This is a genomic window from Sorangium sp. So ce296 (genome assembly GCF_051529605.1).
Lineage (GTDB): Bacteria > Myxococcota_A > Polyangia > Polyangiales > Polyangiaceae > Sorangium > Sorangium cellulosum_D.
In genome coordinates, this window is the sequence record NZ_CP150325.1 from 2417704 (window position 1) to 2475374 (window position 57671).

The window sequence follows — 57671 nt, forward strand, 5'->3', positions numbered from 1 at the left end:
TTCCACATGGGGTTCCACACCACCCCGCCGTCGTTGACGTAGAGGTAGCGCCCGCCGATATCCATGGGTACGTTGTTGTACCGATACCGGGTGAGCCGGCGCAGCTTGGCGTCCTTCCAGAACGTGTAGCCGCCCGCGGTGTTGGTGCAGAGGCCGAACATCTCGTCCGAACCCAGGTAGTTGAGCCAGGGCAGCGGCGTGTCGGGCCGGGTGATGACGTACTCGCGGCTCTCGTCGTCGAAGTGGCCGTACTGATTGCTCATGAACGCGCGGTCTCCGTGGATTCGGTGGAGTCGAAAGCTGGGTCGAAAGCGGAGGGCTTCTTCCCCATCAGCGACAGAAAAAAACCCGGCGGCAGAGCTGCCCCCGGGTTGGTTAAGCCGATGATTGTTGGGCTTGGGGCCTCCGAGCAAGCTCAGAGGGCCGCCACTCTAGACCCCAGCGGCTCCGGTTGTCAACGGGGCCTGCGGGCGCGTCCGGGGGCGGTTTTCCGGCAGGAACGCGGCGCTCCGGCGCGCTCCAGCGCACCGCTCGTGTGCGGCAGACAACCGCATATTACAGCGTGGAGAGATTTTTGCATAGCGCTTCTCGACGACGATCGGGAGGCGGGCGCCGGGCGCCTGCTGGCCCGGACAATCAGTCGTCGTCCTACCGGGCCTCGTCGGGGAGCACCAGCCTGCCGATGGCCACCTGGCGCACCGCCGCCGGATAGTAGGCCGTGACGGCGGCCGTGCTCCACGTGTGCCCGACGACGGCAGCGGTGGAGTTGGTGTAGAGGCGCATCACGCCGTAGCCCGCGCCGGAAGCCCAGCGGCCGCCCGAGGAGTACCTGGAGTCGGACGAGCCGTGTTGGAAGTTCGTCGAGTCGACAACGCTCACCTCGTACTGGAACGTGCCCGCGACGAGGGGGCTCGCCGGGAGCCTCACCCTCGGCGCCCGGCGGAGGATCGCGACGTGCCCCGTCGCCGACTCGCCCTCTGGATAACGGATGGCCATGACGTCGCCGGCGCGCGCGTCCCGGAGGTCGCGGATCCTCTCGAACCCGTTCTCGTCGACGATGGCGTCGTAATAGGCGGCCGCGCTCGGGCTCCGGCTGCCCAGCCAGTCGTCGAACGACGACTCGGTCCAGCCGTAGCTCCGCTTGAGCAGCTGCGTCAGGAAGGTGGCGCACTGGGTGCGGTTCGCGTAGCGCCGCGCGCCGGCGACGCCTGCCCAGGATATGAAGCTAGGAGTCGAGTTGTACTCGTTGTTCTCAGGATCGATGTTGTCGACGAGGCGCTCCGCCCAGTCGAGGTGCTCGACGTGGTGCGCAGCCGCAGCGCGCGGCGAGAGCCACGCGAGACACGAGAGAACGAGACAAGCGATCCCCACAGGACGACGACGAACGCTCGCCATGACCCACCATGCAATGCAATGAGTTGTTCGGACCGGCGCGTCGCACTCAGCGCGCGTATTCCCGTGATGTATTAACCATCATCGCGACACATCGTTCAATATAAATTTGCAGCACAAGCGATTTTGGGAGTCGCTTGTCCCACAGGCGCACAGAGAGACAGGCGCCCTCGCGCGCCGTGCGACTCACGAGGCGACGACGCGACAGGACATCGCATCGCACCGCGGCCGACGGGCCGACGGGCCGACGGGCCGACGCGACCCACATGGCCCGCGCGGCCCGCGCGGCGACCGTGGCAAACGCGGCGAGCCTCGCAATCCCGGCGCGAGGCGGCGGAAAGCAGTCGATTTCGAGGGGGGATCCGGGTTAACCTGGCCTGTTGTCGAGACGCACGGAGGGCTCGGCCAGCAGGCACGATCGACGGTGTGGACCGGAGGTCACTTCGTCTTGATACGGAACTCCACGCGCCGGTTCATGGCGCGGCAGCCCTCGTCGTTCGTGAAGCAGACCGGCGCGGCGGCGCCGTACCCCGGCGCCGTCATCGGCGTCGCGACGCCGCGCTGGACCAGGTAGCGGACCACGGCGTTCGCGCGGCGCTCGGACAGCTTGATGTTGTGCTCCACCGACCCCTGGTTGTCCGTATGCCCCTCGACCGTCAGCGCGGTGATCTCCGGGTGCGTCCTCAGGATGTTCGCCACCGCGTCGAGGACCGAGAACGACTCGGGCCGGATCTCGTCCTTGTCGAGGTCGTAGAAGATGGGCCGGGCGATCTTGATGCGATCCCCCTCGATGACCGCCTCGGCAGGCGCCGCCGGCTGGACGGGCGCCGGCGGGGGCGGCGGTGGAGGCGGCGTCGCGCTTGCCGCCAGCGACATCTCGGCGTTCGCCGACCCGCACCCCGCCGCAAGGACGCCCATGACCACCAGCCAGATCGCTCGGTTCGCTCGCATTTCGCGCCTCTAGCACGGGGCATCGCCCGGAAGAAGCGCCGGCGACGGCCGGAACGAGCGCCGGCGCCGCCCGGGGGACGCGCCGGCGCCGCCCGCCGGCGGGGCGTCCCCGCCCCTGGCGCGCGCCCGCGGCGGGGACGCGCGCCGGACCTGCGGAAGGCGCGGCGGCGATCCAGTATCGTTGCTGCGCGCACGCATGTCCGCCCCCGCGAAGACCCCGAGCCTGATCGTCGGAATCGACCTCGGCACCACCCACACCGTCGTGGCCTGGGCCGAGCGCGACGCCGCGCCCGGCGAGATCCGCGTCTTCCCCATCCCGCAGCTCGTGACCGCCACCGAGGTCGAGGCGCGCCCGCTGCTGCCCTCCCTGCTCTACGCGCCCCTCCCCGGCGAGGCGCCGGCCGACCCGTTCGGCGACGCGCCCTTCGCCATCGGCGAGCACGCCCGCCGGCGCGGCGGCGAGGTCCCCGGCCGGCTCATCGCCTCGGCGAAGAGCTGGCTCTGCCACCCCGCCGTCGACCGGACGGCGCCCGTCTTGCCCTGGGGCGCGGCCGAGGACGCAGCCTCCCTGCCCCGCGCCTCGCCGCTCGACGCGAGCGCCCGCATCCTCGCCCACGTGCGCCGCACCTGGGACGACGCCTTCCCGGATCGCCCGCTCGCGGCGCAGGAGGTCGTGCTCACGGTGCCGGCCTCGTTCGATCAGGTCGCGCGCGAGCTCACCGTCGAGGCGGCCCGCCGCGCCGGCCTCTCGGCGCGGCTGCTCGAGGAGCCGCAGGCCGCGTTCTACGACTTCATGCGGCTCGCCGGCGCGGAGGGCCTCGACGCGCTGCTCGCCCGCTCGGGCGGCGACGCGACGGTCCTCGTCTGCGACGTCGGCGGCGGCACCACCGATCTGTCGCTCATCCGGGTCGCCCGGGGCGCCGGCGCCGCGGAGGGCCGCCCGGTCGAGGTCTCGCGCGTCGCCGTCGGCCACCACCTCCTGCTCGGCGGCGACAACATGGACCTCGCGCTCGCCCACCTCTGCGAGCCGCGCCTCGTCGGCGGCACGGGCGAGAAGCTCGACCCGGCGCGGTTCGGGCAGCTCGTGCTCGCCTGCCGCGCCGCCAAGGAGCGCCTGCTCGGCGGCGGCGCCGCGTCCGGCGGCGCTCCGGCCGGCGGCGGCGCCGCGGCCGGCGGCAACGCTCCGGCCGGCGGCGGCGCCTCGTCCGGCGGCGCCGCGCCCGCCCCGCCGGACGAGGCGCCGGTCACCGTGCTCTCGCACGGCGCGCGGCTCGTGGGCGGGGCGCTGACGACGCGCCTCCGCCGCGAGGAGGTCGAGGCGATCGTGCTCGACGGCTTCTTCCCGGAGGCGCCGCGCGACGCCCGGCCGCAGCGCGGCCGGAGCGGGCTCGTCGCGTTCGGCCTGCCCTACGAGCGCGACGTGGCGATCACCCGGCACGTCGCCTGGTTCTTCGCGCGCCACGCCCCCGAGGCGCGAGGGCCGACCGCGCTGCTCCTGAACGGCGGCGTCTTCCGCGCGCGCCGCGTCGCGGAGCGCCTCGCGCAGGTCATCGAGCGCTGGGGGGGGCCGTGCGGGGGGCCGCGGCTCGACGTGCTCCCGCACGCCGATCCCGACCTCGCGGTGGCGCGGGGCGCGGTCGCGTACGGCCTCGCGCTCGCCGGCCGCGGCGTGCGCATCGAGGGCGGCGCGGCGCGCGGCTACTACGTCGGCCTGGAGCCGCCCGCCGGCGGGGGGCCACGGCCCGCGGTGTGCGTGGTGCCGCGCGGCGCGAAGGAGGGCAGCGTGCACGCGGCGGCCGGGCGGACGTTCGCGCTCGTCGTGGGTCGCCCGGTCCGGTTCGACCTGTTCGCGTCGGACGACGCGCGCGCCGATCGCGCCGGCGACCTCGTCCCGCTCGAGGACGACCGGTTCGAGGCCCTCCCGCCGGTCGCCGTGGCGTTCGACGCCGGGGACGCGGCGCGCGCCGCGGCCGGCAAGCAGGCGGAGGTGCGCGTCCAGATCGAGGGGGAGCTCACCGCGATCGGCACCCTGGACCTCGCCTGCGTCGAGGTGGGGGTCCCGGCGCCGCGCCGCTTCCGGCTGGCGTTCCAGCTGCGCGAGGACGGCCGCGGCGCGCGCGCCGCCGCCGGCGAGGGGGGCGCGCCGGGCGGCCCGCCGGAGGGGGCGCAGGGCGGGCTGCCGGAGCGGGCGCAGGCGAGGCCTCCCGCCGGGGCGGCGCAGGGCGGGAGGCGCCTCGACGAGGCGCGGGAGGCGATCGAGCGGGTGTTCGGCAAGGGGCGGCCCGACGTCGCGCCGCGGGAGGTGAAGAACCTCGTCCGCGAGCTCGAGCGCGTGCTCGGGGAGCGCGCCACCTGGACGACGGAGACGGCGCGGGCGCTGTTCGACACGCTCGCCCCGAGCGCGCGCTCGCGGCGGCGCTCGGCCGATCACGAGCGCCTGTTCTGGTCGCTCGCCGGCTACTGCCTGCGCCCCGGCTTCGGCGACGCGGGCGATCCGGCGCGCGTCGCCGCGGTCGCGCCGCTCTTCGCCGAGCGGCTCGCGTTCCCGCAGGAGGCGCGCTCATGGCAGCAGTTCTGGATCGCGTGGCGCCGCATCGCGGGCGGCCTCGACGAGCCGCTGCAGGTCGCGATCCGGGATCTGGCGGATCCGTTCCTGGCGCCGGCCGAGCAGCGGCTGAAGAAGCCGAAGGGGGTGAAGCCGGAGGCGCTCGACGATCTGCTCGAGCTCTGCGCGTCGCTCGAGCGCGTGCCGGCCGGCCGGCGGAGCGAGCTCGGCGCGTGGATCCTGGAGCGCACCTGGACCGACCGCGACGCGCGGCTCTGGGCGGCGATCGGCCGCATCGGGGCGCGCGTGCCGGCCTACGCGAGCGTGCACCACGTGGTGTCGCCGGCGGCGGCCGAGCGGTGGCTGGATCACCTGCTGCGCGAGAAGTGGCAGGAGCTGCCGTCGGCCGCGCCGGCCGCGGTGCAGCTCGCGCGCAGGACCGGCGACCGGGCGCGCGACGTCTCGGACCGGATCCGCGGCGAGGTGGAGCGGCGGCTCGTGAAGGCGGGCGCGCCCGAGGCGTGGGTGAGGGCCGTGCGCGAGGTGGTGGCCGTCGAGGAGGCCGAGCGCGCGGCGTTCTTCGGAGAGGGGCTGCCGGTGGGGCTGCGGCTCGTGGGGGAGTAGGAATTTCCCCGGAACATCGCCGTCGCGCGGCGAGCCCGCGCGATATCGTGATGTCGATCTCGCTCAACCGAAGGCGGGTAAACGGCGCGAAGGCGTTCCGCAGGAGCTCGTCGACATCACTCGTCAGCTCTCTGAGAGATGGCATCACTCGTCAGCTCGCCGGGAGATGACATCACTCGTCAGCTTGCCGGGATAGAGGACGTCCCCGGCGCGCTGCCGCACGAGGGCTGGGCGACCTCAGTTCCAGAAAGTGCAGACGCCATCCGCGCACCCGCAGGCCAGCCCCGGGCTGGAGCAGTCGCACGTCGAGGCCCCGTCGCTCACGGCGGGGTTGTGGCAGAGCTCCCCGCCGCAGCCGCCGACGGCGCAGTCGTCGTCCGTGGCGCACGCGTCACCGCTGTTCCGGATGCAACGCCCGCCGACCGGCGTTCAGTCGCCGGTTGCCGCCTCGACGCACGCCTCGAGCTCCGGCGTCGCTCGCCAGCCGCACTCGCCCGACGCGCCCCGCTCGCATACGCCGTGCTTGTCGTAACACGCGTACTCCTCGAGCCACTGGCAGTCCGTGGCCACGTCCTCGCTCGCGCAGATCTGACCGCTGCAGCCGGTCACCACGCACGGGGCAGCCTCGCCGCCCCCGAGGCACGCCTCGAGCTCCGGCGTCTCGCGCCACCCGCACTCGCCCGACGCGCCCCGCTCGCACACGCCGTGCTCCGCGTAACACGCGTACTCCTCGCGCCACTCGCACGTGGTGACCACCTCGTCACCGGCATCGGCGCAGACCTGCCCGCTGCAGCCGGTCACCACGCACGGCGCGGGCTCGCCGCCCCCGAGGCACGCCTTGAGCTCCGGCGTCTCGCGCCACCCGCACTCGCCCGACGCGCCCCGCTCGCACACGCCGTGCTCCTGGTAACACGCGTACTCCTCGCGCCACTCACACGTGGTGGCCAGGTCGTTATCGGCCTCGACGCAGAGCTGCCCGCTGCAGCCGCCCACCACGCACGGGGCAGGCTCGCCGCCCCCGAGGCACGCCTCGAGCTCCGGCGTCTCGCGCCACCCGCACTCGCCCGACGCCCCCCGCTCGCACACGCCGAACTTGTCGAAACACGCGTACTCCTCGCGCCACTCGCACGTGGTGACCACCTCGTCACCGGCATCGGCGCAGATCTGCCCGCTGCAGCCGGTCGGCCTGCAGTCCCCAGGCTCGCCGCCCGCAGACCCGCCGTCCCCAGGTCCGCCGTCGCCCGGGCCCTGACAGCCCTTGCCCTTGGCGCCGGTGAGCAGGGGAACGAAGAGCAGGAGCATTCCAACCACGAGCCGATGACGCTTGCTGAACAGATCCATCGTTAAGCCTCCTATCAAGGGTTCGACCGTGCCACCCGGCAGCCGCAGGCGCCAGGGTTCGCCGGCCGCTTCACGGGCCCGCGCCGGCGTGTCCCCGAAGCGTGGACGCGCCCTCCCGCCGTGACGAGCCGCTTTCTCGCTTTCTGGTTTCTGCTTTCTGCTTTCTGCGTCTGCAAGCGGCGAGCCGCCCTCCAGGCCACGAGCGCTCCGCCGGGAGGAGGCGCTCCGGCTGCGACGAGGCGCACGCCGCGCGCGCGGGCGCCTGCCGCGGCCGCCGCGGGGCTGCACACTCTGGCACAGACCGAGCGCACCCCGTCGGAAGCCGAGCATTTCTGCGGCCTCCTGCCTGGCCTGCCGCTTGCTTGTGCGCCGGCACGGGACGCGGACAGCGCAGCACGCACCGGCGCGGCCATGACGCCCTGTGTCTTCGTGAACGAGGTGAACTATGACCTTCCTGTCTAGAACTTACGCCGGCTGGCTCGTCGTCGCGGCGACAGCGGCATCGGCCGGACTCGCCGGCTGCGTGGTGGTGGGAGGCTCGACGGGGAATCAACCCGATGACGACGCTCCGACCGACTTCATCTCTGGCAATCCGAACGGGAACAACGGCCGAGGGGAGGACGACGGCGGCAGCGTCAGCGCCGGAAGCACCGGCGCCGGCGACGGCGCCGGGGCGCCGGACGAGGGAGCGGGCGACGACGACCCGGAGCGCGCTATCACCGAGGCCGACATCATCCAGGTCAAGGACGGCAAGCTCTACGCGCTCTCGCAGTACGCGGGGCTCAGCGTCATCGACATCTCGCGGCGCGACCGGCTGAAGCTCCTCGGGCGCTACCAGGCGAGCGGGATGCCCTTCGAGATGTACCTGCGCGACGGCATCGTTTACGCGATGTTCTCGTCGTGGACGCAGTACCTCTACGATGAGGACACCGGCGAGTACACCTACTCGGAGTCGAGCCGCATCGAGGCGCTCGACGTCTCCGACCCGGCGGACATCCGCCTGATCGGCTCGTTCAACCTGCCGGGCACCGTCTCCGACTCGCGCATCGTCGGCGACGTGCTCTATGCCGTCACCCTGGAGAACAACTATTGCTGGGGGTGCGGGAGCTCGCCGAACACCACCGTCACCTCCCTGGCCGTCGGCGACCCCGAGGCGATCCGGGTGGTCGACAAAATGAGCTTCAGCGACAACGACCCCTACGGCTACGGGTGGCGCCGCAGCGTGACCGTCACCCAGGAGCGCATGTATGTCTCCGGGATCGAGTGGGACGGCACCGACGAGGGGCACTCCACCATCCAGGTCATCGACATCTCCGACCCGAGCGGCGACCTCGTGGAAGGCACGACCGTCGAGGCCACCGGCCAGATCCAGAGCCGCTGGCAGATGGACGAGCACGAGGGCGTCCTCCGCGTCGTCAGCCAGCCCGGCCTCTGGTGGAACAACGCGGCGCAGCCCGGCGTCCAGACCTTCGCCGTCGCGTCCTCGCAGGAGCTCACCCCCCTCGGCTACACCGAGCTCCGCCTCCCCAAGCCCGAGTCGCTGCGCTCCGTCCGCTTCGACGGCGACCGCGCCTACGCCATCACGGCAGAGCAGACCGACCCGCTGTTCACCATCGATCTCAGCGACCCGGAGCACCCCGCCCAGCTCGGCGAGCTCGAGATGCCCGGCTGGGTCTACCACATGGAGCCGCGCGGCGACCGCGTGCTCGCCCTCGGGTTCGACAACGCCTCCACCGAGGGGTCGCTCCACGTCTCGCTCTTCGACGTCTCGGACCTCACGGCCCCCACGATGCTGGAGCGCGTCCACTTCGGCGGCTCGTGGGGGAGCTTCGCCGAGGACCAGGACCGGATCCACAAGGCCTTCACCATCCTGGACGACCTCGGCACGATCCTCGTGCCCTACAGCGGCTGGGAGCAGCGCGGCGACATCGGCTGCGGCACGTACAAGAGCGGCGTCCAGCTCATCGACTTCACGGCCGACACGCTGACGAAGCGCGGCTCGGCCCCCGCGCGCGGCCAGGCGCGGCGCGCCTTCGTCCACGACGAGCGGCTCTTCGCCGTCTCCGATCAGGAGGTCGGGACGTTCAACATCGACGACCGCGACGCCCCGGTCGAGGTCGCCGACCTCACCCTCACGACCGTCGTCAGCAACGCGGTCGTCACCGGCGATCTCGTGGTCCGCATGAGCGCGGACTGGTGGACCAGCAGCCCGCAGCTCGAGATCGCGCCGGCCGCGGATCCAGGCCGCATCGAGCCGATCGGGAAGCTCGACCTCGCGGCGCTGGCCACCGACTCGGAGGGGAGCTGCTACGGATACGGCCTCGCCGACGCGCGCCTCTTCGCGCACGGGCAACACGCCTACCTGCTCTGGCCCTCGCACACGGGCGAGACGCCCAAGGCGCACGTCGCCGTCATCGATCTCAGGGACCCCGAATCGCCCCGGATCGCGAGCCACCGCGAGCTGCCGTTCAGCGGCGTCGCGCTCTACGGCTACGGGTACTCCTACGGCGCCGTCGTCCCGACGGGCGACACGGTGGTGCAGGCAGGGAGCACCCTCGTGCTCCGCAACACCAACGACCAGTACTACTACTACGGCGACTACGACGGCGGCGACGTCAGCGTCGGCGGCGGCGGGCAGCCGGTGTCTGCCGAGCCGTCGCTCGAGGTCATCGACCTCTCCGATCCGTCGAACCCGGCGCACCGCTCGGTGGCGCTGCCCTCCGGCGTTGGGTACACGGGCCTTCAGCTCGACGGCACCACCGTGCTGACCTCGCACTGGGTGCCGCTGCCCGACGACGCCTCCAAGGCGCGCTTCTACCTCGACCGCATCGACGTGTCCGACCCGTCCTCGCCGGTCGTGCGGGCGCCGGTCAACGTGCCCGGGTCGCTGCTCGCCTTCGACGGCGCGCTCGGCCGCGCGCTCACGGTCGATTACGAGCCGTTCGAGCTCCAGGTGCCGAGCCCCGAGGCCTGCTACAGGGCGTTCGCGCAGAACGTCGACTTCAAGCCGACCGACCCGCACGAGTGGTCGGGCGCCGGCATCTGCAAAGGGATGAGCCGCACGATCAAGCTCCTCGACGTCGGCAGCAAGACCGCGCGCCTCCGCGACGAGCACCCGATCGACGGCGACGCCGGCATCTGGCAGGTGTCCGTGGGCGACGACCGCGTGTTCATGTTCACCTACCTGAACTACGTGGTCGAGAACGGCGAGGTGCCGTACGGGATGCTCGTGGCCAGCGGGCTCGAGGAAGGCCGCATCGAGCTCGTGAGGAAGCCGTTCGCGGAGCTGACCCACAGCTCGCCGCTCTTCGCCGACGGGACGCGCCTCCTCGTCTCCAGCTACAGCCCCCCCTCGCTCGCCGTCATCGACGCCTCCGACCTCGACGCGCTGACCTACGAGACCAAGGGCGAGCTCTCTTCGTACATCTACCGGGTGACGGTCGACGGCGATCGCGCCCTCTGCTCGCTCGGGCACAACGGGCTCGAGGTCGTCGACCTCGGCGACTGACCCGCGCGCCGCGCCTTCGCTGCCGCCGCCCCGCGCGGGCGGCGCGGCGAAGGCACAGGCCGCCTCCGCACGCTCCCCCGCCCCTCCCCCCGTAGATCCGCCCGAACCTCACATTCCCCCACGTACGCGGCGCTCGAGCCACGCACGCGGCGCTCGAGCTCGACAGGAGCCCGGCAGGATCACCGCCGACCCGGCGAGCGGGCGGCGGCGCGCTCCGCGGCGAGGGGCGCGACGCGCGCGGGTGAGGGCCGCGCGGCCGGCTCCGTCCGCCGCGGACGCTTGGCGCCGGGGCCCGGCTGCGGCACACAGGTGTCATGGGCAGAGCCGAGCTCGGGCAGCTGATCGATCGCGAAGGGCTCGACGCCTCGGACGGCGCGCGGGGCCGCCTCGCGATCGCCGTCCCGGCGGCGTGGGCGCGCGACCGCGCGGACATCGAGATCCTCGTGCCCGCCCGCGTCACCTGCGCCCGCTGCGACGGCGGCGGCTGCGACAGCTGCGCCCGGAGCGGCGCCCACCGCGCCCCGGCCGAGGCCGCCGCGAGGACGCTGCGGCTCCGGCTCCCGCCCGATCTCACCGCCGGCGCGACGCTCCGCCTGGTGCGCCCCTTCGGCGAGCACGCCCCGCTCGACCAGCTCCTCGTCGAGCTCCGCGAGGGCAGCGCGGCGTCGCCCGGCGTGCTGCGCGTCGGGCCGCCCCCGTCGGACGCGCTCGCGCGCGCCGCGGCGCCGGACGGCGGCGGCCTGCGCGCGCTCGGCGCGCAGCTCGGCACACCGGCCGTCCTCGCGGCCCTCGCCGCGATCGCGGCGGTCGTGGGGCTCCTGCTCGGCCGCTGATCGCGGGCCGGCGCCTCGTCCGCCGGGCGCGACCGCGCCGCGGAGCGCGCCGCTGCCCGCAGCAGACGCGGGCGACGCCGCCGGCAGGGCCTCGCTGCCGTGCAGGGCCCATGCTAGCGAGAGGCCCGCGGACGCGCGCGGGGATCGAAAGCGCCGCCACGGCCGCGGACGGAGAGCAAGCACATGAGCCTCAATGAGCCCCTGCGGGCCAGGATCGCCACCATCATCCGCGAGAACGACGTCGTCCTGTTCATGAAGGGGACGCGGACCACGCCTCAGTGCGGCTTCTCCGCCCAGGTGGTGAGCATCCTCGACGAGCACCTGCCCACGTACCAGACGGTGGACGTCCTCTCGGACCCCGCGCTGCGCGACGGCATCAAGGAGTTCTCGAGCTGGCCCACGATCCCGCAGCTCTACATCCGCGGCGAGTTCGTCGGCGGCTGCGACATCGTGAAGGAGTTGCACGCGACCGGGGAGCTCGTGAAGGCGCTCGGGCTCGCGCAGGGCGCGCCGCAGGCGCCGCCCGCCATCCGCGTGACCCAGGCGGCGGTCGCCGCGTTCGCGGCCGCGCGGGAGTCCGACGCCGACTTCGTTCACATCGAGATCGACCCCTCGTTCAACTACGGCCTTTACTTCGGCCCGCGGCAGGCCGGCGACGTCGAGGTCGAGGCCGGCGGGGTGGTGTTCCTGCTCGACCGCGCGAGCGCGCGGCGCGCCGAGGGGCTGTCGATCGACTTCGTCGAGGGCCCCTCGGGCGGCGGCTTCAAGCTGGAGAGCCCGAACGATCCGCCGAAGGTCAAGCAGCTCTCGCCCGCCGCGCTCAAGGCGATGCTCGACGGCGGCGAGGCGCTCGAGCTCTTCGACGTCCGCACCGATCAGGAGCGCACGATCGCGAAGATCGAGGGCGCGCGCCGCCTCGACCAGGAAGGGCAGCAGCGCCTGGAGGCGCTCGCCAAGGACGCGCGGATCGTCTTCCACTGCCACCACGGCGGGCGCAGCCAGGCGGCCGCCGAGCACTACCTCGCGAAGGGCTTCAGGAACGTCTACAACCTCCAGGGCGGCATCGACGCGTGGTCGCGCGAGATCGACCCGTCGGTGCCGCGGTACTGACCGCCCCACCCGCGACGCGCTCGCGGCGAGGTCCGGACAGGCATCCACCAAAGCTAGATTTTTCCACTCGCGCAACACACTGATCCTCGGGTCCTTCAGGGCCGCCCTTGGATCAGGTATGCGTACTGTGTGGGAGCGGACGATCAGTCCACGATCAGGGCGTCGGACGCGCAGGCGGCGTCCGCGGCGTCGGCGACGCCGGGCCTCGTGGTCATCTTCACCCGCGGGCAGCCTGCGTGCGCGCCGATCCCGCTCGGGGACGGCGCGGTCGTGCTCGGTCGTGCGCCGGCGGGCGACACGGGGGTCGTCGACGACGATCAGGTGTCGCGCCGGCACGCCCGCGTCGCGCTCTCGGGCCAGGGCCTGCAGATCACCGATCTCGGCAGCAGGAACGGCACCTTCGTCGACGGCAAGCAGGTCGAGGATCGGGTCTTCCCGTCGCTCCCTCGGCTGATCCGGATCGGGGGCACGCTGCTGCGCTTCGCCGCGGACGTCGGGCCGTTCCAGCGGGGCGGCGTCCTGGAGCACGAGGACGGGGTGATCGGCCCCACGCTGAGGCAGGCCCGCGAGCTGATCGCCCGCGCGGGGGCGCGCGGCGAGACGCTGCTGCTCACCGGGCCGAGCGGCTCGGGCAAGGAGCTCGCGGCGCGCGCCTTCCACGCGGCGACGGGGCGCGGCGGCCCCTTCGTCGCCGTGAACTGCGCCGCGATCCCCGAGGGCCTCGCGGAGCGGCTGCTCTTCGGGGCGCGGCGCGGGGCGTACTCGGACGCGACCGCCGACGCGGAGGGCTACGTCCAGGCCGCGCACGGCGGCACGCTGTTCCTCGACGAGATCGCGGAGCTCGACGCGTCGGTCCAACCCAAGCTGCTCCGCGTCCTTGAGACGCGCGAGGTGACCGCGCTCGGCGACACGCGCCCGCGCAAGGTGGAGTTCCGGCTCTGCGCGGCCACCCTGAGGGATCTCCAGGCCGAGGTCGCGGCGCGCCGCTTCCGGGAGGACCTCTATTACCGGATCGGCCGGCCCGAGGTGCGGGTCCCGGCGCTGACCGAGCGGCTCGAGGAGCTGCCCTGGCTGATCGCGGCGGAGCTCCGGCGCGGCGGCGCGCGGCTCGCGCCGAGCCTCGGGCTCGTGGAGTCGTGCGCGCTGCGCGCGTGGCCGGGCAACGTGCGGGAGCTGCTGCGCGAGGTCCGGCAGGCGGGCCTCGCGGCGCACGCCGCCGGGCGCGCCGTGGTGGAGGCGTCGGACCTCGCGCCCTCCGCGGGCCTCGACATCACGGAGGTCGCGAGGCGCACGCCGCCGGCGGCGGAGCTGCAGCGGATCGCCATCGAGGTGGCGCTGCGGCGCGAGCAGGGGAACGTCACGCGCGCGGCCCGCTCGCTCGGGATGCACCGGAACCAGCTGCGCCGCTGGCTCGCCCGCCACGGGGTCGACGCGGCGGCGTTCGCGGGCGCGGGCAAGGACGACGGCGCTGCTGCTAAGGAGTCGACATGAGCTCGGACACCACGGTTCGCACCACGGATCTCTGCGACGACCACCCGGACGCCGTCGCCGTCGCCGATCCGATCTTCCGGGATTACGGCGGAGCTCGCCTGTTCCACGGGCCCATCGTCACGGTGAAGGTCCACGAGGACAACGTGCTCGTCCGCAAGGCGCTCGAAGAGCCGGGCCAGGGGCGGGTGCTGGTCGTGGACGGCGGCGGCTCGCTCCGCTGCGCGCTCCTCGGGGACAACCTCGCCGCGATCGCCCACCAGAACGGCTGGGCCGGGCTGGTCGTGTACGGCTGCGTCCGCGACGCGGAGGCGCTCGGCCGCATCCCGATCGGCGTGAAGGCCCTCGCGACGCACCCGCGGAAGAGCAACAAGAAGGGCGCGGGGGACCGCGACGTCCCCGTGACGTTCGCCGGGATCACCTATGTTCCCGGCGGATTCGTTTATGCCGACCACGACGGGATCGTCTTCGCCCCCAAGGCGCTCGTCTGAGGAGCTCGCTCGCGCGTTCGCGCATCGGCGAGGCAAAAACGCACGTCGCCGCGCAATTTCGCCACATACGAGGAGGGGGGCGCGCGGCGGTTGCTCGCGGGATGGATGGGCTCGGCTCCAGTCTGGACGCGCGGGTGTCGTGCGCCGCGTCGAAGCGCGCTGCCTGGCGCGGCCGATGCATTGACGCGGAAGCTGCCAACACCTCGTAGATACGGGAGGACAAGAATGAGCAACATCACGTCCGAGCTGAAGAGCGATCTCACCAAGAGCCTGGAGTCGCTCCAGACCCTGCGCGACGAGATCCGGGTCAGGCTGCACCTCGCCGGCATGGAGGCGAAGGACGCCTGGGGCAAGCTGGAGCCGACGCTCCTCGACGCGGAGAAGCTGGCCGAGGACGTCTCGGAGACCTCGCGGAACGCGCTGCGCGACATCCTGGAGAAGGTGAAGGAGTTCCGCTCGTCGTTGCCGTCCTGATCGCGGCGCCTCCGGGATGATGTGACAAGAGCGCCCCTCGGGGGCGCGGCAGGCGGCGCCCACCAGGAGCTCGGCAAGAGCCTGGTGGGCGCCTCTGCTTTGTCCGCCCGCGCGCTGCCCGAGCGCCGGCCCCGCGGCTCACCCGCGCAGCGCGGCCGCCGCGACGCGCGCGACATTGCCCCACCGCGGGTCGGCTGCGCAGGCCGCGAGCCGCTCGCCCACGACGTGGGAGCGGCGGTGATCGCAGGAGCTGGGCGGCCGCGCGAAGGTCGTGAGCGGCGCGCGCAGGAGGGTCTTCTCGACCTGGGCGAGCATCGCGGTGTTGTGCACGAAGCCGAGCCCGCTCTGGATGTCGGCCAGCGTGGCGCTCGGGTGGCCGCCCCAGGGCGGGACGACGAGCGCGTGCGCGGCGGCGGGCGCCTGGTTCACCGCGATCACGCCGTACCGGAGCTCGAGCAGGGCGCGGTCGAGCGCGGCGCCGACGGCGGGGTCCTCCTCGCTGATCGGGTGCGCGACGATCGCCGCGCCCAGGGTGCCCTGGAGCCGGTCGTTGCAGAAGGGGACCGCCGCCTCCAAAAACTCCACCGGATCGCTCGAGCCGACCTCGACGATGGAGAGGACGCCGGAGAGCGGCTCGATCGAGAAGAGCGGCTCGGCGGGATCCGACGCGGAGAGCCCGGCGATCAGCGTCCACGGGGGCGCGCCCGGCCCGGGCTCGCCGATGCGCACGACCCCGGCCGGGAGCGGCGCGTCGGCGGAGCCCTCGAGGCGCTCGCGCTCGAGCGGCGGGCGCCCGGCCGTGAGCGCGGCGTGCCGCGCCTCGGCCTCCGGATGGACGGCGCGCCGCGGGGGCACGGCGGCGAGCGCGCGGTGGAGCATCCGGAAGAGCAGCGGCCGCTGCACGAAGCCCCTGGGCAGCACGAGGACGTGCGCCGCGGGGTCGCCGAGCGAGGCGCTGCTCACGACGCGGCTCGCGAGGAGCCTCACCTGGCACCAGAGCTCGTCCCTGCCGTAGAGCCACGGCATCACGAGGACGGGGCGGACGCCGCCGAGCACGGAGGTGATGGGCTTGTGGAGCAGCCGCTCCCCCGACGCCCGCCGGCCCGCCTGCTGCGGGCCCGGCGGGCCCCAGACGAGCGCGTCGTGCGCCGCCGCCGCGCCGGTGACGTGGACCTCCGCGACGGCGGGGTGCGCCGCAAGGTAGGCGGCCGCGTCGGCGCCGCCGTGTACAAAGCGGAGGAGCCCGCGCGAGACGAGCGGCGCGAGGGCGCGCTCGAGCAGCGCGCCGAGGGGCGCGCTCTCGGGGCTCGCCGCGAGCGCGACGACGCGCCCGTCGACGAAGAGCTTGTGGAGCGCGTCGCGGAGGGGGACGCTCGCGGCGCCGCCCGCGCCGACCACCAGCGCGACGCCGCCCTCGGGGTCGCGCTGCCGGTAGAAGGGCGCCTGCGCTTCCAGGACGCCGGCGCGCGTCGCGCCGGGCTGCATCAGGGCGCGCGCGCGGAGGGGCCCGTGGAGGGCGGCGTCCTTCAGGCCCGCGGGGAACACGTCCACCTCGACGCGGCCGTCCGGCCGGGTGCGCACCGCCCCGCGGCGGAGCCGCGGGCGCCCGCGCGCGGCGATGTCCTCGAGCGCCTCGGCGAGGAGGCGCACCTGCGCGAGCGTCGCGCACGGCCCCGCGAACCACGCCTCGCCGGCCGCCGCCGAGCCGGGGTCGAGCCCCGCGGCGGCGCACGACGCCTCGACCTGCGGGCGCGCGGCGGCGAGCAGGCCCGGGAGCAGCGCGCGGAGCAGCGAGGCCTTCTCGCGGGGCGGCATGCGCGCGAAGCCGAGGGCCGCGTCGCCCAGCTCGGACAGCGCGCGATCGAGCTCTGCCGGGGGTGTCTCAGCGCCGCGCGCCGCGCCCGGCTCGGCCGCCGGCGCGGCCGCGGGTCCGCCGGAGAGGAGGCTTCCGGGCGCGGGGGCGGCGGCGGTGACGAGATCGGGGACCGGCGGCATCGGGACGGAGATTACAGGCAGGCGATCGCGCGCGCGAGCGCAGCGACGGTTCGCCGCGCGCGTGTAGCCGGCCTGCTCGGGATTCGGTAGAGTCCAGCGCCATGGATTGCGCTTTCACCACGGGTCGGGGCCCGGCGCGCGCGCCCTCCTCCGCGAGGGCTCCCCGCTCGGCCGCCTGCGGCGTCCTGCTCGGCCTCGGCGCGCTCCTCCTCGCCCCCGCGGCGGCAGCGCAAGAGCCCGCTCCGCCGCTCCCGCCGGGCCAGGGACAGCCCGGTGGGGCTGCCCAGCCGCAGGCCGGGTATCCTCAGCAGCAAGGCTATCCCCAGCAGCAGGGTTATCCGCAGCAACAAGGGTATCCGCAGCAGGGTTATCCTCAGCAGGGATACCCGCAGCAGCAAGGCTATCCCCAGCAGGGATACCCGCAGCAGCAAGGCTATCCCCAGCAGGGATACCCGCAGCAGCAAGGCTATCCCCAGCAAGGCTATCCCCAGCAGGGATACCCGCAGCAGCAAGGCTATCCCCAGCAACAAGGTTATCCTCAGCAAGGCTATCCCCAGCAGGGCTATCCTCAGCAGCCGCCCGGCTACGGTCAGGGATACGCCTTGCCGGCCGGACCGCCGCCGCCCCCGATGCCGCCCGAGGCGACCTGCTGCCGCTGGTCGGTCCGCTACAACGCCCTGGACCTCCTGTTCGGGCGGATGACCTTCGAGGGCGAGGTCGCCATCCTCGGGCCGCTCACCATCGGCCTCGCGCCGTCCTGGATCTGGGGCTCGCTCGACGACGCGACGCTGGACACGACCGGGTTCGCGCTCGGGGCCGACATCGGCGTCTACGTGGAGGGCAAGCCGCTGAAGGGGTTCTGGGTGAAAGGGCGCCTCGGCTACGAGTCGTTCGAGGCGGTCTACACCCCTTCGCCCAGGGTGACCCCCGGCAAGCGCGACGTGAGCAGCGCCATCCTCGGCCTCAGCATCGGGAGCACGAACATCTTCGGCCGCGACGGCGGGTTCGCCATGTCGGGGGGGTTCGGGCTCGGCGTCGCGCTCGCCCCTCCGGCGACGGTCGCCGCAGGCGCCGCGGGCAACTACCAGTACGTCTTCTACGAGAAGACGGGGAAGATCAAGCTCCTCGGCTCGCTCTCGCTCGGCGTCGCGTTCTGATCGCGCCCGCCGCCCGCTGCGGATGGCCGGCCCCGCAGGGCGGCGCCGCCCCGCCGCGGCGCGGCGGCGGCGCCCGCGGCGCCCGGCGCGAGGCGGCGCCGGCAGGCGGGCGGGCGCCGCCCCCAGAACTTGGCCCCGCGCGCGGCGCCGTGGGACGTCTGCACCATGCCCTCTCGCATCGCCCGCCGCCCCGGGCCGGCGCTGCTGCTGCCGCTCCTCGCCGCGCTCGTGTCGATCGCGTTCGCGCTCCCGGCGCGGGCGTGGGTCGAGGTGCACGTCGCCGGAGACGACGTGCGGCTCGCGATCGACCGGGCCGGCGCCGCCACGGTCGAGCACAAGGTCACGTTGAAGATCTCGGGCGGGCCGCTCCGCGCGCTCGACATCCAGGGCGTCGACCCGGACGCCGAGCTCGATCCGGGCAGCTACGCCGCGCCCCTCAAGGCCGCGGAGGCGGGCTCCCTCGCGTCCGCGACGCCGGTCGCGCTCGAGCTCCTGCCGCCCGACCTCCGCCCGCGCGAGGACGGCTCGCGCCGCCCGGCGGCGCTGCGGGCCCGCTTCGACGGCAGGGGCCTGAGCCGCGGGGTGTTCGTGCTCTTCTTCCGCTACCGCACGGACCTCATGAAGCGGGGGCTCATCCGGCTGGACGGCCCGAGCGCCCGCATCGCGTGGACCGGGCCCCTCTGGGACGACGGCTACGACTCGGCGCGGCTCACCGTCGCGATCCCGGCCGCGCCCGACGAGCCGCGCGTCGACGAGGCGCCCGCCGACGCGGCGGGCGAGCCCTCGGCCGACGGCGCGCTCGCGGCGCCGTCGACGCTCTCCACGCTCCGCCGCTCGGTCGACAAGGACGAGCTCGAGCTGCTCCGCCCGTACACCCCGAAGGCCGAGCCGATCCGGTGGGCGGTCCGCGCCGACGCGCGCGCCTTCCAGCCCGAGCCCGCCGCGGCGCGGCCCGGCGCCGACGCCCTCGGGCGGCTCTCGGACGCCGCGGCCGCGAGCCCCGACCGGAGCCGCACCCTCTACCTCGCCGCCGGCGCGGCCCTCTTCGCGCTCTACAGCGCCCTCGTCGCGCTCAAGGCGCGCGAGCACGAGCGCCTCGCGCGCGCCGCGGGCGCCCTGCCGCGGCCCCTCGTCCCGATCCCGCTCGCGCCGCGGGCCGCCCTCGCCGGGCTCGCGCTCGTCGCGGGCGTCGCCCTGGAGCTCCTGCTCCGCGACGGCACGGCCGGCGCCGCGCTCGTGGCCGCGGCGACCGCGCTCGCCGCGCACCGCACCCCCCGCCCGGAGCGCGCCGCCGCGGCCCTGCGGCGCCCCGGCAAGTGGCTCCCGGTCGCGGAGTCCGAGGCGTTTCGCGAGCCGCCGCGGGTGCGCGGCGTCTACCTCGACGTCTCGACGCGCGCCGGCAAGGCGCTGCTCGCCGCGCTGCTCGCCGCGCTCGGCGCGGGGGTCTACGCGGCGGCCGGCGCCTCGCCGTACCACGCCCACCTGCTCGCGCTCGACGCGACGGCGCTGCTCGCGATCTTCTGCACCGGCCGGCTCGCCGAGCTCCCCGCCGACCCGGCGGCGCGGCCGGTCGCGTTCCTGCGCGACGTCGCGCGGCGCGTGCGGCGGTCGCACAAGGCGCCCCGCCCGGCGGCCAAGGCGCCCGCGACCACGGCGGCCAAGGGGTCCGCGCGCGCCGCGGCCAAGGCGGCCGGCGCGGCGGCCACGGCGTCGGAGCTCCGCGTCGTCGGCCGCCTCCGCATCCCGGACGGCAGCCCCGACGCCGACGAGCTGCGGCTCGGCCTCTCGCCGCGCGCTGCGCTCCCCGGCTTCGTGGCGATCGAGGTCGGCGTCGTCTACGCGCCCGGCGCCGGCGGCTCGATCGGGCTGCCCGAGGTCCTGCTGCGCGTCGCCCCGGGCTCGCCGTGCGAGCACGCCGTCGAGCGGCTCGCGAAGAGCGGCCGGTCCTCCCGGGGGCGGCGCCCCGGCGAGCGCGTTCTCGCGTTCACGCCGCGGCTGCCGACCGCGCGGATGACCGCGGCCATCGCCGCCGCGCTCGTCCGCGCCGTCGCCGCCCCGCCCGCGGACAAGACGCCGCCGAAGCCGCAGGGCGCCGGCGCGGGCAGAGTGGCGCCGCGAAACGGGAAGAAGGCGGTCTCCGCGGCGGCGTAGCCGGATTCACCTCTAGCCCGGCCCCCTCAACACGCGCGATCGTCCCGGAACCTCTCGCGACGAACCGTCGCGTCATCGCGGCTCTCCGCTCATGATCGCGGCATGGTTTTCAGCGGCGCGGAGCTCACGCGCGCAGGCGCTCCTATTTGTCAGGAATACTCAAACACCATAGTGGCCTTGCGCCGCGACGCCGCGATTCTGCAGAGCCGCACCATCGAGCCTGGCCGGCGCCGCTCTCGTTGCACTTCCGGGGCTGTTGTCGTGCGTTCGTGTGACGGCCAGCGAGAAGACGACACCTCGCGATCCGCCGCAGCGCCCTGCCCCCTTCCGCGCCCATTCCTGTCGCTCTCACCATCGTCGAAGAGTCGACCCCTGCTCGACGCATGCTCATCGCCGTGCGCCCTTCGTCGCACGTGCCGCCTTGACGCACGGCCGTCCTCCTGATAGGCGCAAATGCGGGGGTGGCCACGGACATAGCGAGCGCGGCGACTAGGCCGCGGGCTCGTTCACCACGAGCTCACGTACGCTGTCCGAGCTTTCCTGTGCACCCGGAGCGGCGGGCTCGGGTCCTAGCATCCCGGAGAGCCTATCCATGGTCATGTTCAGCCGGAAACCGCGCGCGCCTGCCGAGCATTCTCCTGCAGCGCAGCCTGCGTCATCGGTCCTGGCGAAGTCATTGCCAGCAGGCCCAGGGTTCAGCAACCCCCGGCCGCGCACCGGGCTCGCTGCCTCGCAGGAGCACCTCCACGAGGAATCGTATCCGCACGCCGCGCCGTGCGCCTCTTTCGATTTCAGCCGCATCTCCATCACGCCGCCTCAACCTCACGGCAGCACGGCGCGCGAGGCCGGGACGATGCAGCGGCGGTCGCTTCCGTCCCTACCCTCGCTTGCGCTCTCGCCTGGCGTCGGGCCCGATTTCCTCGCGCGGGGTGGCGCGGGCGTGACGGCGCCGCCTCGCAGCGTGGGCGCTGGCGGTGGAGCCGCTCGACCCGAGCCGGTGCCCTCCCCGGTCTCCGCGGTGCTGCAGTCCCCAGGCGAGCCGCTGGACCCTCGCACCCGGTTCGAGATGGAGCGGCGGCTCGGCCAAGACCTCGGGGCCGTCCGCATCCATACCGACGCCCGCGCCGCGGAGTCCGCGAGATCGGTGGACGCGCTGGCCTACACGGTCGGATCGCACATCGTGTTCGGGGCGGGGCTCCACGCCCCGGAGACCCTCGCGGGCACCCGGCTCCTTGGGCACGAGCTGGCGCACGTCCTCCAGCAGCGCGAGGGTCTCTCGCGCTCGACGGCGGCCCCATCCCAGATCCGCATAGGGCAGCCCGGGGATTCGAGCGAGCACGAGGCGGACCGCATCTCGGCCTTCGTCGAGCGCTCCGGCCCTGCCCGGCCCGCGAGCCCCCAGGCGGCGCCGCCCCGCTTGCCCGGCCATCTGCCCGTGCCGGACGCTGCTCCGGCCCAGGCCCCCTGGCTCCACGCGGGGAGCGCCCCCGTGCTGAGCCGGCAGCGCGCGCCTCGTGCCGCCGCAGCCGTCACGGTGCGGCGCATCGAGCTCTACCTCGCGGAGAGCCGGCTGGTCGTCGTGGTGGAGGATGGCTCGCCGCTGGTCTTCAACGTCATCTCGCCGCCGACGGTCCCGCCGGGCACGGAGTACCGGTGGGGGCTGCGGGACGGGGTGCACCGGCTTTCCGTCGGCACCCAGTCCGACGTGCTGGTGAGGTTCCAGGGCGCGCAGCGCGATTTGGCGGCCTTCCAGCAGGCCCTGCGCGGTGGCGCCGAAGTGCCAGCCCACGTGTACGCGGCGGCCGGAGCGCCGATCGCGGGGCGCGCCCCCGCGGCTGCGGGGGGCTCCGCGACAGGGACCCCCGCCGCGCCCTTGGAGGGTGATGAGGGAGCGCTCGCCGGCAACCCCGCGCTCGCCGGGCTCTACCTGGATTTCCTCCGCCGCTACGCGGGCGTGCAAGGGCGCCCGGACCTGACGCGCGGGCTGAGCGCCGAGCAGGTACGCGCGCTGGTGGAGGGCAACCCGCGCGCTGGCACCATGACGCGGTACTTCACCCAGGGCTTTCGCGAGTTCGAGGCCACCGGGAGCTCGAGCCTCAGCGACTTCTCCGTGCTGGAGGAGGCGCTCCTCGACCAGTGGTCCCGCGGCAACTACAACGTCCTCCACAACCGGCTGCAGATCTCCGCGGACGAGTCCGGACTCGGCCTCTTCTTCCGGGGCACGCCGATCAAGTGTTATGACGCGGCGGGCCTGCCCATCCCAGGCGCGGGCGGCGGCTACCGGGACCCCGCCTACCGAGCCGTGGCGCCGCCGTCCTTCGCCATCCGCGTCCAGGTGCCGGACGGCCTGCGGCAGGTCCTCGAAGCCGTCCGGCAGACCGTCGGAGACCAGACCGTCGAGGTCTATCTCGCGGCGCGCGGCTACGTCGATAACAGGGACCTGCTGTGGCCCGCGGTGCGCGCTGGCTGGGACGGCTGGAGGGACATCGAGGCCGAGCTCCAGCGGCAGATGCCCATCCTGGTGGGCTTCCTCGGCGGCCACCTGGTGGCGCTCGTCATGCAGCGCTCCGGCAATCCCACGGCCACGGCCATCGGCACGCTCATCTCCGGGCTCCTACACGCGGCCGGCCGCGTATTCCAGATCGCCTTCGCCGGCACGCTGCTCGTCCTGGCTTACCGGTGCGGCCGCGAGCTCAGCCTCATCCGCCGTCAGCCGGGCGAGCCGCTGGACTCGCTCTCTCAGCGGCACCTGGCGCAGGCCGCCGTCGCCATGCGCGAGCTCCTGACCGCCATGCTCGCCGCCGGGCTCACCGCCGCCATGCTGGCGACCGCACGCGCCTCGGCCATCACCCTCTCGGACAGCCTGCCGCCCCCGGGAGGCACGGGACCCCGCCCCGTGCCCGCTGGCGTGGGGGCCGCACGACCGGGCGCGGCGGCGGCCGCAGGGCCTCCCGGAGAGCTCCCGCTGCCGCTCGCGCCGGCTCCTGTCCTCATGTCCGGCGGCGAAGAGCGGGGCGGGCGCGGAGGCCAGCCCGGCGGACGGGGCCGCGCTCCCACGCCGGAGCGGACGACGGAGCGAGCTACGCCCCGCTCGCCGCCGCCCGCCGAGCGCAATGCAGCGTCTCTCCGGCAGACCTACGCCGAGGACATGTCGCCCTCGACAGCGGTCCCGGCCGAAGGCGAGGCGCAGCGGCTCACGGATCTCCGCGCCCGCGCCCAGCAGGCCCTGCAGGGGCTGGAAGCGGCCGAGGCAGAGCTGGCCCAGCTTCGGCAGCGGGCCATGCGGGACCCCGACGCCGCCTTCGAGGCAGCGAGCGCCGAGGGACGCTACAACGAGCGCTACCAGGCCGCAGAGGACCGGCTGCTCGAGCTCCGGGGCGAGCGGAGCTTCCTGCAGCGCTTCACCACGGTGTACGAGCGTGCGCTATACCGCGGGCGGACCGAGGCGGAGATCGCCGAGATGCAGCGATTGATGCGGGGCTGGAACCCAGGAGCCAACTACACATCCGTCGAGCATAGTGTCTACCGGCACGCCGAACGACATGGCTTCTCGGCAGAAGAGCGAGGCCCGACCCGCTACCTCGACTACCTGCGCGAGGCAGCCCGCTTCGACCGCGCCCAGGCACGACGGGAGCCGATCTCCAGCGAGGGGGGCGTGGGTACGACGCGCTACAGCCTCGGCAATGAATTACTCATTACAGACAGCTATGGAAAAATCGTCCTCTATGAATCCAGGTGACGAGAAGGCGCCCGGCGAGGCGCTGGATTTCGATCGTGCGCGGCTCACCTCGCTGCTGCGGCGGATGGACGCGCTCTGGCCTCTCATGAAGGCCGAGCTCGCGAACAGCCCGGCTGCAGCGCTTCTCAAGGAAGCGGATCTCTATCTACAGCTCTCGTTGTGGATCGGCACCGCCGACGGCCTCGGCTCCCAGCTCGCGGACTCCGCCCGCATCATCGGCGTGCCAGGAGATGTCCTCTCCAGGCTGCGCGGGGGCGCGCCGCGCCGGTGCCCGGCCATCGTGACCTGCTATGCCCTCGCCGCCGAGCACCTCCCGGCGACGCGCGAGCTCATCGACACGATCGATCTAATCCGCCTCGTGCTCATCGAGGTCCTCACGCAGCACCCGGAGTGCTGCGTACCGGCTCCCGACCCCTCCCCTGCGGAGGGCGGCTGAGCGGATGCCCTCGAGGGCGCGGGGCACCAGAGACGAGCGCTGTCTATCACGTCACCCCAACGCAAGCCGCGCCCCCGCGCCGGTCGGCCTGGGATGTTTCCGAGGCGAGCGAGAGCTCCCCGACATTGCACGCGGCCTGCTCCGACCGATCCAGCCGCCAGAGGAGACCACACCGAGAGAGGCGTGTGGGAGGTCGTGGAACAGGCAGGAGAGGCGAGAAACACCCTTTGGCGAACGCTCGCGACTCGCTCGACTTCCGCGCTCGCGGCCAGCGCTACCGTCGCCTCCACGCCAGCGCAGGGCCGTGCGTTCATGTGCGACGAGGTCACGCACCACCACAGCACGCCGCGCTCCCACGCGCCTGCACACCCGCTTGTTCACACCCGACGATGGGCGCTGATGCGAACATGCTCGCGACGCCCAACACCACACCCCGCCGCCGGTCACACAAAAAAAGCAGGCAACCTCGATCGAGCGTATAGCGGAGCGAACCATGACCATGATACCCTCTCATTGATCGTCCTTATCGGGCGTGCCAGCACTGAAACGGTTCAAATCGTGCATGGGTCGGCGCGCTCGCCGCCTCTGCGCGAGCGCTGAGCGGCAGGCGACGCGCGCGGCCTCTCTCGGCCGGCGGGCAGCTCCGGAGTGCGCCTGAGTGGAAATTTTACGCGCCGCTCGCCGGTCGCGGGAGAGCTCTGCCCTGGCCTCAGCCCATCTCCGGATGTCAGCCGTCCTCGGACAGGCCACCAACAACTCGGGAGCGTTCATGGCAAGAAGACCGGTCCTCCTTGGTTCCTCGTCTGCATCGTTGTCCGCGTGCGCTGCGGCGTTCGTTTGCCTCGCCTCGGCCGACGCGGCGGCGGCGTACCGCTTCGACGCGACCGAGGCGGCGTTCGACGCGGTCTACGCGGCGGCGCCCATCGACGTCACCGGCGTCGTCGTCGACGAGGCGGGGTCGCCGATCGCGGGGGCCGAGGTGACGGCCATCGGCTGGGGGAGCGGCGCGGTCAACGACGGCGAGCTCGCCTTCACCGACGCGGCGGGCGCGTTCACGCTGGCGGCGCTCGCGCGGCGCTCGGTGCTGCTGCGCATCGAGGTGGACGGGTACACCACCGAGATCGTCCCCGCCGACCTGCACCGGCCGCTCGCCGCGACCTCCGCCGGGGTCGGCCGCGTCGTGCTGACCGAGCAGCGCGCGGGCCGCGCGCGGATCCTCGTGGGAGGCGACACGATGTTCGGGCGGCGCTTCATCGACAGCGACGCGAACGGGATCGAGGGGGAGGCCGGCGACCTGATCCGCCCGGACACCCGGGAGGCGGATGCGCTCGCCGTCCTCTCCTTCCTGCGCGACGTCCTCTCGTCGGCCGACTACACGCAGGTGAACCTGGAGTCCCCCGTCACGGCCAACCCGGCGACGCCCCACCCGTACAAGTCGTTCACGTTCTTCTCCTACCCCGAGACGGCCCGGGCGCTCGCGCTCTCCGGCGTGGACGCCGTGAGCCTCGGCAACAACCACATGTTCGATTACATGGAGGGCGGCGTCGCCGACACGCTCATCCACGTGCCGAACGCCGGCCTCGACTGGTTCGGCGCCGGACCGGACAAGACGACGGCGAAGGGCACCGTGCTCTACCGGACCATCCGCGGCGTCGACGTGGCCTTCCAGGGGTTCAACCAGCTCGTCAACGACGGGTCGACGGACGCGGCGTACACGCTCACCGCCTCCGACGGGCCCCCGCCCAAGGCCGGCGCCCTCGAGCTCAGCCTCGCGGAGATCAGCGACTTCATGGAGGAGGACGCGGTCGGGCGCTTCGGCATCCCGGTGGTGCACGGGGGCATCGAGTACAGCGATTATCCGTCGTCCGGCATGCGGCGGCGGTTCGTCCAGCTCGTCCAGAAGGGCGCCGGCATGGTCGTGGCGCACCACCCGCACACGATCCACGGCGTCGGGCTGTACGACGCCGGCGCCGGGCCCCGCTTCGTCTTCATGTCGCTCGGCAACATGGTCTTCGATCAGGACGTCTTCGAGACGTACCAGTCGTACCTCGCCGCGATCGACATCGACGAGGACTCGAGCGGCAACCGCGCGGTGCACCGCGTCCAGCTCATCCCGTTCCAGAACGAGGACTACGTGCCGAAGCTCGTGGGCGGCGCGTGGCTCGGCCGGGCGATCCGCCACATCGGCCACCTCTCCACGACGCTGCCGGCGGCGCCGTCGTCCGGCGAGGCGGCGGACGGCCTGACCGGCGCGGTCGTGTTCGCGAGCGGCCCGCGGGCCGCCGCGGTGAGCGATCCGTCGCAGTACACGACGAGCGAGCGCGCCGAGACGCGGAGCGTGCCGCTCAAGAGCCGCGCCACGGGGCCCATCGAGCACCTGCGGTCGAACGAAGCGGAGTCGCTCGCCGGCCTCCGGACGACCGCCGCCGCGAGCTGCGATTACGGCCGGGAGATCATGCTCTACGGCGACTTCGAGGACGGCGACGTCGACGATACCTCCCACGAAGGGTCGATGTGGTCGATGAGCGAATTCCGCTACATCCAGAACAGCGTCGTCCACGGCGGGACCGGCGCGATGGTGTTCCTGCGCAAGTCGAGCAGCACCACCGAGGTCTCGACGTACATGAACAACCGCGTCAAGTTCGACCCCGGCCGCAAGCTGACCTTGACCGGGTTCCTGAAAGGCGACAATGCGGGGCAGGTGCGCGTTCAGGTCTACTGGTACACGAGCGGCGGGGCGAGCGTGTCGAACAGCGTCGTGCTCACGCGCGCGGCCGGCACCTACGACTGGCAGCGGTTCACGGTCGATCTCACCCCGCCGTCGAACGCGGGCTCCGTGCGGTTCTATTTCCGGGCGGGGGCGCCGGCGAGCGGCGAGGCCGCGGCGTTCCTCGACGACGTGTCGCTCATCGAGTGGGAGGGCACGGTCGCCGACGCGTCGCTCGGGTTCGCGCTCCCCACGCCGAACAACTGGGGCTTCGCGCGCTGCACCGCCGTGGATCCGGCGCTCACGAGCCTCGGCGTGACGATGACGCACCGGTCGTACGCGCTGGCCCCGGCGGCGCCCTGAGGCCGCCGCGGCGCCCTAAGGCCGCCGCGGCCGCGCCGGAGCTCGGGACGGCGCTCGGCCCAGGCAGGCGCGCGGGGGTCACCTCGACTTCCGTGCTCTGCTTGGATAGCATGAGCGCGCGGCGCTGCGCCGTGGACTCGACACCTGCCCTGCGCTCGCGCGCCACGGACTCGCCCTCATGAAGCCATCGCGGAAATCATCGGTGCTCGCGCCTGTGCTGGCCCTCGTCGCGGCGCTGGCCGGCTGCGGCTCGGACCCGGAGGGCCCAGAGCTCGTGTGGCCGATCGGGGGGACGGACGAGCTCCAGCCGATGTCGTCGAGCTTCGGGCCCCGCCTCCAGACCTCGCGCGACGGCGTCTACGACTTTCACCGAGGCATCGATATCCCCACCCCCATGGGCACCCCGGTGTACGCGGTCGCCGACGGAAAGGTGACGCGCGCGGGCCGCTACGACGATTTCGAGGACGTCATCGTCCAGATCGAGCACTGCGACGCGCCGGGCGCGTGCTTCTACAGCACCTACATCCACCTGACCATGCCGCTCATCGAGGTCGGCGATCAGGTCGGGCGCGGAGATCACATCGGCTACACCGGCCTCGCCGCCAGCAGCCTGTTCCCCCACCTGCACTTCGAGATCCGCGACGGAGGGACCGAGAAGGTGTACTGCGTGCACCCGCTCCGCTTCCTCCCGACGCCGGCCGGCCTGCCGCCGGCGCTCGCCGTGCGCCGCACCGACGAGGACTCCACCGAGAGCGTCACGGCCGAGGTCGAGGTCACCCTGCCCGGCATCGCGCCAGGCCTCATCGAGGTCGCCGCCGCGACGGAGCGCCGCTCGACCGGAGAGGTCATCGAGGAGCGGGTGTTCAACTACGACGAGTGGAACCGCCAGTACACGGCGGAGGGAGACGCCGCGGTCATCGACGAGCAGAGCCTCGGGGGCATCCGGATCGAGCCGGCGAAGTACAACGCGCAGTCCTCGGCGTACGTCATCGCGTTCCGCTTCAGCAACCTCGACGGGACGGTGTCGGCGGACGATCTCCGGATCACGGCGCGGGCGCGCGACGTGAACGGCCACGTCGTCGAGGCGAGCGCGCCCTGAGCCGGCGCGGCGGCCGGCTCAGCCCTCGCCGACCAGCGCCGCCATGTCCGCGGGCAGCGGCGACGTCACCACGAACGCGGGCACCGCGTCGCTGCCGCCCCACCCGATGTAGTGCGCGTGCAGCGCGTGGCGGCTCAGCCCCTCCACCGCGGGCCCGCCGTAGAGCGCGTCGCCGGCCAGGGGGTGCCCCACCGACGCGAAGTGCGCCCGGATCTGGTGCCGCAGCGCCCGCGGGGCGCGCGCCTCGACGAGCTCCCAGAGCCCCACCTGCCGCACGCGCTTGTACATCGTCGCCGCCGGCCGCGGCGCGTAGCGCGCCACGTCGCGCGGGTGGATGCACGGGTAGACCCGCTTCTTGTCCTTCGGGTGCGGCGCGAGCGGCACCTCGATCGAGCCCATCTCCGGGAGATCGCCGATCTGGCAGATCAGCAGGTAGCGCTTGTCGAGCCGCCCCTCCTTCAGCCCGGCGACGAGCGCCGAGAACGCCGCGGGCGTGCGCGCCGCGAGCACGAGGCCGCTCGTGTCCGTGTCCAGCCGGTGGCACAGCCCAGGCTCCCGCGGGGAGAAGCCGATCGCCGCCATCTCGGGGTACCGCGCCACGAGGGCGTTCGCGAGCGTCCCGCGCTCGCCGGGATCGAGCGGCGCCGTCGGCACCCCGGCGGGCTTGTTCACCACCACGACGTCGTCGCGCTCGAGCACCACCTCGAGCGGCGCGCCAGGATCCGGCGTCGCCGCCCCGGAGGCCTCGGTCGGCTCGACGTCGACCTCCAGCACCTCGCCCGCCGCCGCCACGTCGCCCTTCGACGCGCGCCGGCCGGCGCCGCTCTTCCCCACGCCGAGCACGCGCACGCGCCCCTCGGAGAACAACCGCTTCGCGCCCGCCCGTCCCAGCCCGGGCAACAGCTGCACGAGCAGCTTGTCGAGGCGCGTCCCTGCATCCAGCTCGGTGATCGTGATCTTCATAGCTCCTACGGAATCGCCCCCTGCCACCCGAGGCCGAGCGCGGGCGCTCGCCGGCTCCCGACCACGCTCTCTCCTATCACTCCCAGCATGGGCAGGCCGAACCGGTTCCACGAGGGGCCCGCGCTGCGGGCGCCCGCCGCGGCCGGGCGCGTCACGCACCACGCGACGCCCGCCCCCAGCAGGAACCCGCCGGCGGTGGCGCCGACCCACGCCCGCTGCTGCGCCTCGGTCGGGGCCTCGAAGACGAGCGGGCTGGCGAGCGCGGCGGCGCCCAGGCCGCCGAGGAGCGCGCCCACGTCGACCGTCAGGACCTCCGACGCCGTGATGTCGAGCTGCGTCGCCGCCGCGGCCGCCGCGAGCCAGCCGAGCGCCGCGCCGTAGCCCATCCCCGCGATCGGCGTGCGCTGGACGTCGCCCCGCGCCGCCCACTCGACGAGCCCGCCCAGCATGAGCCCGAGCCCGCCGCCCGACTGCGCGAGCAGCGCGCCGCCGTCGGACATGCGGCCCAGCGAGAGCCCCATGGCGGCGAGCGTGATCCCGGCGGTTCCCCCGATGAGCCCGGCGGCCCAGCGCTCCTCGCTCGGATCCTCGGCGTGCTCGGCGAAGCGGCCCTGGTAGATGAGGTGGCCCGCGATCGTCGGCCACCAGGTGCCGGAGCCGAGGTACCACGCGTCGGCCACGCCGACGTCCCACTCCTCGGCGATGATGATCGCCCCGCCGAGGCCGATGCCGGCCCCGACCGCGAGCAGCGGGTAGAGCAGGCGCGGGTCGTCCGAGCCGCTCGATCGCTGGATCGAGAAGCCGACGAGGCCTCCGTAGAGGGTCGCGTTGGCCGCGAGCGTCGCCTTCCCCAGGCTGCGCGCCGGCGTGGCGAGGCGCCCGCGGCACGGCTCGGCGCACGGCGCGTCCTCTCCCGGCGGGGGCGACGCCGCGGCGGCGGCGCCGTCGAGCTCGGCCACGAGATCGCGGAGCATCACCGCGGCGCGCACCGCGACGTCGTCGCGCGCGACGCGCTCCACGCGCACCCGAAGCGATCGCGCGCCGCCGGACGCGAGCGCCAGCCGGAGCTCCACCTCGTCGCCGCGCAGGTCGAGGCTCGGCGCGATGAAGAGCCGGTCGCTCGAGCGCGCGCGCTCCAGGAGCTCGGCCTCGTCGAGCGGCGATCGCGAGGCGGGGCGGCCTTCGAGATCGACGGACAGGCCGAGGTCCTGCGCCGTGTCCGAGAGGAGCCCGTCGAGCGCGCCGGCGAGCGGCGCGGCGCGCTCGACGGCGTCGGGCGCGAGCGCCGTCGGGAGCACCACGGCGGCTCGCGCGGGCCGCGCAGGCGGCCCGGACCCCGCGCGCTGCGCGGAGGGCGCGGACCCCGCGCGCTGCGCGGAGGGCGCGGACCCCGCGCGCTGCGCGGCCGGCGCGACGTGCTCTGCGCGCGAGGGCGGCGCCGCGCGCGCAGGCTCGGCGGACGCCGGCAGCGCCGCGGTGAACGCCGCCGCGAGCGCCAGCGCGCTCGCCAGGCCGCGGAGGTGCCGGGGGTCGATCATGGCGTCGATGCTTCGGCCCCGGCGGCGCGCGCCGCGGTGCCACCGCCGCTCGGGGCGTCGATCAGAACATGAACGTGCCGCTCGCGAAGAGGTCGAACGTGTTGCTGTCGTTGACGTAGAAGCGGCGGCCGACCGCGTTGATGGTCGGGCGGTAGTTGGGGTTCGGGCTGCCCGTGACGGAGAAGGTCCCGTCGTTGTTCTGGCGGCGGCAGGGCCCGGCCGCGTCGAGGCTGTCCTTGTACTGCGAGTTGCACGGCTGATCGCCGCCGATGCCGTGCCCCTGATCGTGGCGGAAGCCCGCGCCGAGCTGGAACTTCACGAGCTCGGCCGCCCTCCACGTCACGCTCGCCGAGGCGCGGTACGAGCCGAACGGCTGGACGTCGCTGAGCCCCGTGAAGTACGTCCGCTGCGAGCCCTGATCGATGACCGACGGCGCGCACGCGCGCGGGTCGCCGCCCCGGCAGGCGGCCACGCTGTACGCGTCGTTCTTGCGGAACGACGCCCACTGCGGCTGCCGCAGCGTGGGCGCGTCGCTCGAGCCGAGCGCGTCGAACAGCTCCGAGTAGTCGCGCCCCTCGGAGTGGTACTCGCCGGTGAAGCGCAGGTCGAACGTGAGCCCGGTGAACTTCTCGCGGTTCTCCCAGGGGATGATCATCACGCCGAGCATCACGTTGCCGACGAGCGGCGGGTGGTTCACGAGCGACGTCTGCAGGTCGGTGAGGCCGTAGTCGCTCGACTCCTGCTGGAACTCGAACAGCGCCTTGAACCCGCCGTACGGCTCGACGTACTTGATCCGCTTCGACAGGTACGTGTGCACCTCGAGGCCGATCGTGCCGCGCGAGATGCCGGGCTCGCGCTGGGCGGTCCGACTCCCCTCGAAGCCGCCGTCGGCGTTGCCGTTCCGGTTGATGTCCGTCGGATCGGCGCACTTGACCTGGCCGCCCTTCGGCGACTCGGTGCAGGCGTGCATCGCCTCGCTCACCGGGAAGCGGCCCTCGACGCCGAACAGCCAGGTCGGCTTCGTCCGATCGCGCGCCTGGTTCATGATGTTCACGTCGAGGCCGACGGCGAGGTACTCGATGCCGCTCCGGTTCGGCGACCTGAAGGGCAGCGAGAACAGCTGCTCGCCGGGAGCCCCCGCGAGCACGACGCTCTGGTGGCCTTCGCTGCCCTCGAGCCCCGTGAGCTCGCGCGAGTGGTTCAGGATGAGCGGCATCCGGACGTAGAGCGCCAGGTCGCGGTAGAGGCCGACGTCGAGGCGCATGTTGAACTTCGAGGTCGCCTCGCTGTAGCTCGCGACGTTGAGCAGGTTCGACGTGTAGCCGCCCGTCGACAGGCCCGGCGCGGCGATGTACGTCTCGCGGCGGATCTTCGCGCTCTTCGACGCGTGCTCGAAGCCGAAGCTGAAGTTCAGATCGAAGGTGTCGCCCTCGTCGAACGCGTCGACGACGCTCGTGAGCTCGCCGGTCTCCATCATGAGCCGCGGCTCGGTGGCGCTCCGCGGCTCGTCCGCGGCCGCGGGGGACGCCGCGAGGACCGCCGCCGCAGCGACGGCGAGCGACGCGAACGCCGAGCCCCCAGCCATGCCGATGGCGACGCGAGCGAGATGGCCTTCGCAGTACCTTCTGCCGTGCATGCTCATGGTTATCCGTCGGACGGACGCTACCGGCCGGGGTAGGAGGGTGTCAATCTGCGAATCGCTCGCCCGGCATGCGCGGCGCCGCCGCGCCCCGCCGGTCGCAACGATCGGCGCCGCCGCGGGCCGCTCGCCGGCAGCCGCGGGCCGCTCGCCGGCAGCCGCGGCGAGCGCGCTCCGTCCGGCGTGTCGGGCCGCGGCCGGCCGCGGGGCGCGGATCACCGGGCGGGCGAGCGCTCCTCGGCGGCGAACGGGCTCTTGCCCTCCTCGCTGTCGGGGAAGATCTCGCTCGTGATGTCCTCCGCGGCGAGCTCCTCGCGGGCGGTGGTCAGGTCGCGCGACGTCTGGTCGAGCCGGTCGGCGAGCACGCCGAGGAACTGCCAGAGCAGCTTGACCGCGAGCTCGTGCTCCTTGCGGAGGATCTCGAAGAAGTCGGCGCGCCGGACGGCGATGAGCTCGCTCTGCTCGACGGCCGAGACGGTGGCCGAGCGCGGCGCGCTGCGGATGAGCGCCATCTCGCCGAAGTGCTCGCCCGGGCCGACCTCGCTCAGCACGGCGTCGCCGCGGACGATCCGGACGAGGCCCGAGAGCACGATGAACAGCTCGTCGCCGCGATCGCCCTCGCGGACCACGACCTGGCCGGGCTCGAACGAGAGCACCTCGGCGACCTGCATGACCCGGAGCATCTCGCGCTCGTGGAGGCGCGCGAAGAGGGGCATCTTCGCGAGCACGTCGCGCTTCAGCGCGAGCAGCCGCGCGCGGACGCTGTCGCGGTGATCGCCCGCGCCGAGCCGCACGAGGACGGCGGTGATGTTGTCCTTGCCGCCCTTCCTGTTCGCGAGATCGATGAGGCCGTTCGCGGCGACCTCGCCGTTCTCCTCCTCGAAGAACGGCTCGAGCTCGGCGGTGTGCGCGATGTACCCGTGGAGCCCGTCGGACGCGAGGAGGAACTGATCGCCCGGGAGCACCTCGATCGTGAGCGTGTCGACCTCGACGCGCTCGTACACGCCGACGGCGCGCGTGATCGCGTTCTTCTGCGCGACCTTCTCGATCTGATCGCGCGTGAGCTTCCCGCGCTTGATGAGCTCGTTGTAGACGGTGTGGTCCTCCGTGACCTGCTGGATGCGGCCCTCGCGGAGGAGGTAGATGCGGCTGTCGCCGACGTGGGCGATGTAGCCGTGCGAGCCGGCGATGAGGAGCGCGGAGAGCGTGGTGCCCATGCCGCGCTTCGTCGAGTCGGCCTTCGCCTCCTCGTGGATCCGCGCGCACGCGCGCTGGACGGCGTGCTCGAGCAGGCTGAGGACCTCCTTCATCGCGGCGCGCCGCACGTTGCTGCGCGCCTGGTTCTCGATGAGGTCCCGCTCCTTCTTGAGCTCCTCGTGGATGATGCGGACGGCGAGCGCGCTCGCGACCTCGCCCGCGGCGTGTCCGCCCATTCCGTCGGCAACCACAAAGAGCGCGAGCTTCTTGTCGACGAGGTAGTTGTCCTCGTTGTGGTCCCGCATGCGGCCGACGTCGGTGGCCGCATAAAACCTGATGTTTTCGGACAGGCCCATCGGTTCGGGCAGGCTACCCGAGGGCGCGGGAGGAAATCACTAGCGATTGCGCCCGCCGCGAACGGGACGACCGCCTCCCGTAGATCTCGCGCTCGCCGCGCCGGGACTCGCGCTCGCCGCGCCCGGGGCGTGCGTGCGCCGTCGGGAGGCGCTCGGGGGGCGGGTGGGGAATCGACCGCGTGGCCGCGGCTGCGAGCGGCGGTACATTCGGAACGCGTAGAATGGGAGGCTCGATGCGGCTCGTGCTCTTCGATAACACGGACGTCGGGTGGGGCCGCGCGCGGCGGGCGAGCGGCGCGCCCCGCCGGCGCGACGGCGCGGAGCACGCGGGCGGCGCGGCCGCCGAGACCACGGCGCACGCGCGCGGCGCCGTCGCCGAGCCCGCGGACCTCGCGGTCCTGGGCGAGGCGGTGGGCGCGACGATCGGGCTCTCGCCGATCTGGCGCGCCGGGGCGCTCCTCCACCGCATGCGGGGCGCGGCCGACGCGTGGCTCGCCGCGTCGAGCTGGGCCGAGGCGCTCGGGTGGGCGGCGCGGACGGCGCGCGAGCGCGGCCGGAAGATCGCGTCGCTGCAGGCCTGGGGCCACGGCGGCTGGGGGTACATGCGCCTCGGGGCGAGCCGGCTCGACGAGGCCGCGCTCCGGCCGGGCTCGCCGCTCGACGCGGCGCTCGACGCCCTGCGGGCCGAGCTCGCGGGGCCCGACGCCGTCGTGTGGCTCCGCTGCTGCAGCGCGTTCGGCCACACCGGCCAGGCGTTCGCGCGGGCGCTCGCGGACCGGCTCGGCTGCCGGGTCGCGGGGCACACGTACATCATCGCGTTCTATCAGAGCGGGACGCACTCCCTGCGCCCGGGCGAGGCGCCGTCGTGGGATCCGCGCGAGGGCGTGCGCTTCTCCGGCGGGGAGCCGGCGGGCGCCCTGTGGTCGTCGCGCGCGGCCCCGAACACCGTCTCGTGCCTGACGGCCGATCTCCCGCCGGGGTATTGACGTCCGCGCGCCCGCCGTGCGGGCTAAGCCGCTCCCGCGGCGCCGCGCGCCCCGGCGGCGCTCGACCCGCTTCCCGCTTCGTCGCGCCGGCGTACGCTGCCGCCATGACGCCGTCCGACGCGCAGCGCGCCCGCGCGCTCGATCTGCTGAGCCGAGGAGACATGGCCGGCGGCATCGCCGGGCTCGAGGGGTACCTCGCGGGCGCGCCGGACGACGCGGGGGCGTGGCTCGCGCTCGGGGCGGCGTACTCGGCGGAGGGCCGCTGGTCGGACGCGGCGCCGGCGCTCGCGGCGGCGGTGGAGCGCGGCGGCGGCGACGCCGAGGCGCGCCTCGCCTACGCCCGCGCGCTGGTCCGCCTCGGCCGGCTCGACGGCGCGGCCGCCGAGCTCCGGCGGGGCGCCGCGCTGGAGCCGCCCGACCCGCGGGTGCTGCGCGAGCTCGGGATCGTGCTCTACGACGAGCGCCTCTACGACGAGGCGGCGCGCTGGCTCGCGCGGGCGTGCGAGGCGGCGCCGGACGACGGGCGGGCGGCCTTCGCGCTCGGGCTCGCGCACGAGGCGCGGCGGGACATCGCGCCGGCGATCGCGGCGTACCGAGAGGCGGTGCGGCGCGCGCCCGCGTTCGCCGACGCGCGGCTCACGCTCGCCGACGCGCTCGCGTCGATCGGCGAGCACGAGCAGGCGCTCGGCGAGCTCGAGGCGCTGCTCGCGCGCGAGCCGGGCCACGCGCGGGCGGCGAGCAACCGCGAGGTGCTGAGGCGCGCGCTCGCCGAGATGCGCGCGCGCCGGCTGCTCGGCAAGACGGAGCGGGAGCTCGCGCGGTCGGCGCTCGTCGTCGAGGCGCAGCTCAGGCGCCGCGAGACGCTGGCGCCGCCCGTCCCGGTGGAGGGCGGCGGGGCGCGGCGGATCGTCCGTTACACGGCGCCGCTCCTCGAGCTCCACGTGACGCTCGACGCGGGCGGGGGCCCGGGCGGCGGCGCGATCGAGGCGCTGCACCTCGCGCTGACCGATCCGGATCGCGCCGCGCGCGCCGAGGACGACGTCTTCGAGGTCACCGTGATCGGCGAGGACGGCCGGCAGGCGCCCGTGAGCTACGCGACGGGCGCGTCGCTGACGTTCTTGCGCGAGGCGCTCGGCTGTCCGATGACGCAGGCGAGCGCGCTCTACGCGTCGCTGCTCAAGGGGAGCCCGTCGATCGACTGGGGCGGCGCCACGTTGCGGTTCGCGAGCGTCCCTGGCACCGCGGGGAGGCCCGGCGGGGAGCGGTACGGCATCCTCGTCAGCCGGCGCGGCTAGCGGCGCACGCCGGCGAGCCACCGTCGAGGATCTCAGGCGACGCGGCCCCCGGCTCGCCGATCTCGACCTTCAGTCACATTCGTACTTCCACATGCAGAAGCCCTGTTCGTCCACGAGGCCGGGCCCGTGGCGCAGGTGCCAGCACTCCATACCGTTCGGGCACGTGGTGTTCTCGTCGCAGGGCAACGAGCAGACCGAGTTGCACACGGGCGTGGCGGTCCCGCTCTGCGGCTGCGGGCAGTCCGCCGCCGTGTCGCACTCGTACTGGCAGGCCGCCGCCACGTCGCACCACATCGATCCATCTTCTTGTCTCTCGGCGACGTACGCCACCGAGCACCAGCGCTCTTCGCCGCCCGGTCCGGGATCCGGACAGACATGGGGGAGGGCGAAGGAGCCCTCGTCCTCGGGGGAGACGACGCAGGCAGCCCACGGCCCCTCGGTAGCCCCCACGACGGAGGTCGCCAGGTGAACTTCCACGATCGGATCGACGTGGCTGTCGAAGCACGCCGCCGGCGCGCACGCGAAGGCCATCGACAGGCCAACAGCCCAGAGCTTCGTCACCGTGATCTTCATGCAGCCCTCCACGCCAGGCGCCCGAGCGCCCGGCGTCAAGATGGTCTGCCTTGAGGTCACGACAGCCGCCCTCTTCGGCTCACGGCAGCGCGACCTCCACCCCGAGAGCTGCGCCGAGGAACGGGCGACCCCACGTGTCGGCCGCGCGGCCGGCAGCGTCGATCGCGACGCGCGGCGCCGCGATCCCGGCGAGGAGATGCTCGCTGATGCGCAGGTACGGAAACGGCGCGAACGAGAGCCCCGCGCGCAGGTACGGCGCGAGCGAGAACGCGTCCTCTGCCACGCCGACGTACTCGGGCGAGCGGCCATCGCCCTCGACGTGCAGCCAGGCGGCGGCGAGCCCCGCGCCGATCGAGGGCAGCCACTCGGCGTCGACGGCGCCGAGCGGGACGCGCACCCCAAGCGCGGCGAGCGCCACCCGCACGTGCCGCGTGCCCTCTTTGCCCTCCCGGCTCACGCTGCCGAGCGGGATCTGGGCGAAGGTGGAGAGCCCCAGCCGAGACCCGATCATCGCGTACCCCGACACGTCCAGCATCGGGGAGGCGGGCACGCCGCCTGCGCTCCACAGCAGCGCGGGCGCCGCCCCGACGCCGAACGTCGCCGGCGCGCTCCGGGTCGCGCCTGGCCTGGACGGGGGAGCCGTCGGCGCGCGGGAGACGCCGTCGTCGCGCGGGCGCGCGGCGGCGACGGGCGCCGGCTTGGCCGGCGGCGGTCGCTGCGCGTCGACGACCGCCCTGGCCTTCGGCCCGGCGTCGCCCCGCGACGGCCGGGGCGAGCGCACCTCCAGGAGGCTCGCGCGCAGGAGCTCCACCGCGCGGATCGCGACCGTGGGGGGATCGTCGTCCATCACGGTGCGCTGGACCGACTCGCCCGTCGCACCATCGTCGATCGAGACGTCGACGCCGCCCGGCACCTCCCTCACCCGGATCACCGCCGCCGCGCCGTCCTCTCGCGCGCTCGCCTCGACGGGCCCGCGCGAGGGCGGATCGGCGTCGCCCCGCACGACCACGACCGTGAATCCGAGCGTGGCGAGCTCGGCATAGACGCGGGCCATGATGGGATCCGTCCGGCGCTCGGCGATGAGGACGACCTTCGGGCGTGGAGGCTCCGGCGGCGGCTCCGGCGGCTCCGGCGGCGCCGCGCGCGCCTCGGATGCGACGAGGAGGAGACAGAGCCCGATCGTCCATGCTCCGCCGCGCGCCGCGCGAGCCGTCCTTCGAGATCGCACTCACTCCTCCTCGAGGAGACCCTTGGCGTGGGCGGCGTGGGGCCCTGCCGGATAGCGCTCCAGGTAGCGGCGCGCGGCCTCTCGGGCCCCGCTGGCCGAGCCCATCCGCGCCCGGCATTCGATGATCCTCCCGAGCGCTTCCTGCGCGAAGGATCCGCCCGGCTGCTCTCCGAGGTACACGCCGAACCAGCGCTCGGCCTCGGCGTAGGATCGCCGCTGGTCGAACGCCATCCGGCCGAGGTGGAAGGCGGCCTTCGCCGCCTCGCCCGTCCCCGCGAACCGGCTCCGCGCCGCGGTGAGCGCCGCCGCCGCGCGCTCCGGCTTCCCCGAGAAGCGCGCGGCGTCGGCGAGCATCAGCAGATCCGCCGCGCTCGCGCGGGCGACGAGCCGGTCGAAGCCCTCGGCCTCGGCCGCCGTCATCGCCTCGTCATACTCGTTGGCGTCGACGAGGTCGCGCCAGCTCGGCCGGCGCGCGGGCGCGTCCGCGGTCTTCGCGACCGCCGCCTCATCGCCCGTCGCCGCCGGGGCCGGCCCGGAGGCCGCCGGAGCGACGGGCGCGGCCGGAGTGACGGGCGCGGACGACGGCGGAGGCGGGCCCTCGGCGCGCGGTTCTCCGCGCGTGAGCTCGAAGCGCTGCTCCTTGCAGAAGACCTCGAGCGTCTCTCCCGCCGCGACGGCGCGCCGCCCCCCCACGAGCGGCCCCGACACGGCGACCGATCCTTCCCGCAGCACCAGCTTGAGCTCCTCGTCCACCGGGGACCAGCTCAGCTCGAAGCGCGTGCCGGTCACCAGCACGTCGAACGGGCCGACGTTGAAGTTCCAGGTGCTCGTCGCGGTGTGGGTCACCGCCGCCGTGAGCCGGCCGGCTTCCAGCAGCACCCGCGCCCCGCGGGCGTCGGCGGCCACCACGCGCGCCCGCGCGTCCGCGTCCAGCGCGAGCGACGTGCCGTCCGAGAAGCGGATCGGCAGCGGAGCATCCGCCGCGGCGGCGATCCACGTCCCGACCTGCCCTTCTGCCGACCCGACCGCGAACGAGAGCGACCTCGACGAGGGGAGCAGGACGAGGAGCAGGACCGCACAAGCGCCTGCCAGCGCGACGAACGCCGCGGGCGCGATCCACCGAGGGCGCGACGGTCCGAGGCGGGCAACCCCGGGATGGGCGGCTCCGCCGGCCGCGCTCTCCAGGAATCGCTCGCGCGCGCGCTCGAGATCGAGATCCTGCGCCGCGAGCTCCGCATCCTGGACGCGGCCGAGCTCGCGCAGACGATCGAGCGAGGGGCGATCGCCCTTGACGAGCCTCATTTCAGCCACTCCTCGAGCGCGGGTTGATCCCGCGCCGCCTCGAGGAAGTTGGCCTCCGCGCGGGCCAGCCTCCGCTTGATGGTCGCGAGCGAGACGCCGCACGCGTCGGCGACCTCCTGGAGATCCATGCCGTCGATGCGCCGCAACGCGAACGCGATGCGCTCGTCGGCCGGGAGCCGGTCCAGCGCTCGATACGTCGCGCGCAGCGCCTCGTGCGCCTCGCCTTCGTGCGGGCGCGCGACGAGGGGTGGGAGCTCGTCGGGGGCGAAGAAGAGGAGCCATTTCCGGCGCGCGCGCCGCTGGATGCAGGTCCGCGCCGTGAACACCGCGACCGACGTCATCCACGCCTTCAGCGCGGCCGGATCGCGCAGCGTGTCGAGGGAGGACAGCGCGCGGACGAAGGCGTCGTGGTGAGCGTCGGACAGGTCGTGACCGCTGCCGAGGAGCCGGCCGAGGACGCGGAGCACGTGCCCGGAGAAGCGCTCGTGAAAGGCGGAGAGGGCGGCGGGATGCCTCGCGCGGAGCCCCTCCACGAGCGCCTCGTCGCTCGCATAGGCGACCACGCCGAGCCGTCGAGGGGGGGCGAGAGCTCGGGCGCGCATCACCATGATCGTAGGGCTCCGCTGGACATGACCGAACGCCGAGCGCCGCCTCGTGAGCCGACCGGCCCCCTGGAGTCACGGCAGGGTCGCGAAACGGCTCACCGCCGTCGACGCGCGGCGCTAGCGGTGGCCGTGGCCCGCGCGGCGGGGACCAGCGCCGGCCGCCCCTGCCTGCGCGGGGCGCGCGCCGGCTCCGCCCTCCGCCGGCGCGGGGCGTGCGCCGGCTCCGCCCTCCGCCGGCGCGTCGCCGGGCTTGATCATCCCGAGATCGTGCAGCGACGAGTAGTGGCCGTCCGGCGCGAGGATGACGTGGTCGACGAGCGGCACCCCGATCACCTCGCCGGCCGCGGCGACCGCGTCGGTCATGGCCACGTCCTCGGGGGACGGCGCGGAGTCGCCGCTCGGGTGGTTGTGCACGAGCACGAGCGCCGAGGCCGCGTCCGAGAGCGCGGCGCGCAGGATGTCCTTCGCCGTGACCGAGCACCCGTGGAGCCCGCCCTGCGCGACCCGGCGCGCCCCCCTCATCCCGTTGCGGCCGTCGAGCGAGATCACCCACATCTGCTCGTGATCGAGCGGGCCGAGCTGCGCCGCGCACCACGCCGCGATCGAGGCCGACGTGCGCACCGGCGGCCGCGGGCGCACCGCGCGCTCGAACGCGCGCCGCCCGAGCTCGAGCGACGCGGCGATGCGGAGCGCCTTCGCGAGGCCGAGGCCGGGGTGCTCGGCGAGCGCGTGCGGGCCGAGCCGCGAGAGCCCCTCCAGCCCGGAGAAGCGCGAGAGGAGCGCGGCGGAGACGATCGTGACGGGCGTGCCGACCAGCCCGGTGCCGAGCACGATCGCGAGCAGGTCGGCGTCGCCGAGCGACCAGATCCCCTCCTCGAGCGCGCGCTCGCGCGGGCCGATGAAGGCGGCGAGCGCCGCGGGATCGTCGGTGTACGAATCGTGGACGGGCAGGTGTTCGGGCAGCAGCGCGGCGCGCTTCCAGGAGCTCATGCGCCGGCCACAAGCACGCGGCGGGCCCGGCGGCCGGCGCGCGGCGCCGCGGCGTTCTGCGCGCCTCCGGGGCGGCGGAGCGGCGGCGGAGGGTGGCGGCCGCCAGGCAGTTGCGCGTCTGGCCAGTCCCGATGCGCGTCAGGACATCAGGCCGAGCGCGAAGAGAGCGTCGGACCAGAGGGGCCAGAGCGTGCGGAAGGGGTGGGTGGCCAGCAGCAGGCCGCCGTTCGGAAGGCGCCGTACGTAGTAGGGCGAGTGGCGCTCGATGAACCGGACGTGTCTCCCCGTGGCGACGTTCACCTCGTAGGAGGGCTCGCCCTCCCTGGGCTCCTCGATGATCTCCTGGGCGAGCTCGCGCGCGCGAGGCTCGACGGAGCGCCACGCTTCGTCCGGCACCGCCGAGGCTTCCAGCGCCCCAATCAGCGTGGCCGGCGGCATGGAGAGCGCCGCGAGCACCTGTTCGCGCGTGAGATCCTCGTCGCCGACGATGCGGGCACGTGGGACGCGCCGGATGGCGTCCGGGCGGGTCGGACGCTCGGCCCGCGATCGGGACGCATCACGGTCGAGGCCCCAGTGCTCGTCGACGCGCTCGACGGTGCTGGCGACCCCGACACGCGCCCCTCTGGGAGCGGCTTCGACGCGCGCACGCAGCGCGTCCATGGACAAGCCCGCGGCGCGCTCCACGAGGTCGCCGTCGTGGATGTGCAACCACGACAGGGCGAGATCACGCGCGACGCTCGCGGCGTCGGCGTGGTAGGTCGCACACGCCTCGACGGACGCGGACCAGCTGGAGGCGGCCGAGCACGCGCCGGTCGTCACGCGGCGACGCGCGTCCGGCGCGCACAGGCCCAGCAGGATTTCCTCCATGTCCTGCTCGAACTGCATCGAGATCATCGCCGCCTCGGCCTCCACGGACCGCACACCGCTGCAGATGGCGATCTCGAGGCGATACGGGTAGAGCCCCTTCCACTCGTACGTGCTCACGCGCAGAGGGCCGCTGGCCCACCGGCGTTCGTGTTCTTCACCATAGCAGTCCAGGCTCAGGCCAAACCTGGCCAGCCACCTCCACTTCGTCCCGAAATTCACATGCATTTCCGAGCCTGCCTTGAAGGCGGAACGTGTCATCGAGATGAGCTCGTCGAGGGAGGCCTCGCTGCGCCACAGGTGTTCGGAGGATCCGGGCGTGGAGAGGCTGACATCGCAAAGTCCCCCCGGGTAGACGAGCGCGGAGAGGGCCGCCGCGAAGGCGTCGAACCGGTCGGCCTCGTCACACCACGCGTAGAAATCGGGTCCGCGTTCACTCCGCGCTTGATTCATGGGTCAACGACCTCAAGGACGCCTGGCTCACTGCCAGAGCCAGGGCGACCGTTCTGCACGCGCCGCAAGGCGGCGCCTCGCGTCTCTATCATGACGTGATACCGAGCGAGAAAAGGGCGTCCGACCAGAGCGGCCAGAGTGTGCGGTACGGGTGGGTCGCCAGCACCACGCCGCCGCTCGGCAGGCGGCGCACGTGGAACGGGGCGTGGTCGACGAGGAAGTAGACGTGCTCGCCCGTCAGTTCCACCCAGGTGAGGGGCCCGCTGCCGCGGGTGAACTGCTCGCCGCGCGCCCTGGCCTGCACCGTCAGGTTGTGGATCTCCTCGGCGCGCGGCGCCGCGGCGCGCCACGCCTCGTCGGGCACGTCCGCCGCGGCGATGAGCGCCTCGATCAGGGCGGAGCCCGGCATGGCCAGCGCCTTGAGGACGGTCTCGCGGGAGAGCGGGATCGAGCGCCCGCTCTTGTCCGTCGGGACCACCCGCGCTCCAGCGGGCGCCGCGTCGACGCGCGCGTGCAGCGCCTCCAGCGACATGCCCGCGATCAGCGAGACCTTTTCCTTGTCGTGGAGGCTGACCCACGACAGGGCCAGATCGCGCGCGATGTCGCGGGCGTCCGCGTGGTACGTCGCGCACATCGAGACCGGCGCGAGCCAGGTCCACGCGCTCGTGCAGCCGCCGGTCGAGACGCGCCTGCTCGCGTCGGGCGCGCAGAGGCGGAGCAACAGGTCCTCGAGGTCGTCCAGAACGATGTGCCACGTGAGCTCGGCTTCCGCCTCGACGGAGCGCGGTCCGCTGCCCAGGGCGAGGTCCATGTGCATGGGGGCAAAGTCCTCGATGTGGCGGGGGTGCATGTGGATGGGGCCCCACGGCTGGATGCGTTCGCTCCTGTCGGTGTAGCAGCGGAGGATGCAAGAGACGAACTGTCCGGAGCTCCCCAACATCGCGAAGTAGGCATCAGCATCGGCGCGTCCGAAGTGAGCTCGGATCTTCGCGACCGCCTCGTCGACGGAGGTCGTGCTGAAACTCGGGCTGGGGCGCATGTAGACGGACACGTTGTACGGTGGGTCGTGGACGAGAGCTGACAACGCCGCGCCGAACCCGTCGACCCTTGTTGCCTCGTCGCACCAGGCGAAGAAGTACGGTCCTGATCTCATATCTGGCTCACCATGATGAAGTTCCTCGTCAGGACATGAGGCCGAGCGAGCAGAGCGCGTTGGCCCAGAGCGGCCAGAGCGAACAGTAAGGGTGGGTTAAAAGCACCACGCCGTCGCTCGGCAGGCGGCGTACGATAAACGGGGGGTGCTTTTTCAGGAAGCGGATGTGACGATACGTGTCCGTGTAAACCGGCCAGGTGGGAGGTCCCTCCCCGGTCTCTGCGAGCTGGCTTGTCAGACCCAGGATCTCGGCCGTGCGCGGCGCGGCCGCGCGCCATGCCTCGTCCGGCACCGCCGCGGCCTCGAGCGCCTCCAGCAGGGCGGAGGGCGGTGCCGCCAGCGCCTTGAGGACGGTCTCGCGGGAGAGCGAGTGCGCGCGCTCGCCGCCACCTTTGAGCGGAACGCGCGCCCCGGCCGGCGCGGCGTCGACGCGCGCGTGGAGCGCGGCAAGCGACATGCCCGCGATGCGCGACACGCTGTCCCTGTCGTGGAGGTGCACCCACGACACCGCGAGATCGCGCACGATCTCGCGGGCGTCCGCGTTGTACGTCGCGCACGTGGCGACCGGCGCGTTCCAGTGCCACGCGTTCGTACACGCGCCGGTGCGAACGCTCCCGCTCCCGTCCGGCGCGCAGAGACGTAGCAGCAGGTCCTCGAGGTCGACCTGCATGATGTGCCACGCCACCTCGGCCTCGGCCTCGATGGAGCGCGGGCCCCTGCCCCAGGCGAGTTCGAGCTTGAAGCGGAAGAAGTCCCTGTTCTCGTCGGGGGACATCTCGAGGGGCCCCTGCGGCTCGCGGGGGCCCCTCGCATTGAGACGTTCGTAAGCTTCAGCGCAGCAACAACTACCGAAATCGATGACGGGTATGCCAAGAGAAAAATCGGGTCCGCGACGGTCCGGAAGAACGAAACGTTGGGATGCGCGGAGCAGCACGCTGGACCTGACCAGAGCACCCCCGTCGCATTTGAAGTGGGCGCGGATCATGGCAGCGGCCTCCTCCATGGAGGTCGTGTCGCACGCCGCGTCGCAATACATACTCACGCCAATTAGCCACCCCGGCTGCACGAGGGCCGATAGCGCCGCCGTGAACGCGTCGACCCTCGATGCCTCGTCACACCAGGCGTAGAAGCGCGGACCTGATTCGCTCATAACCGGATCACCTTGATGGGCTTGTTGAAGCCTTTCAGGCTCGCCCTCTTGCCCTTGTCCTCATCGAAGAGGTAACCGTCCTTGACAGTGTACTTCTTGCCACCGAGCTTCCCGCCCCGCTCCATGATGAGCTCGACCTCTACGACATCGCCGGCGCGGCCATTCCGCTTTAGCGCTTCCATCGCGTTGGACAACTGGTCGATCACCCTGTCGCCATCGACGTTGGTGCCCGCTTTCGCCTCGCTCAGGATGAGCTTCTCCCGCGCGGACACCGTCAGAAAATCGGGCGCCATCCCGTCGGTGCTCCCCGGCTTTGATTGGTACGGAATCTTGAGCACGTCGTGCACGCCGTCGTCGCCGACGCCGAGGAGCGCGCGCCCGTCGCCGGTCAGGAAACTCGTCACCGTCTTCTCGAACGCGTTGAGCGCCTTCTTCGTCACCGCCCCCTTCAGGTTCTTGTACCCGCGGAGCCTCCATACCTCGAACCCTTTGACAACGACCTTATCGACCTCCGCGATCTCCCCGGCGATCCGGATCCCACGCGGCGGTAGCGCGCCGGCGGCGGCGACGCCGTGCCAGACGTGCCCGACCGCCCCGAGCCCGAAGCCCACCCCCGAGAAGATCCGCTCCTCGTCGCTGAGCTCCTGCCCCGACGGCAGGCAGAACGCCTTCCCCGTCACCGCCTCGCACAGGTCGAGCGCCGGCCCCACCACCGGCACGAACCCCACCCCGATGCGCGTCGTCGCGTGCACGAGCGTCTGCATCACTCCCGCGTACGCCTCGACGCCTTCCCCGACCGTCGACATCGCCCCCGCGAACGCGCTGATCGTCTGGTAGAGCTGCGTCTGCTCCAGGTCGAGCCCGTCCCCTGTCCACTGGTTCAGGCTGTCCTTCATCTGGTCCGCCAGCGCATCGAACCGCGGCTTCAGCACCGTGTCCACCTGCGCCCGCAAGTCCGGCGGGATGGGCGTGTCGATGAACCAGTCCGACGCATCCATGTACCGTCGCACGTACGCCGTGATCCGGTTCTGCGCCTTCAGGAACGCGTTCGTCTCCGCCAGCGAAACCCCCATCCGGTCGCGCAGCGCGATCTCCAGCGCCGCGCTGTTCTCACGCCACGCCCGCACGTTCGCCACGAAGTCCGCCCGCGCGACCACCACCCCGCCGCTCACACCGGCCTCCAGCGCCGCGATCACCGCGTCCGCGTACGCCGCATAGGGATCCCTCCCCTCGTCGAACGCCCAGTCCACCTCCGCGATGTCCGGCACCTCCACCCACGGCACCTCGCTCTCCCCGAGCGCGTAGTTCCACGGGTCGTCCGGATAGAAGCCCTCGGTGTTGGTCCTCGATGAGGACGGATCGGCAAAGGCGGAGGACGGCTCCGAGAGAGCGGATGCCCACCCCCGGCCCGTGCTCGGCGCTTCGCGCCTGCGCGCGGTCCGCCCCTCCCAAATCGCGCGCTCCGCGCGCTCAGGGAGGGGGGCGCCGTCGGGTATCTGCGGCCCGGGTGCGGAGTCCGGACAAGGATGTGCGTGCACGACGTGCGTCAGGACATCAGACCGAGCGCGGAGAGAGCATCGGCCCAGAGCGGCCAGAGCGTGCGATAGAAATGGGTCGCCATCATCACGCCGCCGCTCGGGAGGCGGCGAAGGGTGAACGGGGCGTGGTCGACGAGGAAGTAGACGTGCTCGCCCGTCATCTCGACGTACCACAGAGGTGGCCCTTTGAGGCTCTCGGGGAGCTGCTCGCCGCGCGCCTTTGCCTGCACCGTCAGGTTGTGGATCTCCTCGGCGCGCGGCTCCGCGGCGCGCCACGCCTCATCGGGCACATCCGCGGCGGCCACGAGCGCCTCGATGAGGGCGGAGCCCGGCAGGGCCAGCGCCTTGAGGACGGTCTCGCGGAAGAGCGGGATCGAGCGCCCGCTCTTGTCCGTCGGAACCACGCGCGCCCCGGCCGGCGCGGCGTCGACGCGCGCGTAGAGCGCCTCCATCGACAGGCCCGCGATCCGCGGGACGCTTTCGCCGTCGTGGAGGCTGATCCACGACAGGGCGAGATCGCGCGCGATGTCGCGGGCGCTCGCGTGGTACGTCGCGCACATCGACACCGGCGCGAGCCACGTCCAGGCGGTCGTGCAGCCGCCGGTCGAGACGCGCCCGCTCGCGTCGGGCGCGCAGAGGCGGAGCAGGAAGCCCTCGATGTCGGTCACGACCTTGTGCCATGCCAACACGGCCTCGGCCCCGACCGAGGACGCGCCGCTGCCCAAGTCGAGGATCATGTACATGGGGGCGAAGTCCTGGAGATCTTCAGGGTGCAGGTGGAGGGGACCCCACGACTTCGAGCGTTCGCTCCTGTCGGTGAAGCAGCGAAGCATGCAACGGACGAACTGTCGGGAGCTCAAGGTCGAGTGGAGGACGACCTCCGCATCGGCGTGTCTGAAGTGGGCGCGGATCGTCGCGACCGCCTCGTCGACAGGAGCCCCGTGGGGCTCCGGGCCAGGGCACAGGCCAACGCCGACCGTATACGGAGGGTGGTCGACGAGCGCCGACAGCGCCGCGCCGAGCGCGTCGACCCGCGCGGCCTCGTCGCACCAGGCATAGAAGTAAGGTCCTGCTCTCATCTCTCAACGTTCCTTGTCAGCTCATCAGGCCGAGCGCGTCGAGCGCGTCGGCCCAGAGCGGCCAGAGCGAGCAGAACGGATGGGTCGCCAGCACCACGCCGCCGCTCACGAGTCGGCGCACGAGAAACGGCGGGTGTTTTTTCAGGAAGCGGAAGTGACGGTGCTTGTCTGTGTCAACCGGCCAGGTCGGTGGGCCGTCACCGGTCTCCGCGAGCCTTCGTGTCCGCTCCAGGATCTCGGCGGCGCGCGACGCGGCCGCGCGCCGCGCATCGTCGGGCACCGCCGAGGCTTCCAGCGCGTCGAGCAGCGCCGACGGGGGCGCGGCCAGCGCCTTGAGGACGGTCTCGCGGGAGAGCGACCACGCCCGCGCGCCGCCCTCTTTCCTGGCGACGCTCGCCCCACGCGGCGGCGCGATGGCGACGCGCGCCCCGCGCGGCGCGGCGTCGACGCGCGCGTGGAGCAGGTCGAGCGAGATGCCCGCGATGCGCGACATGGGGTCCTGGTCGTGGAGGTGTACCCACGACACGGCGAGGTCGCGCGCGATCTCTCGGGCGTCCGCGTTGTACGTCGCGCACGTGGTGACCGGCGCGTGCCAGTGCCACGCGTTCGTGCAACCGCCGGTACGGACGCGCCCGCTCCCGTCCGGCTCGCAGAAGCGGAGCAGGAGATCCTGGAGATCGATCTGCAGGATGTGCCATGCCAGCTCGGCCTCGGCCTCGACCGAGCGCGGTGGCCTGCCCCAGGCGAGCTCGAGCCTGAAGGAGCGGAAGAAGCTCATGTAGTTGTCCGGGTACATCTCGAGGGGACCTTGCGGCTCGTGGGGGCCTCGCAACGACCAGCGAGGCTCGTACGCTTCGGTGAAACACTGAAGATCGACAAGGATGCTGCGCATGGCAGAGGAGTCGGGTCCACACTGCTCCGGGAGGGCCAAGCGCTGGGCGCCGGCGAGGATCGTGCTGCACGTGGCGTGAGCAGCGCCGGTGCATGGGTACTGGACGCGGATCATGGCGACGGCCGCCTCCATGGACTTCGTGTTGCATCTCACGTCGAAGTTTGCCCACGCATCCACGAACCCTCCTGGGCGCGCGAGCGCCGACAGCGCCGCCGCGAGCGCGTCGACCCGCGACGCCTCATCGCACCAGGCGTAGAAGCGAGGACCCGGAGTGCTCATAGCCGGATCACCTTGATGAACTTGTTGAAGCCTTTCAGGGTCGCCCTCTTGCCTTTCTGCGTGTCGAAGAGGTAACCGTCCTGCGCGATGTACTGGGTGCCACCGAACTTTCCGACCCGCTCCATCAGGAGCTGGACCTCCTCCTCGACGTCTCCCACGAGTCCGTTCTGCCGTACCCCCTCCATCCCGCTCGATAACTGCTCGATCACCTTGTTGCCGTCGACGTTGATGCCGCCTTTCGCCTCGCTCAGGATGAGCTTGTTCCGCGTGGACACCGTGATGAAGTCGGGCGCCTTTAGGCTGGCGCGCGCATTGCCTTTTAAATCAGGCCAAAGCATCGCGCGCACGCCGTCATCGCCGACGCCGAGGAGTGTCCGCCCGTCGCGGGAGAGGAACTTCGTCGCCTCCTTCTCGAACGCGTTGAGCGGCTTCTCCGTCACCGCTCCCCTCAGCGTCTTGTACGCGCGAAGCCTGCGTACCTGAAATCCCTTGACAAGGACATCATCGATATCCGCGATCTCCCCGGCGATCCGGATCCCACGCGGCGGTAGCGCGCCGGCGGCAGCGACGCCGTGCCAGATGTGCCCGACCGCCCCGAGCCCGAAGCCCAGCCCCGAGAAGATCCGCTCCTCATCGCTCAACTCTCGCCCGGTCGGCAGGCACCACTCCTTGCCCGTCACCGCCTCGCACAGGTCGAGCGTCGGCCCGACCACCGGCACAACCCCCACCCCGATGCGCGTCGTCGCGTGCACCAGCGTCTGCATCACCCCCGCGTACGCCTCGACGCCTTCGCCGACCGTCGACATCGCCCCCGCGAACGCGCTGATCGTCTGGTAGAGCTGCGTCTGCTCCAGGTCGAGCCCGTCCCCCGTCCACTGGTTCAGGCTGTCCTTCATCTGGTCCGCCAGCGCATCGAACCGCGGCTTCAGCACCGTGTCCACCTGCGCCCGCAAGTCCGGCGGGACGGGCGTGTCGATGAACCAGTCCGACGCATCCATGTACCGTCGCACGAACCCGGTGATCCGGTTCTGCGCCTTCAGGAACGCGTTCGTCTCCGCCAGCGACACCCCCATCCGGTCGCGCAGCGCTATCTCCAGCGCCGCGCTGTTGTCCCGCCACGCCCGCACGTTCGCCACGAAGTCCGCCCGCGCGACCACGACCCCGCCGCTCACGTCCGCCTCCAGCGCCGCGAGCACTGCGTCCGCGTACGCCGCGTACGGATCCCTCCCCTCGTCGAACGCCCCGTCCACCTCCGCGATGTCCGGCACCTCCACCCACGGCACCTCGCTCTCCCCGAGCGCGTAGTTCCACGGGTCGTCCGGGTCCCACCCCTCGGCACGCGCATCCTGCGTCGCGAGGTCCGCCACCTCGTCCGCCTGCGCGCCGAACTCATCGAGCAACCGCGCGAGCTCGTCCTTCAGATCGCTGACGCTCTTCTTCAGGTCGTCGACGAGCTGCTCCATCGCCGCCCGCGTCTCCGCGTCGACCACGTCCTTGTACCGGTCGAGGATCGCGTCGAGGTCGGTCCGCGAGATCTCATCCAGCGGCCGGCTCACCAGGTCGTGCAGCTCCGTGTCGAGCTGCCGCAAGAGGTCCATCCGCACCCGGAGGTCCGCGACCCTCGCGGCGTTGCGGAGGAGCTCCGTCATCAGCCGGGCGATCCTGACCTCCAGCTCCGCGATGTCGCGCGCGAGCGCCGGGTTGATCTCCGCGAGGCTCAGGTCGACCGCGGTGTTGCCGGAGAACTTCGCCCCGCGGCGCCGGACGTCGAAGAGCGGCTTGTTCAGACCGAGCGGGACCGAGACGAGGGTCACCAGCTCGTGCGCGTCGGTGCACCAGTCGTGGCCGCCCGAGTTGGCGACCTCGAAGTGGAAGTCGTTCGCTCCCATGCGGAGCAGCACCGAGTCGAAGTCCGCCTCGGACCGGTGGCTTCGCGCTCCATCGTCGTGGTCCACGAGCGTGCCCGGGACCTCGTAGGTCGGCAGCGGCGTGTCGTTCACGCGGAAGAACGGGTCTCCATCCTCGACGAGGAAGGCGCCTTCGCACGACGAGCTGGATTGCGTGTTGATCCAGCTCAGGCTGTACGGCGTGCCGGCCCACCCCGCCGACGGCGCCAGCACCGCCAGCACCGTCATGAGCGCGACGATCTTCTGAAACCTCGCGGCGCGAAAGCCACGCCGCGCAACCTTCTCCGACCGGCTCATGTCCCCTCCGCGCCGCGCACGGCGGCGTCATACACGATCGCGGCGCCCTTCACGTCGCCCGCGTCGAGCCTCGCCTGCACCGCGTCGAGCGCCGCCGCGGCCATCCCCTTCTCCCGCAGCGCCGCGAGGCCCGCTGCGATCTTCCGCGGCAGGCCCGTCCTGAGCTCCGCCTCCGCGGCGTCGAACCGCCCTCGGAGCGCCGCGCACCCGGCCTCGCGCCACGACGACCCGGCCGTCTCGCAGAGCGGCCGCATCTGCACGAGCGCCACGAGCACCCCGCACCGTTCGGCGAGCGGCGGCAGCCCGAGCTTCTCGCTGACCGGCGGCGCCGCCGACAGCGCCTCCACCCGCGCGCGCGCCCCCTCGCCGAACACCTCCGACGCCCTCTCGATCCGCGACCGCGCGATCGCCTCGCGCGCCCCTTCGTCCGCCTTCAGGATTTCGAGCGCCTGCCGGCGCAGCGCGATGCCGCCGAGCAGCGCCGTCGCCGTCGCGTCGCTCCGGGCGACCCGCCGCTGCGCGTAGCCCAGCATGGCGCTCAGCGAGCGCAGCGCCCCCGAGGTCATGTCCGGCACGACCGCGCCGTGCGTCGCGAGCACCTCCTCGTGCGGCGCGATCGCCTCGTCGAACGAGACCGCGAGCGCCTGGAGCTCCGCCGCCAGCGTCATGCTCTCCGCTGCGAGCTCGTTCGGCGCCCGGCTCGCCTCGCGCGCCGCCGCGAGCACCGCCTGCTCCGCGCCGTCGAGTCCGTCGATGCCCGACCGCGACGCCTGCTCCGAGAGCGCCGCGTACGCCGCCGTCTCCGCCGCCTCGGTCGCGCGGTACGCGGCGAACCGCGCCGCGACGCCCGCGTACCGGGATCGCAGCGGCGCGCCGTCGCTGCGCGCCTGCTCGAAGATCGCCTGCACGACCGCCATCGCCTGCTTGTCGGCCGCGAGCGCGACCACGAGCGGCTCCTCCTCGGCGCTCGCCTTGTCGGTCATCGCCTGCCGGAAGTTGTCGGCCGCGCGGACCGGCTCCTCCTCGAAGATCGCCTCCTGGCGCTGCCTGGACTGCAAGAGCAGCCCGAGGAGCCTGCCGTGCAGGGTCGCCCGGAGCGACTCGGCGTTCTTCTCCTCGTCGCGTACGTAGGCCACCGCCCGATCGATGTTGTCGAACCAGGCCCGGAGCTCCGCCTCGTTCGCGGCGAGCTCGTCGGACATGACGCCGTTCGGCCCGAACGCCCACATCTGGATCGGCAGCTCGCCGTCCGCCTCGGCCTTGCTCCACGCGCTGCCCGGGCCCTCGCTCGCGTCCACGCAATGCTCGACGATGCTGGTGTTCGATTGCGCGCAGAACCGGCCGGGCGCGTGCTCCTCGCTCCCCCACAAACACCCTGCCGCCATCACGCCCAGCGCCAGCGCGGTGACAGCCACAGCGAGAATCGTCCTCCGCCGTCTCGCTTTGGATCGCTCCCTCATACTCATTGCCTCCACCCCGCGATTTTTCTCGCCGGCGTACGCTCGCCCGCCCGTTCTCCAGGTACAAGCGTCCTCACAAAATCGGTAGGACATTGCTCGGCCGAGGAGCGTGTCCCCGATCTCCCTTCCTCCGCCCTCGGCATCTCGGCCGTGGCTGTGTGCCTCGGCCGCTCAGTCAGTCCTCACCTCCGATTTACAGCGCGCTGCGCAGTCAACCGGAAGAGCTCGTGACGTCCCGCACGCGAAGCCGATACGCCTCGCGCCGGTGGCGTCCCCCACGCGCGCTGGTTGCCGAATCAGCGGTAGAAAACCACTTATGCTGGGCAGGTGTTCGCCCACTGCAGGTGGCCACGCAGATCCACGGGAATGGGAAATGGATGCGAGATGGCCGCCGGCGAGGGTCCGCCCGAAAGTCGCCGGCAAGGGCGTGACAGAACAAAGGAAGAGGGCCCAGGTTGCAGCCTGAGCCCTCGGTCGACGCTCGGATCCGCGTAGAGCGCTCTTGGCTCAGACCGGCGCGTCGTCGCCTTCGAGCGGATCCTCCTCGTCCGGCGGCGCGCCGCCGGCGCTGCCGCTTCCAGCGCTGCCGCTGCCAGCCGCGCCAGCCGCGCCAGCCGCGCCGCCAGGCGTCTCGCTCGCCTTCTTCCTGGTGCTCCGGCTGAAGAGCCGCCGCGTCGCGATGGGCACGAGCCGCGGGATGGTCGGATCCTGCTCGTTGGCGCGCTCGAACACCCGCACGATCTGCTCGAGCAGGATCAGGTTGATGCCGTCGGCCCGGTCGAGATCGCCGCTCGTGACCTTCTGGCCCGCGGGGCGCGCGGCCGCGGTCTTCGCCGCCTGGGTCAGCTCCTTGGCGGCCTCTTCGAGCCGCTCGACGTAGTCCTGGTCGAGCCGCATCAGCTTGGCGCGCACGGCGAGGGGGCCCTTCTTCTGCGCGAGGTAGCGCTTGCCGAGCGCGGCGAGCTGCGTGAGCCCGCGCGCGAGCGCGCCCGGATCTTCCGCGGTGCCGACCGCCTGCGCGAGCTCTTCGCGCGCCTCCTTGCCCGAGCCGGCGACGCCGCGGAGGACCTCGTAGGCCTGGTCGCGCAGGAGCAGCGCGCGCGAGAGCCGCTCGCGCAGCGCCGCGTCCGTCGTGGCGCGCGCCGCGTCCTTCTTCTGCCCGGCGCTCTCGTGCGCCTCGAGCAGCCGCTCCAGCGCGAGCGCCTGGTCGACCGCGAGCGCGAGCAGCTCCGGCGAGAAGCCGCGCAGCTTCTCCCGCTTCTCCTTCGACGCGCCCGACCAGCACGCGTGCGCCGTCGCGTAGAGGCGGCGCAGATCGGTCAAGACGCGCGAGGAGGCGATCTGCCGCCCTCGCTCGACGAGCTGGGATTCGGTCGTGCCGTCGAGCAACGCCTCGATGATGCCGGGTTCCGGCTTGCCGAGCCGCTCGGCGAGGGATTCGAGCGTGGGATCGTTGTCGGTCTCTTCGGGAGGAGAGATAGGTTTGGCCATCTGCGCAGGCTAAGGAGATGCGGAGCGGCACGTCGAGGGCGTGGCAAGTTTTGGTCATGGCGCCAGCGAGCGCCGGGGAGCGGGCCCGTGGGTGGCGACAGCGCGACGCGCGACGCGCAAGCGCGCGGCGCGGAACCGTCGGCATCGCGGCGGAGGGCGTCGTCATTCCGGGAGCGGGCCATCGTCATCCGAGGTGGACGTCGTCGTCATCCGGCCGGGAGCCATCCGCATCCGACCCGGAACCATCGGCATCGGGGCTGGGGCCCGCCGGCATGCGGCCGGAGCCCATCCGCATCCGGCCGGACCCCATCGGCATCGGCCGGCGAGCCATCGTCATCCGGCCCGGAGACGTCGTCATCGGGGCGGGTACCCGCCGTCATCCGACGGGGGGTTCATCGTCATCCGAGGTGGAACCCGTCGGCATCCGGCGGAGACCCGTCGGCATCCGCGCGCCGGATAGGCGCGGCTACCGCTCCCGCCCGTCGACTGCCGCATCCCGAACGAGCCCGACGAGCCCGACGCCGGCCGCGCTCACGGCGAGAAGCGGTACGTCTCGGCGACGAAGCCGTCGTCGCCCTTGTCGCCGTCCAGCTTGTCGGTCAAGCCGCCCTCGCCCGGCGCGCCGAGCTCGATGGTGACGTTCTCCAGGGTGAGCTGTTCCTCGGCCACATAGGCGATGCCGATCGATGGCCCCCCCGTACCGCCGCCGCCGTGCCCCCCGTCGCCGCCGTAGCCACCCGAGCCGCCCGCACAGGCCCGAGAACCATCTGCCCGCAGCTGCCCTCCGGCTCCACCGACCCCGCCATACCCCCTGGTCTGTCCGCGGCCACCCCGGCCGCCGTCCCCGCCGCTGCCCGGTTGGATCGCGACCTCGCGCAACGTCGCTCTGGCGCCCGCGAAGACGACGAGGCCGATGCTGGCGCCCCCATGGCCGCCCCCGCCGCCCCCCTTGCCGCCGCAACCGCCGGAGCCGCCGGAGCCGCCGGACAGGCCGCCTTTCGGGGACGCGCCGCACGCGGCCGCGCCGCCGACAGCGCCCCCGCCCCCGCCGGCCGTTCCGGGCGCACCGGCCTTGCCGTCGGTTCCGCTCTCACCCACCCAGCCCGCCCGGGTCATCCGCCCCGGGCCGCGCCCGCTCCGGCCGTCCGCGCCGGGCTCCCCATCCTGCCCCGGTTTCCCGCGCTCACACCGGTTCTCCTCCGCGCTCGCCCCGCTGCCTCCGAGGCCATGGCCATCAGGGTTCGGGCTTGGCAGCGGCATCCCGTCGCTCCCGGCCTCGCCGCGATCTACGTAGCCATCGCCCCCTTTGCCGCCCGTGGACACGGAGCCGTCGTCGCAGATCGTGGTGACCGGTGCGCCTCCAGGCACGGTGCCGGCCGAGCAGCCGTCGTTCCCCGGGTTCCCGGGCGCTCCGTTGCGCGCTCGCTCCGGCTGGTCGACGCGCGTGCTGTTTCCATGGAGCCCCCTCGCGCCATGGCTGACCACGATGTCGCTCCGGATCAGCTCCACCGCCGCGTTCGACTCGACGACGAGCCCGTACGCGGTCTGGCCGCCATCGACAGTGTCGAACGGGCCGATCTGTCTGAAGTTCACATCCGTGAGCGTCGTGACGCCGTCGTCGAATCCCTGGCGCTCGCCCTCGTCCGGCACGATGGTCTGCGGGGCCTGTGTCCACGTGACCTGGACTACCGTCCGCGACCAGACCGCGTCGTACTGCCAGCCGCTATCGCAATCGAACCCGCCGTGGATGTCGATCCCGGAGGGAATGGTCAGGATCTCCCGGTAGACTCGGTTGCACGCGAACACGCGGCGCCGGCCGCCGCGTGCGAGCTCGATCGCGCGCGCCAGCGAGCTCACCGGGCTCGCCATGGTGCCATCCCCGCTCTCGACCGATGCGGAGGAGATAGCGAAGACGCCGCAGCCATCCACCGCCCTGTGCGCGGCGAGCGCCTCGATACAGTCGGCCTCCGTCGGCGCCGCCTCACCACACCCCGCCCCGCCGTCGCAGCGGTCGGCCGTTCCACACCCCATGGAGGCGAGCGCCAGCAGCACCGCCGCCCACGCCACTACGCTCTGTTGCATCGTTCTCCCTCGCGAATCGGCGATTCGGCATGGGCACGCCGCGGTTCACCGCGGTGGCTCGATCAGCTGCTCCAACGACCAGATTTCCTGGGCGAGGCCATCGTCTCCTCGGCCGAGCCGTCGGTCGGAGCCACCACCCGCCCCTCCCTTGCCCGCCGAGTTCAGCTGAACGACGGTGCTCGCCTTGAGATCGATGCCGCCATGCACTCGGGCAACGGCGAGGGAGTACCCCCCGAGCCCGCCGCCGCCGCCGCCGCCGGGGCCGCCCTGCCCTCCGTGGCCGCCCTCGCAGGCATACTCTACCTGTCCCCGATCATTCATTCCGGCCGCTCCTCCGATGCCACCCGGCCAACCATAGCCCCCGGCCTGCCCGCGTCCGCCGGGCCCGCCGTCGCCCCCCGTCCCCACGACGATCCACGAGTGCTCGACGACCACCTCCGCCCCCACGGTGAGAATGGCGATGCTCGATCCGCCCGCCTGCCCGGCGCCGCCCCCGCGACCACCGCAGCCACCGCCCCCGCCCGAGCCACCGGACGCGCCGCCCTGGGGCTCCGTGCTCGCACAGACACCGCTCCCTCGCGTTCCGCCGCCGCCGCCGCCACCCTGGCCGATTGTGCCAGGCGTCCCCGCTTCGCCCCAGGCGCCGTGCCACCCTTCGGCGCTGGCGCGCGCGGCCTTCTGCTCGCCGCCCTCGCCCGACGCGCCCGCTGCGCCGTCCTGTCCGGCCTCGCCCGCGTCACACGCGTCGGTCCCGGCTACCCCCTTCCCGCCCTGGCCGCCGGCCAGCGGAGCCATCGCGGGATCACGCTCGATCGCCGCGCCGTTCTCACCGTCGCCGCCGGCATCGCGGTCGCCGAAACCGCCGCGACCGCCGATCGACGCGCTGCCGTCGGGGCACAGCGTCACCGCAGGCAAGGCGCCATCGACGAGATCCTCCGAGCAGGCCGCAGCGCCATGGTTCCCACGCGCGCCGGCCTCCGCGACGTCGAGCGGCGCGTCCTCCCCGGGTGCGCCGGGCGCGCCGTTGCCCGCGAAGATCTCGCTCCACCTCACCTCCACCTCGGCGTCGTCCGTCACGATCAGCGCGATCGACGAGCCGCCCGGCTCGATCGCGTCCGCCGCCACGAGCCGCACGCCGAACAGGAGCGAGCGCGGGTCGCTGGAAAAGAGGTCCGAGAGCACGGCGCCATGGGCATGCACCCGGACCGGCACGCGGCCGGCAGGCGGCGCGACCACGGTCGGGTGGTCTGCGCCCAGGAAGGCCCAGTCCTCGCGCTCGCAGGCGCGGCCTCCCCAGATCTCGACGCCCGACGGCAGGCGCACCGCCTCGTGGAAGTCCTCGGCGCACGCGTAGACGTGCGGCTTGCCCTCCAGCAGCGCCTTCTGGACCGCGTGCTGCAACGTCCGCACAGGCTCTTGTCTCGTCCCCGCGCGGGCATCGTCGCCGTGGCGTGCGACGAACACGCCGCACTCCTCTTTCGCTGGCGTCGTGGCGGGATCGCCGGCACACGGCGGCGGGGAGGCCGGCGGCGGCTCGCAGCTGAAGGTCTCCGCGCAGTCCTCGGAATAATAGCAGCCGGCAGCGCCGAACGAGATTGCCCAGAGCAGCGTGAGAGCGGCGATCGACGCTCCCGAAGCGCCCGCGAAACCGCGTTTCATGGCGCCCGACACTACACGACCGCCGCACGAGCCCGCAACGACGCGGGGGCTGGAGGCGACAGGGAGGCGGCGAGGGGAGAAGCCCTCAAGGCATGAGAAAACACGTCGAGAGACGGCAATGGGCACCAGGCGGCATCGCCTGGACAGACGGCACCGCCACGGACGGCACCGAGCGCGCCGATCCCATCGCGCGACACGAGGACCACCACGACGCCGGCGCCGGCGGGCGGAGCGAGAGCGGCGCGCGTCACTCGACGCTCCGCGCGCTCAGGGGGGGTGCGTTGCCCAGCA

The 57671-nt window shown here is 73.1% G+C and carries 40 protein-coding genes (1 of these 40 running past the window's edge); 15 read left to right on the top strand and 25 right to left on the bottom strand.

What is annotated here, in order from left to right; translation table 11 throughout:
* The 3 genes from WME98_RS09280 to WME98_RS09290 all read right to left on the bottom strand — a co-directional run.
* On the bottom strand, positions 1 to 263 hold the 5' portion of the coding sequence (locus WME98_RS09280) for a GH36-type glycosyl hydrolase domain-containing protein (protein ID WP_437950942.1). The gene continues 2179 nt to the left of window position 1, outside the view; the window shows 263 of its 2442 coding nt (coding positions 1-263); its start codon is at positions 261 to 263; its stop codon lies off the left edge, out of view.
* A 385-nt stretch (positions 264 to 648) separates the two neighbouring features.
* On the bottom strand, positions 649 to 1371 hold the full coding sequence (locus WME98_RS09285; RefSeq protein ID WP_437950943.1) for a hypothetical protein: 723 nt from the start codon (positions 1369 to 1371) through the stop codon (positions 649 to 651).
* A 459-nt stretch (positions 1372 to 1830) separates the two neighbouring features.
* Positions 1831 to 2343, bottom strand: a complete 513-nt coding sequence (locus tag WME98_RS09290) for an OmpA family protein (RefSeq protein ID WP_437333041.1) — start codon at positions 2341 to 2343, stop codon at positions 1831 to 1833.
* A gap of 196 nt (positions 2344 to 2539) precedes the next feature.
* Here WME98_RS09290 and WME98_RS09295 point away from each other — a divergent pair, with 196 nt between their 5' ends.
* Positions 2540 to 5512 (top strand): Hsp70 family protein, encoded by a 2973-nt coding sequence (locus WME98_RS09295; RefSeq protein WP_437950944.1) that lies wholly within the window; start codon positions 2540 to 2542, stop codon positions 5510 to 5512.
* Between the two features lie 429 nt (positions 5513 to 5941).
* On the opposite strand, the gene WME98_RS09300 is transcribed toward WME98_RS09295, so the two are convergent.
* Positions 5942 to 6853 (bottom strand): hypothetical protein, encoded by a 912-nt coding sequence (locus WME98_RS09300; protein ID WP_437950945.1) that lies wholly within the window; start codon positions 6851 to 6853, stop codon positions 5942 to 5944.
* 445 nt (positions 6854 to 7298) lie between these two features.
* Here WME98_RS09300 and WME98_RS09305 point away from each other — a divergent pair, with 445 nt between their 5' ends.
* The 6 genes from WME98_RS09305 (at position 7299) to WME98_RS09330 (ending at position 14757) form a co-directional block, all read left to right on the top strand.
* Positions 7299 to 10361, top strand: coding sequence for a beta-propeller domain-containing protein (locus tag WME98_RS09305; RefSeq protein ID WP_437950946.1), 3063 nt, complete (start codon positions 7299 to 7301; stop codon positions 10359 to 10361).
* Between the two features lie 314 nt (positions 10362 to 10675).
* The gene (locus tag WME98_RS09310) at positions 10676 to 11194 is read left to right on the top strand and encodes a hypothetical protein (protein ID WP_437950947.1); all 519 of its coding nucleotides are present in this window, start codon (positions 10676 to 10678) and stop codon (positions 11192 to 11194) included.
* 183 nt (positions 11195 to 11377) lie between these two features.
* Entirely contained in the window at positions 11378 to 12304 is a 927-nt protein-coding gene (gene grxD / locus WME98_RS09315) for a Grx4 family monothiol glutaredoxin (protein WP_437950948.1), read from the top strand.
* 129 nt (positions 12305 to 12433) lie between these two features.
* On the top strand, positions 12434 to 13795 hold the full coding sequence (locus WME98_RS09320) for a sigma 54-interacting transcriptional regulator (protein ID WP_437950949.1): 1362 nt from the start codon (positions 12434 to 12436) through the stop codon (positions 13793 to 13795).
* Positions 13792 to 14283 (top strand): ribonuclease E activity regulator RraA, encoded by a 492-nt coding sequence (gene rraA / locus WME98_RS09325; protein WP_437950950.1) that lies wholly within the window; start codon positions 13792 to 13794, stop codon positions 14281 to 14283. The genes WME98_RS09320 and rraA overlap by 4 nt, the downstream gene beginning before the upstream one ends.
* Before the next feature lie 225 nt (positions 14284 to 14508).
* A complete protein-coding gene (locus tag WME98_RS09330) occupies positions 14509 to 14757 on the top strand; it encodes a hypothetical protein (protein WP_020739535.1) in 249 nt (82 codons plus the stop codon).
* A gap of 138 nt (positions 14758 to 14895) precedes the next feature.
* Here WME98_RS09330 and WME98_RS09335 read toward each other — a convergent pair whose 3' ends face one another.
* The gene (locus tag WME98_RS09335) at positions 14896 to 16752 is read right to left on the bottom strand and encodes a hypothetical protein (protein ID WP_437950951.1); all 1857 of its coding nucleotides are present in this window, start codon (positions 16750 to 16752) and stop codon (positions 14896 to 14898) included.
* A 101-nt stretch (positions 16753 to 16853) separates the two neighbouring features.
* On the opposite strand from WME98_RS09335, the gene WME98_RS09340 reads away from it, so the two are divergent.
* From WME98_RS09340 to WME98_RS09365, 6 genes are all read left to right on the top strand, one after another.
* Positions 16854 to 17909 carry a hypothetical protein gene (locus WME98_RS09340; protein WP_437950952.1) on the top strand — a complete coding sequence of 352 codons (1056 nt, stop codon included), beginning with the start codon at positions 16854 to 16856 and terminating at the stop codon, positions 17907 to 17909.
* A 165-nt stretch (positions 17910 to 18074) separates the two neighbouring features.
* A complete protein-coding gene (locus tag WME98_RS09345) occupies positions 18075 to 20060 on the top strand; it encodes a hypothetical protein (RefSeq protein ID WP_437950953.1) in 1986 nt (661 codons plus the stop codon).
* Between the two features lie 592 nt (positions 20061 to 20652).
* Positions 20653 to 23799, top strand: a complete 3147-nt coding sequence (locus tag WME98_RS09350; protein WP_437950954.1) for an eCIS core domain-containing protein — start codon at positions 20653 to 20655, stop codon at positions 23797 to 23799.
* A complete protein-coding gene (locus WME98_RS09355; protein WP_437950956.1) occupies positions 23786 to 24235 on the top strand; it encodes a hypothetical protein in 450 nt (149 codons plus the stop codon). Before WME98_RS09350 ends, WME98_RS09355 begins: the two co-directional genes overlap by 14 nt.
* Positions 24236 to 25046: 811 nt before the next feature.
* Positions 25047 to 27305, top strand: a complete 2259-nt coding sequence (locus WME98_RS09360) for a CapA family protein (protein ID WP_437950958.1) — start codon at positions 25047 to 25049, stop codon at positions 27303 to 27305.
* Between the two features lie 178 nt (positions 27306 to 27483).
* Positions 27484 to 28404, top strand: coding sequence for a M23 family metallopeptidase (locus tag WME98_RS09365; protein ID WP_437950959.1), 921 nt, complete (start codon positions 27484 to 27486; stop codon positions 28402 to 28404).
* Between the two features lie 18 nt (positions 28405 to 28422).
* Here the strand turns inward: WME98_RS09365 and WME98_RS09370 are convergent, their stop codons facing one another.
* The 4 genes from WME98_RS09370 to WME98_RS09385 form a co-directional block, all read right to left on the bottom strand.
* Entirely contained in the window at positions 28423 to 29367 is a 945-nt protein-coding gene (locus tag WME98_RS09370; RefSeq protein WP_437950961.1) for an RluA family pseudouridine synthase, read from the bottom strand.
* Between the two features lie 5 nt (positions 29368 to 29372).
* Complete coding sequence (locus WME98_RS09375) at positions 29373 to 30905, bottom strand: hypothetical protein (protein WP_437950962.1); 1533 nt, start codon at positions 30903 to 30905, stop codon at positions 29373 to 29375.
* Between the two features lie 61 nt (positions 30906 to 30966).
* Complete coding sequence (locus WME98_RS09380) at positions 30967 to 32541, bottom strand: hypothetical protein (protein ID WP_437950963.1); 1575 nt, start codon at positions 32539 to 32541, stop codon at positions 30967 to 30969.
* A gap of 218 nt (positions 32542 to 32759) precedes the next feature.
* Positions 32760 to 34097: a Stp1/IreP family PP2C-type Ser/Thr phosphatase gene (locus tag WME98_RS09385; protein ID WP_437950965.1), complete on the bottom strand. Its 1338-nt coding sequence runs from the start codon at positions 34095 to 34097 to the stop codon at positions 32760 to 32762.
* 233 nt (positions 34098 to 34330) lie between these two features.
* Between WME98_RS09385 and WME98_RS09390 the strand changes: the two genes are divergently transcribed.
* Both WME98_RS09390 and WME98_RS09395 read left to right on the top strand, forming a co-directional pair.
* On the top strand, positions 34331 to 35083 hold the full coding sequence (locus tag WME98_RS09390) for a hypothetical protein (RefSeq protein WP_437950966.1): 753 nt from the start codon (positions 34331 to 34333) through the stop codon (positions 35081 to 35083).
* Between the two features lie 104 nt (positions 35084 to 35187).
* Positions 35188 to 36378 (top strand): tetratricopeptide repeat protein, encoded by a 1191-nt coding sequence (locus WME98_RS09395; protein WP_437950967.1) that lies wholly within the window; start codon positions 35188 to 35190, stop codon positions 36376 to 36378.
* 69 nt (positions 36379 to 36447) lie between these two features.
* On the opposite strand, the gene WME98_RS09400 is transcribed toward WME98_RS09395, so the two are convergent.
* The 16 genes from WME98_RS09400 to WME98_RS09475 all read right to left on the bottom strand — a co-directional run bounded on the left by WME98_RS09400 (position 36448) and on the right by WME98_RS09475 (position 57380).
* Positions 36448 to 36951 carry a hypothetical protein gene (locus WME98_RS09400; RefSeq protein ID WP_437950968.1) on the bottom strand — a complete coding sequence of 168 codons (504 nt, stop codon included), beginning with the start codon at positions 36949 to 36951 and terminating at the stop codon, positions 36448 to 36450.
* Positions 36952 to 37030: 79 nt separating this feature from the next.
* Complete coding sequence (locus WME98_RS09405; RefSeq protein WP_437950969.1) at positions 37031 to 38179, bottom strand: hypothetical protein; 1149 nt, start codon at positions 38177 to 38179, stop codon at positions 37031 to 37033.
* Positions 38180 to 39481, bottom strand: coding sequence for a tetratricopeptide repeat protein (locus WME98_RS09410; protein ID WP_437950970.1), 1302 nt, complete (start codon positions 39479 to 39481; stop codon positions 38180 to 38182).
* Positions 39478 to 40083, bottom strand: a complete 606-nt coding sequence (locus tag WME98_RS09415) for an RNA polymerase sigma factor (protein ID WP_437950971.1) — start codon at positions 40081 to 40083, stop codon at positions 39478 to 39480. The genes WME98_RS09410 and WME98_RS09415 overlap by 4 nt, the downstream gene beginning before the upstream one ends.
* Positions 40084 to 40203: 120 nt before the next feature.
* The gene (locus tag WME98_RS09420; RefSeq protein ID WP_437950972.1) at positions 40204 to 41076 is read right to left on the bottom strand and encodes a JAB domain-containing protein; all 873 of its coding nucleotides are present in this window, start codon (positions 41074 to 41076) and stop codon (positions 40204 to 40206) included.
* Positions 41077 to 41214: 138 nt separating this feature from the next.
* Complete coding sequence (locus WME98_RS09425) at positions 41215 to 42393, bottom strand: hypothetical protein (RefSeq protein WP_437950973.1); 1179 nt, start codon at positions 42391 to 42393, stop codon at positions 41215 to 41217.
* 88 nt (positions 42394 to 42481) lie between these two features.
* Complete coding sequence (locus WME98_RS09430) at positions 42482 to 43546, bottom strand: hypothetical protein (RefSeq protein ID WP_437950975.1); 1065 nt, start codon at positions 43544 to 43546, stop codon at positions 42482 to 42484.
* A gap of 28 nt (positions 43547 to 43574) precedes the next feature.
* Positions 43575 to 44696 carry a hypothetical protein gene (locus WME98_RS09435; protein WP_437950976.1) on the bottom strand — a complete coding sequence of 374 codons (1122 nt, stop codon included), beginning with the start codon at positions 44694 to 44696 and terminating at the stop codon, positions 43575 to 43577.
* Entirely contained in the window at positions 44693 to 46234 is a 1542-nt protein-coding gene (locus WME98_RS09440; protein ID WP_437950978.1) for a hypothetical protein, read from the bottom strand. The genes WME98_RS09435 and WME98_RS09440 overlap by 4 nt, the downstream gene beginning before the upstream one ends.
* 8 nt (positions 46235 to 46242) lie before the next feature.
* Positions 46243 to 47313, bottom strand: a complete 1071-nt coding sequence (locus tag WME98_RS09445) for a hypothetical protein (RefSeq protein WP_437950979.1) — start codon at positions 47311 to 47313, stop codon at positions 46243 to 46245.
* A 16-nt stretch (positions 47314 to 47329) separates the two neighbouring features.
* Positions 47330 to 48484, bottom strand: coding sequence for a hypothetical protein (locus WME98_RS09450; protein ID WP_437950980.1), 1155 nt, complete (start codon positions 48482 to 48484; stop codon positions 47330 to 47332).
* Entirely contained in the window at positions 48481 to 50688 is a 2208-nt protein-coding gene (locus WME98_RS09455) for a hypothetical protein (RefSeq protein WP_437950981.1), read from the bottom strand. The genes WME98_RS09450 and WME98_RS09455 overlap by 4 nt, the downstream gene beginning before the upstream one ends.
* Complete coding sequence (locus WME98_RS09460; protein WP_437950982.1) at positions 50685 to 52103, bottom strand: hypothetical protein; 1419 nt, start codon at positions 52101 to 52103, stop codon at positions 50685 to 50687. The genes WME98_RS09455 and WME98_RS09460 overlap by 4 nt, the downstream gene beginning before the upstream one ends.
* A 552-nt stretch (positions 52104 to 52655) precedes the next feature.
* The gene (locus WME98_RS09465) at positions 52656 to 53639 is read right to left on the bottom strand and encodes a hypothetical protein (RefSeq protein ID WP_437950983.1); all 984 of its coding nucleotides are present in this window, start codon (positions 53637 to 53639) and stop codon (positions 52656 to 52658) included.
* Between the two features lie 531 nt (positions 53640 to 54170).
* Complete coding sequence (locus WME98_RS09470; protein ID WP_437950984.1) at positions 54171 to 55721, bottom strand: hypothetical protein; 1551 nt, start codon at positions 55719 to 55721, stop codon at positions 54171 to 54173.
* A gap of 45 nt (positions 55722 to 55766) precedes the next feature.
* On the bottom strand, positions 55767 to 57380 hold the full coding sequence (locus WME98_RS09475; protein WP_437950985.1) for a hypothetical protein: 1614 nt from the start codon (positions 57378 to 57380) through the stop codon (positions 55767 to 55769).
* Between the last annotated feature and the right edge of the window lie 291 nt (positions 57381 to 57671).

What these genes read in the sequence shown, in the direction of transcription:
- WME98_RS09475 (WP_437950985.1), bottom strand. Translation starts at nt 57,380, where the DNA reads ATGAAACGCGGTTTCGCGGGCGCTTCGGGAGCGTCGATCGCCGCTCTC.
- WME98_RS09330 (WP_020739535.1), top strand. Translation starts at nt 14,509, where the DNA reads ATGAGCAACATCACGTCCGAGCTGAAGAGCGATCTCACCAAGAGCCTG.
- WME98_RS09465 (WP_437950983.1), bottom strand. Translation starts at nt 53,639, where the DNA reads ATGGCCAAACCTATCTCTCCTCCCGAAGAGACCGACAACGATCCCACG.
- WME98_RS09350 (WP_437950954.1), top strand. Translation starts at nt 20,653, where the DNA reads ATGGTCATGTTCAGCCGGAAACCGCGCGCGCCTGCCGAGCATTCTCCT.
- WME98_RS09420 (WP_437950972.1), bottom strand. Translation starts at nt 41,076, where the DNA reads ATGAGCTCCTGGAAGCGCGCCGCGCTGCTGCCCGAACACCTGCCCGTC.
- WME98_RS09335 (WP_437950951.1), bottom strand. Translation starts at nt 16,752, where the DNA reads ATGCCGCCGGTCCCCGATCTCGTCACCGCCGCCGCCCCCGCGCCCGGA.
- grxD (WP_437950948.1), top strand. Translation starts at nt 11,378, where the DNA reads ATGAGCCTCAATGAGCCCCTGCGGGCCAGGATCGCCACCATCATCCGC.
- WME98_RS09450 (WP_437950980.1), bottom strand. Translation starts at nt 48,484, where the DNA reads ATGAGCACTCCGGGTCCTCGCTTCTACGCCTGGTGCGATGAGGCGTCG.
- WME98_RS09390 (WP_437950966.1), top strand. Translation starts at nt 34,331, where the DNA reads ATGCGGCTCGTGCTCTTCGATAACACGGACGTCGGGTGGGGCCGCGCG.
- WME98_RS09430 (WP_437950975.1), bottom strand. Translation starts at nt 43,546, where the DNA reads ATGAGATCAGGACCGTACTTCTTCGCCTGGTGCGACGAGGCAACAAGG.
- WME98_RS09375 (WP_437950962.1), bottom strand. Translation starts at nt 30,905, where the DNA reads ATGATCGACCCCCGGCACCTCCGCGGCCTGGCGAGCGCGCTGGCGCTC.
- rraA (WP_437950950.1), top strand. Translation starts at nt 13,792, where the DNA reads ATGAGCTCGGACACCACGGTTCGCACCACGGATCTCTGCGACGACCAC.
- WME98_RS09400 (WP_437950968.1), bottom strand. Translation starts at nt 36,951, where the DNA reads ATGAAGATCACGGTGACGAAGCTCTGGGCTGTTGGCCTGTCGATGGCC.
- WME98_RS09385 (WP_437950965.1), bottom strand. Translation starts at nt 34,097, where the DNA reads ATGGGCCTGTCCGAAAACATCAGGTTTTATGCGGCCACCGACGTCGGC.
- WME98_RS09310 (WP_437950947.1), top strand. Translation starts at nt 10,676, where the DNA reads ATGGGCAGAGCCGAGCTCGGGCAGCTGATCGATCGCGAAGGGCTCGAC.
- WME98_RS09455 (WP_437950981.1), bottom strand. Translation starts at nt 50,688, where the DNA reads ATGAGCCGGTCGGAGAAGGTTGCGCGGCGTGGCTTTCGCGCCGCGAGG.
- WME98_RS09445 (WP_437950979.1), bottom strand. Translation starts at nt 47,313, where the DNA reads ATGAGAGCAGGACCTTACTTCTATGCCTGGTGCGACGAGGCCGCGCGG.
- WME98_RS09410 (WP_437950970.1), bottom strand. Translation starts at nt 39,481, where the DNA reads ATGAGGCTCGTCAAGGGCGATCGCCCCTCGCTCGATCGTCTGCGCGAG.
- WME98_RS09370 (WP_437950961.1), bottom strand. Translation starts at nt 29,367, where the DNA reads ATGAAGATCACGATCACCGAGCTGGATGCAGGGACGCGCCTCGACAAG.
- WME98_RS09365 (WP_437950959.1), top strand. Translation starts at nt 27,484, where the DNA reads ATGAAGCCATCGCGGAAATCATCGGTGCTCGCGCCTGTGCTGGCCCTC.
- WME98_RS09345 (WP_437950953.1), top strand. Translation starts at nt 18,075, where the DNA reads ATGCCCTCTCGCATCGCCCGCCGCCCCGGGCCGGCGCTGCTGCTGCCG.
- WME98_RS09340 (WP_437950952.1), top strand. Translation starts at nt 16,854, where the DNA reads ATGGATTGCGCTTTCACCACGGGTCGGGGCCCGGCGCGCGCGCCCTCC.
- WME98_RS09305 (WP_437950946.1), top strand. Translation starts at nt 7,299, where the DNA reads ATGACCTTCCTGTCTAGAACTTACGCCGGCTGGCTCGTCGTCGCGGCG.
- WME98_RS09380 (WP_437950963.1), bottom strand. Translation starts at nt 32,541, where the DNA reads ATGCACGGCAGAAGGTACTGCGAAGGCCATCTCGCTCGCGTCGCCATC.
- WME98_RS09355 (WP_437950956.1), top strand. Translation starts at nt 23,786, where the DNA reads ATGAATCCAGGTGACGAGAAGGCGCCCGGCGAGGCGCTGGATTTCGAT.
- WME98_RS09470 (WP_437950984.1), bottom strand. Translation starts at nt 55,721, where the DNA reads ATGCAACAGAGCGTAGTGGCGTGGGCGGCGGTGCTGCTGGCGCTCGCC.
- WME98_RS09295 (WP_437950944.1), top strand. Translation starts at nt 2,540, where the DNA reads ATGTCCGCCCCCGCGAAGACCCCGAGCCTGATCGTCGGAATCGACCTC.
- WME98_RS09290 (WP_437333041.1), bottom strand. Translation starts at nt 2,343, where the DNA reads ATGCGAGCGAACCGAGCGATCTGGCTGGTGGTCATGGGCGTCCTTGCG.
- WME98_RS09300 (WP_437950945.1), bottom strand. Translation starts at nt 6,853, where the DNA reads ATGGATCTGTTCAGCAAGCGTCATCGGCTCGTGGTTGGAATGCTCCTG.
- WME98_RS09435 (WP_437950976.1), bottom strand. Translation starts at nt 44,696, where the DNA reads ATGAGCGAATCAGGTCCGCGCTTCTACGCCTGGTGTGACGAGGCATCG.
- WME98_RS09425 (WP_437950973.1), bottom strand. Translation starts at nt 42,393, where the DNA reads ATGAATCAAGCGCGGAGTGAACGCGGACCCGATTTCTACGCGTGGTGT.
- WME98_RS09395 (WP_437950967.1), top strand. Translation starts at nt 35,188, where the DNA reads ATGACGCCGTCCGACGCGCAGCGCGCCCGCGCGCTCGATCTGCTGAGC.
- WME98_RS09415 (WP_437950971.1), bottom strand. Translation starts at nt 40,083, where the DNA reads ATGCGCGCCCGAGCTCTCGCCCCCCCTCGACGGCTCGGCGTGGTCGCC.